Annotated in this window: 53 protein-coding genes (2 of these 53 cut by a window edge); 33 read left to right on the top strand and 20 right to left on the bottom strand. The window is 70.7% G+C overall.

Annotation, left to right across the window (positions count from 1 at the left end; translation table 11 throughout):
- The 5 genes in view from PUT80_RS11815 to PUT80_RS11795 are tightly spaced (at most 6 nt apart) and all read left to right on the top strand, a layout consistent with a single transcriptional unit that may run on beyond the window.
- Nucleotides 1-1,543 carry the 3' portion of an ABC transporter substrate-binding protein gene (locus PUT80_RS11815; RefSeq protein WP_275291970.1) on the top strand. The gene continues 35 nt to the left of window position 1, outside the view, so 1,543 of the gene's 1,578 nt are visible here — the last part of the coding sequence; its start codon lies beyond the left edge, outside the window; it ends in the stop codon at nucleotides 1,541-1,543.
- A complete protein-coding gene (locus PUT80_RS11810) occupies nucleotides 1,540-2,499 on the top strand; it encodes an ABC transporter permease (protein ID WP_275291936.1) in 960 nt (319 codons plus the stop codon). Before PUT80_RS11815 ends, PUT80_RS11810 begins: the two co-directional genes overlap by 4 nt.
- On the top strand, nucleotides 2,492-3,316 hold the full coding sequence (locus tag PUT80_RS11805) for an ABC transporter permease (RefSeq protein WP_037814350.1): 825 nt from the start codon (nucleotides 2,492-2,494) through the stop codon (nucleotides 3,314-3,316). Before PUT80_RS11810 ends, PUT80_RS11805 begins: the two co-directional genes overlap by 8 nt.
- A gap of 3 nt (nucleotides 3,317-3,319) precedes the next feature.
- A complete protein-coding gene (locus tag PUT80_RS11800) occupies nucleotides 3,320-4,900 on the top strand; it encodes an ABC transporter ATP-binding protein (RefSeq protein ID WP_275291935.1) in 1,581 nt (526 codons plus the stop codon).
- A gap of 6 nt (nucleotides 4,901-4,906) precedes the next feature.
- Complete coding sequence (locus tag PUT80_RS11795) at nucleotides 4,907-5,110, top strand: hypothetical protein (protein WP_275291934.1); 204 nt, start codon at nucleotides 4,907-4,909, stop codon at nucleotides 5,108-5,110.
- 113 nt (nucleotides 5,111-5,223) lie between these two features.
- Here the strand turns inward: PUT80_RS11795 and PUT80_RS11790 are convergent, their stop codons facing one another.
- On the bottom strand, nucleotides 5,224-6,201 hold the full coding sequence (locus PUT80_RS11790) for a zinc-binding dehydrogenase (RefSeq protein WP_275291933.1): 978 nt from the start codon (nucleotides 6,199-6,201) through the stop codon (nucleotides 5,224-5,226).
- 92 nt (nucleotides 6,202-6,293) lie between these two features.
- On the opposite strand from PUT80_RS11790, the gene PUT80_RS11785 reads away from it, so the two are divergent.
- Nucleotides 6,294-7,316, top strand: a complete 1,023-nt coding sequence (locus PUT80_RS11785) for an LLM class flavin-dependent oxidoreductase (RefSeq protein ID WP_275291932.1) — start codon at nucleotides 6,294-6,296, stop codon at nucleotides 7,314-7,316.
- Between the two features lie 25 nt (nucleotides 7,317-7,341).
- Entirely contained in the window at nucleotides 7,342-8,121 is a 780-nt protein-coding gene (locus PUT80_RS11780; RefSeq protein ID WP_275291931.1) for a nitroreductase/quinone reductase family protein, read from the top strand.
- On the opposite strand, the gene PUT80_RS11775 is transcribed toward PUT80_RS11780, so the two are convergent.
- Nucleotides 8,118-8,969 carry an aminoglycoside phosphotransferase family protein gene (locus tag PUT80_RS11775; protein ID WP_343076878.1) on the bottom strand — a complete coding sequence of 284 codons (852 nt, stop codon included), beginning with the start codon at nucleotides 8,967-8,969 and terminating at the stop codon, nucleotides 8,118-8,120. The two genes, PUT80_RS11780 and PUT80_RS11775, sit on opposite strands and share 4 nt — an antisense overlap.
- A gap of 151 nt (nucleotides 8,970-9,120) precedes the next feature.
- On the opposite strand from PUT80_RS11775, the gene PUT80_RS11770 reads away from it, so the two are divergent.
- Together PUT80_RS11770 and PUT80_RS11765 are read left to right on the top strand one after the other, a co-directional pair.
- Nucleotides 9,121-10,236 (top strand): LLM class flavin-dependent oxidoreductase, encoded by a 1,116-nt coding sequence (locus PUT80_RS11770; protein ID WP_275291929.1) that lies wholly within the window; start codon nucleotides 9,121-9,123, stop codon nucleotides 10,234-10,236.
- 16 nt (nucleotides 10,237-10,252) lie between these two features.
- A complete protein-coding gene (locus PUT80_RS11765) occupies nucleotides 10,253-11,575 on the top strand; it encodes an NtaA/DmoA family FMN-dependent monooxygenase (RefSeq protein WP_275291928.1) in 1,323 nt (440 codons plus the stop codon).
- Here the strand turns inward: PUT80_RS11765 and PUT80_RS11760 are convergent.
- The 5 genes from PUT80_RS11760 to PUT80_RS11740 are packed head-to-tail and all read right to left on the bottom strand — an operon-like array spanning nucleotide 11,572 to nucleotide 15,683.
- The gene (locus PUT80_RS11760; protein ID WP_275291927.1) at nucleotides 11,572-12,546 is read right to left on the bottom strand and encodes an amidohydrolase family protein; all 975 of its coding nucleotides are present in this window, start codon (nucleotides 12,544-12,546) and stop codon (nucleotides 11,572-11,574) included. The two genes, PUT80_RS11765 and PUT80_RS11760, sit on opposite strands and share 4 nt — an antisense overlap.
- 2 nt (nucleotides 12,547-12,548) lie before the next feature.
- Nucleotides 12,549-13,073, bottom strand: a complete 525-nt coding sequence (locus PUT80_RS11755) for a 3-hydroxyanthranilate 3,4-dioxygenase (protein ID WP_037814362.1) — start codon at nucleotides 13,071-13,073, stop codon at nucleotides 12,549-12,551.
- Nucleotides 13,070-13,501: a RidA family protein gene (locus tag PUT80_RS11750; RefSeq protein WP_134733941.1), complete on the bottom strand. Its 432-nt coding sequence runs from the start codon at nucleotides 13,499-13,501 to the stop codon at nucleotides 13,070-13,072. The genes PUT80_RS11755 and PUT80_RS11750 overlap by 4 nt, the downstream gene beginning before the upstream one ends.
- A complete protein-coding gene (locus PUT80_RS11745; protein ID WP_275291926.1) occupies nucleotides 13,498-14,229 on the bottom strand; it encodes a fumarylacetoacetate hydrolase family protein in 732 nt (243 codons plus the stop codon). Before PUT80_RS11745 ends, PUT80_RS11750 begins: the two co-directional genes overlap by 4 nt.
- Nucleotides 14,226-15,683, bottom strand: coding sequence for a 2-hydroxymuconic semialdehyde dehydrogenase (locus tag PUT80_RS11740; protein ID WP_275291925.1), 1,458 nt, complete (start codon nucleotides 15,681-15,683; stop codon nucleotides 14,226-14,228). Before PUT80_RS11740 ends, PUT80_RS11745 begins: the two co-directional genes overlap by 4 nt.
- 156 nt (nucleotides 15,684-15,839) lie before the next feature.
- Between PUT80_RS11740 and PUT80_RS11735 the strand changes: the two genes are divergently transcribed.
- The 3 genes from PUT80_RS11735 to PUT80_RS11725 all read left to right on the top strand — a co-directional run bounded on the left by PUT80_RS11735 (nucleotide 15,840) and on the right by PUT80_RS11725 (nucleotide 18,356).
- Entirely contained in the window at nucleotides 15,840-16,676 is an 837-nt protein-coding gene (locus tag PUT80_RS11735) for an alpha/beta hydrolase (RefSeq protein WP_275291924.1), read from the top strand.
- A gap of 35 nt (nucleotides 16,677-16,711) precedes the next feature.
- Complete coding sequence (locus PUT80_RS11730; protein ID WP_037814371.1) at nucleotides 16,712-17,638, top strand: LysR substrate-binding domain-containing protein; 927 nt, start codon at nucleotides 16,712-16,714, stop codon at nucleotides 17,636-17,638.
- Nucleotides 17,639-17,711: 73 nt separating this feature from the next.
- Entirely contained in the window at nucleotides 17,712-18,356 is a 645-nt protein-coding gene (locus PUT80_RS11725; RefSeq protein WP_037814372.1) for a cysteine hydrolase, read from the top strand.
- A 114-nt stretch (nucleotides 18,357-18,470) separates the two neighbouring features.
- Here PUT80_RS11725 and PUT80_RS11720 read toward each other — a convergent pair whose 3' ends face one another.
- On the bottom strand, nucleotides 18,471-19,643 hold the full coding sequence (locus PUT80_RS11720) for an FAD-dependent monooxygenase (RefSeq protein ID WP_037814374.1): 1,173 nt from the start codon (nucleotides 19,641-19,643) through the stop codon (nucleotides 18,471-18,473).
- A 72-nt stretch (nucleotides 19,644-19,715) separates the two neighbouring features.
- On the opposite strand from PUT80_RS11720, the gene PUT80_RS11715 reads away from it, so the two are divergent.
- Nucleotides 19,716-20,279, top strand: coding sequence for a TetR family transcriptional regulator (locus tag PUT80_RS11715; RefSeq protein ID WP_037814375.1), 564 nt, complete (start codon nucleotides 19,716-19,718; stop codon nucleotides 20,277-20,279).
- Nucleotides 20,280-20,294: 15 nt separating this feature from the next.
- Here the strand turns inward: PUT80_RS11715 and PUT80_RS11710 are convergent, their stop codons facing one another.
- Together PUT80_RS11710 and PUT80_RS11705 are read right to left on the bottom strand one after the other, a co-directional pair.
- Entirely contained in the window at nucleotides 20,295-20,972 is a 678-nt protein-coding gene (locus PUT80_RS11710) for a phosphonatase-like hydrolase (RefSeq protein ID WP_037814377.1), read from the bottom strand.
- On the bottom strand, nucleotides 20,969-21,958 hold the full coding sequence (locus PUT80_RS11705; RefSeq protein ID WP_037814378.1) for a phosphotransacetylase: 990 nt from the start codon (nucleotides 21,956-21,958) through the stop codon (nucleotides 20,969-20,971). The genes PUT80_RS11710 and PUT80_RS11705 overlap by 4 nt, the downstream gene beginning before the upstream one ends.
- Nucleotides 21,959-22,162: 204 nt before the next feature.
- On the opposite strand from PUT80_RS11705, the gene ald reads away from it, so the two are divergent.
- From ald to PUT80_RS11680, 5 genes are all read left to right on the top strand, one after another.
- A complete protein-coding gene (gene ald / locus PUT80_RS11700) occupies nucleotides 22,163-23,278 on the top strand; it encodes an alanine dehydrogenase (RefSeq protein WP_037814379.1) in 1,116 nt (371 codons plus the stop codon).
- A 96-nt stretch (nucleotides 23,279-23,374) separates the two neighbouring features.
- Nucleotides 23,375-24,838, top strand: a complete 1,464-nt coding sequence (locus tag PUT80_RS11695; RefSeq protein ID WP_037814380.1) for a PLP-dependent aminotransferase family protein — start codon at nucleotides 23,375-23,377, stop codon at nucleotides 24,836-24,838.
- 308 nt (nucleotides 24,839-25,146) lie between these two features.
- Nucleotides 25,147-26,811: an amidohydrolase gene (locus PUT80_RS11690; protein ID WP_275291923.1), complete on the top strand. Its 1,665-nt coding sequence runs from the start codon at nucleotides 25,147-25,149 to the stop codon at nucleotides 26,809-26,811.
- Nucleotides 26,808-27,041, top strand: coding sequence for a DUF3311 domain-containing protein (locus PUT80_RS11685; protein ID WP_037814381.1), 234 nt, complete (start codon nucleotides 26,808-26,810; stop codon nucleotides 27,039-27,041). Before PUT80_RS11690 ends, PUT80_RS11685 begins: the two co-directional genes overlap by 4 nt.
- Nucleotides 27,041-28,480, top strand: a complete 1,440-nt coding sequence (locus PUT80_RS11680; RefSeq protein ID WP_275291922.1) for a sodium:solute symporter family protein — start codon at nucleotides 27,041-27,043, stop codon at nucleotides 28,478-28,480. Before PUT80_RS11685 ends, PUT80_RS11680 begins: the two co-directional genes overlap by 1 nt.
- Here PUT80_RS11680 and PUT80_RS11675 read toward each other — a convergent pair.
- The 3 genes from PUT80_RS11675 to PUT80_RS11665 are packed head-to-tail and all read right to left on the bottom strand — an operon-like array spanning nucleotide 28,477 to nucleotide 31,959.
- Nucleotides 28,477-30,159 carry a cobalt chelatase gene (locus PUT80_RS11675; protein WP_275291921.1) on the bottom strand — a complete coding sequence of 561 codons (1,683 nt, stop codon included), beginning with the start codon at nucleotides 30,157-30,159 and terminating at the stop codon, nucleotides 28,477-28,479. The genes PUT80_RS11680 and PUT80_RS11675 overlap by 4 nt on opposite strands.
- The gene (locus PUT80_RS11670; protein ID WP_037814384.1) at nucleotides 30,156-31,100 is read right to left on the bottom strand and encodes an AAA family ATPase; all 945 of its coding nucleotides are present in this window, start codon (nucleotides 31,098-31,100) and stop codon (nucleotides 30,156-30,158) included. Before PUT80_RS11670 ends, PUT80_RS11675 begins: the two co-directional genes overlap by 4 nt.
- A gap of 13 nt (nucleotides 31,101-31,113) precedes the next feature.
- The gene (locus PUT80_RS11665; RefSeq protein ID WP_037814385.1) at nucleotides 31,114-31,959 is read right to left on the bottom strand and encodes an IclR family transcriptional regulator; all 846 of its coding nucleotides are present in this window, start codon (nucleotides 31,957-31,959) and stop codon (nucleotides 31,114-31,116) included.
- 145 nt (nucleotides 31,960-32,104) lie between these two features.
- Between PUT80_RS11665 and xsc the strand changes: the two genes are divergently transcribed.
- From xsc to PUT80_RS11640, 5 genes are all read left to right on the top strand, one after another.
- Nucleotides 32,105-33,913 carry a sulfoacetaldehyde acetyltransferase gene (gene xsc / locus PUT80_RS11660; RefSeq protein WP_037814386.1) on the top strand — a complete coding sequence of 603 codons (1,809 nt, stop codon included), beginning with the start codon at nucleotides 32,105-32,107 and terminating at the stop codon, nucleotides 33,911-33,913.
- Between the two features lie 169 nt (nucleotides 33,914-34,082).
- Entirely contained in the window at nucleotides 34,083-35,447 is a 1,365-nt protein-coding gene (locus PUT80_RS11655) for an aspartate aminotransferase family protein (RefSeq protein WP_037814387.1), read from the top strand.
- A gap of 295 nt (nucleotides 35,448-35,742) precedes the next feature.
- The gene (locus PUT80_RS11650; protein ID WP_051729058.1) at nucleotides 35,743-37,107 is read left to right on the top strand and encodes an amino acid permease; all 1,365 of its coding nucleotides are present in this window, start codon (nucleotides 35,743-35,745) and stop codon (nucleotides 37,105-37,107) included.
- A 192-nt stretch (nucleotides 37,108-37,299) separates the two neighbouring features.
- Nucleotides 37,300-38,046, top strand: coding sequence for a sulfite exporter TauE/SafE family protein (locus tag PUT80_RS11645; RefSeq protein ID WP_037814389.1), 747 nt, complete (start codon nucleotides 37,300-37,302; stop codon nucleotides 38,044-38,046).
- Nucleotides 38,047-38,086: 40 nt separating this feature from the next.
- On the top strand, nucleotides 38,087-38,806 hold the full coding sequence (locus tag PUT80_RS11640) for a sulfite exporter TauE/SafE family protein (RefSeq protein ID WP_134666216.1): 720 nt from the start codon (nucleotides 38,087-38,089) through the stop codon (nucleotides 38,804-38,806).
- 30 nt (nucleotides 38,807-38,836) lie between these two features.
- On the opposite strand, the gene PUT80_RS11635 is transcribed toward PUT80_RS11640, so the two are convergent.
- Nucleotides 38,837-39,226, bottom strand: coding sequence for a GMC family oxidoreductase (locus tag PUT80_RS11635; protein WP_275291920.1), 390 nt, complete (start codon nucleotides 39,224-39,226; stop codon nucleotides 38,837-38,839).
- A gap of 216 nt (nucleotides 39,227-39,442) precedes the next feature.
- On the opposite strand from PUT80_RS11635, the gene PUT80_RS11630 reads away from it, so the two are divergent.
- Nucleotides 39,443-39,853: a peptidase inhibitor family I36 protein gene (locus tag PUT80_RS11630; protein WP_037814400.1), complete on the top strand. Its 411-nt coding sequence runs from the start codon at nucleotides 39,443-39,445 to the stop codon at nucleotides 39,851-39,853.
- Between the two features lie 55 nt (nucleotides 39,854-39,908).
- Here the strand turns inward: PUT80_RS11630 and PUT80_RS11625 are convergent, their stop codons facing one another.
- A complete protein-coding gene (locus PUT80_RS11625; RefSeq protein ID WP_275291919.1) occupies nucleotides 39,909-41,042 on the bottom strand; it encodes a HoxN/HupN/NixA family nickel/cobalt transporter in 1,134 nt (377 codons plus the stop codon).
- A gap of 335 nt (nucleotides 41,043-41,377) precedes the next feature.
- On the opposite strand from PUT80_RS11625, the gene mdo reads away from it, so the two are divergent.
- The 5 genes from mdo (at nucleotide 41,378) to PUT80_RS11600 (ending at nucleotide 47,033) form a co-directional block, all read left to right on the top strand.
- Nucleotides 41,378-42,670, top strand: coding sequence for an NDMA-dependent methanol dehydrogenase (gene mdo / locus PUT80_RS11620; RefSeq protein WP_134666197.1), 1,293 nt, complete (start codon nucleotides 41,378-41,380; stop codon nucleotides 42,668-42,670).
- A gap of 67 nt (nucleotides 42,671-42,737) precedes the next feature.
- Complete coding sequence (locus PUT80_RS11615; protein ID WP_275291918.1) at nucleotides 42,738-43,916, top strand: MoxR family ATPase; 1,179 nt, start codon at nucleotides 42,738-42,740, stop codon at nucleotides 43,914-43,916.
- A gap of 10 nt (nucleotides 43,917-43,926) precedes the next feature.
- Nucleotides 43,927-45,438 carry a VWA domain-containing protein gene (locus PUT80_RS11610; protein WP_275291917.1) on the top strand — a complete coding sequence of 504 codons (1,512 nt, stop codon included), beginning with the start codon at nucleotides 43,927-43,929 and terminating at the stop codon, nucleotides 45,436-45,438.
- Nucleotides 45,435-46,352: a mycofactocin oligosaccharide methyltransferase MftM gene (gene mftM / locus PUT80_RS11605; RefSeq protein ID WP_037814406.1), complete on the top strand. Its 918-nt coding sequence runs from the start codon at nucleotides 45,435-45,437 to the stop codon at nucleotides 46,350-46,352. The genes PUT80_RS11610 and mftM overlap by 4 nt, the downstream gene beginning before the upstream one ends.
- 39 nt (nucleotides 46,353-46,391) lie before the next feature.
- On the top strand, nucleotides 46,392-47,033 hold the full coding sequence (locus PUT80_RS11600) for a GPR1/FUN34/YaaH family transporter (RefSeq protein WP_275291916.1): 642 nt from the start codon (nucleotides 46,392-46,394) through the stop codon (nucleotides 47,031-47,033).
- A 52-nt stretch (nucleotides 47,034-47,085) separates the two neighbouring features.
- Here the strand turns inward: PUT80_RS11600 and PUT80_RS11595 are convergent, their stop codons facing one another.
- From PUT80_RS11595 to PUT80_RS11585, 3 genes are read right to left on the bottom strand one after another with little or no spacing between them, the layout of a single operon-like run.
- Nucleotides 47,086-47,754 carry a response regulator transcription factor gene (locus tag PUT80_RS11595; RefSeq protein ID WP_037814409.1) on the bottom strand — a complete coding sequence of 223 codons (669 nt, stop codon included), beginning with the start codon at nucleotides 47,752-47,754 and terminating at the stop codon, nucleotides 47,086-47,088.
- The gene (locus tag PUT80_RS11590) at nucleotides 47,744-49,120 is read right to left on the bottom strand and encodes a histidine kinase (RefSeq protein WP_134666191.1); all 1,377 of its coding nucleotides are present in this window, start codon (nucleotides 49,118-49,120) and stop codon (nucleotides 47,744-47,746) included. The genes PUT80_RS11595 and PUT80_RS11590 overlap by 11 nt, the downstream gene beginning before the upstream one ends.
- Entirely contained in the window at nucleotides 49,117-50,379 is a 1,263-nt protein-coding gene (locus tag PUT80_RS11585) for an iron-containing alcohol dehydrogenase (RefSeq protein WP_275291915.1), read from the bottom strand. The genes PUT80_RS11590 and PUT80_RS11585 overlap by 4 nt, the downstream gene beginning before the upstream one ends.
- 174 nt (nucleotides 50,380-50,553) lie before the next feature.
- On the opposite strand from PUT80_RS11585, the gene PUT80_RS11580 reads away from it, so the two are divergent.
- Nucleotides 50,554-51,807 carry a GAF domain-containing protein gene (locus PUT80_RS11580; RefSeq protein WP_238606674.1) on the top strand — a complete coding sequence of 418 codons (1,254 nt, stop codon included), beginning with the start codon at nucleotides 50,554-50,556 and terminating at the stop codon, nucleotides 51,805-51,807.
- Between the two features lie 78 nt (nucleotides 51,808-51,885).
- A complete protein-coding gene (locus tag PUT80_RS11575; protein ID WP_051173043.1) occupies nucleotides 51,886-52,257 on the top strand; it encodes a DUF779 domain-containing protein in 372 nt (123 codons plus the stop codon).
- 610 nt (nucleotides 52,258-52,867) lie between these two features.
- On the opposite strand, the gene ribA is transcribed toward PUT80_RS11575, so the two are convergent.
- Both ribA and PUT80_RS11565 read right to left on the bottom strand, forming a co-directional pair.
- Nucleotides 52,868-54,082 (bottom strand): GTP cyclohydrolase II, encoded by a 1,215-nt coding sequence (ribA, locus tag PUT80_RS11570; protein WP_275291969.1) that lies wholly within the window; start codon nucleotides 54,080-54,082, stop codon nucleotides 52,868-52,870.
- Nucleotides 54,083-54,129: 47 nt separating this feature from the next.
- Nucleotides 54,130-54,651, bottom strand: coding sequence for a MarR family transcriptional regulator (locus tag PUT80_RS11565; RefSeq protein WP_275291914.1), 522 nt, complete (start codon nucleotides 54,649-54,651; stop codon nucleotides 54,130-54,132).
- Between the two features lie 78 nt (nucleotides 54,652-54,729).
- Here PUT80_RS11565 and PUT80_RS11560 point away from each other — a divergent pair, with 78 nt between their 5' ends.
- Nucleotides 54,730-55,206, top strand: coding sequence for a flavin reductase family protein (locus tag PUT80_RS11560; RefSeq protein WP_037814412.1), 477 nt, complete (start codon nucleotides 54,730-54,732; stop codon nucleotides 55,204-55,206).
- A gap of 44 nt (nucleotides 55,207-55,250) precedes the next feature.
- On the top strand, nucleotides 55,251-56,451 hold the 5' portion of the coding sequence (locus PUT80_RS11555) for an MFS transporter (RefSeq protein WP_037814413.1). It continues 101 nt past the right edge of the window; 1,201 of the gene's 1,302 nt are visible here — the first part of the coding sequence; its start codon is at nucleotides 55,251-55,253; the stop codon falls past the right edge of the window.

The raw sequence follows: 56,451 nt of genomic DNA, 5'->3' as shown, positions 1-56,451 counted from the left end.
GGCGGGCGGGGCCGGCTCGCAGGACGCCGGTCCCCCGCGCCCGGGCGGCACGCTCCGGCTGGGCATCTCGTCCAATCCGGACTGCATCGACCCGCAGCAGGTCAGCACCAACGCCTCGGTGAACGTCGGCCGTCAGCTGGTCGATTCGCTCACCGACCAGGACCCGAAAACCGGCGCGATCACGCCCTGGCTCGCCGACCGCTGGACGGTCAGCCCCGATTCCACGAGCTTCACCTTCCACCTCCGCCCCGGCGCGACCTTCTCCGACGGCTCCCCCGTGGACGCCGCCGCGGTGAAGACCAGCTTCGACGGCATCAAGGCGCTCGGCGCGAAGGCTCTGCTCGGGTCCAGCTACCTCGCCTCCTACCGCGGCGCGACGGTGCTCGACCCGGCGACGGTCCGGCTCGATTTCACCCAGCCCAGCGCACAGTTCCTGCAGGCCAGCTCGACGATGTCGCTCGGCGTGCTCGCGCCCGCGGCGTTCCGGCACACCGCCGAGCAGCGCTGCCAGGGCACCGGACTGATCGGCTCCGGTCCGTTCGTGTTCACCAGCCTCAAGCCGAACCAGAACATCGTGCTCAGCAAGCGCACCGGCTACCACTGGGGTTCGCCGTTGTGGCGGCACCAGGGCGAGGCGTACGTCGACAAGATCGACTTCCGCGTGGTGCCGGAGCCGGGCGTGCGGTCGGGCAGCCTGACGTCCGGCCAGCTCGACGCGATCACCGACGTCCAGCCGGTGGACGAACCGCAGTTCTCCGGCAACGGGTTCGCCGAACCAGTCCGGCCGAACCCGGGCATCGTGTTCAACCTGCACGCGAACGTGACCCGCGGCGTCCTCGCCGACCAGAAGGTGCGCCAGGCGGTGTCGAAGGGCGTGAACCGGCCCGAAGTCACCAGCACCGTGCTCACCCCGAACTACAAGCCCGCCACGAGCATCCTCGGCTCCGCGACGCCGCTGTACACGGATCTGTCCAAAGAACTCGCCTACGACCCGGCGGGCGCGCAGGCGTTGCTGCAGTCCGACGGCTGGCTCCCCGGTCCGGACGGGATCCGGACCAAGAACGGGCAGCGGCTCGGCGCGTCGGTGCTGTTCTCGCCGGTGTTCAACCAGAACCAGAGCGTGCTGGAGCTGATCCAGCAGCAGCTGCGCAAGATCGGCTTCGACCTCAAGATCGAGCTGCACACCAACGCCGAGGTCACCCGCCTGCAGCAGGCCGGCGACTACGATTTCCTCTGGTACAACGTCACCCGCGCCGACCCGGACATCCTGCGCCAGCAGTTCTCCACGAAGACGAACAACCGCAGCAAGCTGCCCGCCGACAACCCGCTCGACGCGTCGCTGACCGAACAGTCCGCCACCGTCGATCCCGCGAAGCGCAAGCCAGCAGCGGAAAAGGCGCAGCGGACCATCGTGGAGCAGGCCTACTCGATCCCGGTGTTCGAGCTGACGCAGGTGCTCGGCGTCGGACCGACCGCGCATGACGTGGGCTTCGAGGCTTCCTCGCGGCTGCAGCTGTTCGACGCCTGGGTTTCGGGCTCGTGAAAGGGTTCCCGCTGCTTCGCCGCGTTCTGCAGGCCGTAGTGGTGCTGTGGGCGGCGTTCACGCTGTCGTTCGTCATCCTGTACCTGCTGCCCGGCGACGCGGTGCTCACCAAACTCGGCTCGGCCGAGGGCGGACCCAGCGCGTCGCCGGAGCAGATCGCCGCCCTGCGCGCCGAGTACGGGCTGGACGACCCGGTCCTCGTGCAGTACGGCAAGCACCTCCTCGCCGCTCTGCACGGCGACTTCGGCACCTCGATCGCCACCGGCGACGACGCCACCCACCAGGTCCTCGCCGCGTTGCCGCCGACGCTCGCCGTCTCCGGCTTGGCGCTGGTGCTCGCGATCGTCTTCGGCGGCGGCATCGCCGTGCTCGGCACCTTCACCCGCACCCGCTGGGTGAGCCAGCTGCTGCTTTCCCTGCCGCCGCTGGGCACCTCGCTGCCGACGTTCTGGGTCGGGCTGCTGCTGATCCAGCTGTTCTCGTTCCAGCTGCGGTTGTTCCCGGCACTCGGGTCGACCGGTTTCGCGTCGCTCGTCCTCCCGGCGGTCACGCTCGCGCTGCCGACCGGGGCGATCATCGCGCAGGTGCTGGCGAAGAGCCTGCAAACGCAGCTCGCCGAGCCGTATATCGAAGTGGTGCGGGCAAAGGGCGCGAGCCGCCGTCGAGTCCACTTCGGACACGCGCTGCGCAACGCCGGACTGCCCGCGCTCACCCTGGTGGGCGTGGTCGCGGGCAATCTCCTGGCCGGTTCGGTGGTGACCGAAACCGTGTTCTCGCGCGACGGGCTCGGCCGCGTCACGGCGTCGGCGGTGACCGCGCAGGACGTGCCGGTGGTACAGGCGGTGATCGTGCTCGCCGCGTTCTTCTTCGTGGTGCTCAACCTGGTCGTCGATCTCGTGTACCCGTTGCTGGATCCGCGGGTCTCCGTGCGCAAGGAGGTGCCCGCGCGTGTCTGAAGCCGTGCTGTCCCAACGGTTCCTCGTCCGCCGACCCGGTCTGCTGCTGTCCGGGCTCGTGCTCGCCGCGGTGCTGATCGCGGCCTTCGCGCCGACCCTGTTCACCGGCCAGGATCCCATCACCGGCGTCCCCTCCGAACGGCTCCAAGGCCCGTCGCTCAGCCACCTCTTCGGCACCGACGAAACCGGCCGCGACGTGTTCGCCCGCGTCGTCCACGGAGCCGGGCTTTCCCTGCGCGCGACTGTGCTCGCAGTCCTCGTCGCGTTCGCCGCCGGGTCCGCGCTGGGGCTGCTCGCCGGGTTCCGCGGCGGGTGGCTCGACGCGGTCGTGATGCGGATCGTCGACGTCCTCCAGGCGGTTCCGGCGATCCTGCTGTCGCTGGCGCTGGTGACCGCGCTCGGGTTCGGCACCACGAACGTCGCGATCGCGGTCGGCGTCGCGAACCTCGCCGCGTTCGCCCGGCTGATGCGCGCCGAGGTGCTGCGGGTGCGTTCCGGCGTGTTCGTCGAGGCGGCCCGGGCGTCCGGGGTGCGCTGGGCCGGGGTGCTCGGGCGGCACGTGCTGCCCAACGCGCTGGGGCCGGTGCTGGTGCTGGCCACGGTGACGGTCGGGACCGCGGTGCTCGAAGTGTCCGCGCTCAGTTTTCTCGGGTTCGGCGCGAGCCCGCCGACGCCGGAATGGGGCGCGCTCGTGGCAGGCGGCCGCAATTTCCTCGCCACCGCTTGGTGGATGACCACGTTCCCGGGCTTGACCGTCGCGGCCGTCGTGCTGGCGGCGAACCGCGTGTCCCGGGCTCTCGACGGCGAACGGAGCTGACAAGTGCTGGAGATCAGCGAACTGGCGGTCTCGTACCGCACCTCGGGCGGCGTGGTGCCCGCCGTGCGCGACGTGAGCCTGCGGGTCGGAGCGGGCGAGATCGTCGCGGTGGTCGGCGAATCCGGGTCCGGGAAGAGCACCACCGCACACGCCGCGATCGGGCTGCTCCCGCGCGGCGGCCTGGTCCGCAGGGGCCGGATCGCCTTCGACGGACGCGACCTGACCACACTGTCCGAAAAGGACTGGCGGCAGGTGCGCGGCACTGGGATCGCGCTGGTGCCGCAGGATCCGACGGTGTCGCTCAACCCGGTCCGGCGGATCGGCGAACAGGTGGCCGAGGTGCTGCTCATCCACCGCCTGGCCGCGCGGAACGAGGCCGCCGCCCGCGCAGTGGACCTGCTGCGCCGGGCCGGAGTCGACCGGCCGGAGCTTCGCGCGCGGCAGTATCCGCACGAGCTGTCCGGCGGGCTCCGGCAACGGGTGCTGATCGCCATCGCTTTGGCAGGCAAACCGCGGCTGATCATCGCCGACGAGCCGACCAGTGCGCTGGACGTGACCGTGCAGAAGGAAATCCTCGACCATCTGGCGGAACTGGCCGCCGACGACGGCACCGCGATCCTGCTGATCACGCACGACCTGGGCGTCGCCGCCGACCGGGCCGGACGGATCGCCGTGCTGTCCGAGGGACGCCTGGTCGAGGAAGGACCGGCCCGCGAACTCCTCGCCGCGCCGACGCAGGACTACACGCAACGGCTTCTCGCCTCCGCCCCGAGCCTAAGCCGCGAACCCCTCCGGCCCCGCCGCGCCGAAGGCCCGGAAGTCCTGCTGTCCGTGGAGTCGGTCTCGAAGACCTTCGCTTCGCGCGCCGGTTCCGTGCAAGCCGTGGACGACGTGTCGTTCCAGCTCACGCGCGGCCGGACGCTGGCGCTGGTCGGCGAATCCGGCTCCGGCAAGACGACGACCGCCCGCATCGCGGTCGGCCTGGAAACCCCGACCGCGGGCACGATCAGCTTCGACGGCCAGGACGTCACCCGGCTGTCCCCCGCCGAACTGCGCAGGCTGCGCCGCCGGTTTCAGCTCGTCTACCAGAACCCGTACGCCTCGCTGAACCCGCGCTTTTCCATCGCCGACGTGATCGGCGAACCGCTGCGCGCGTTCCGAGTCGACGGCCGGGCGGAACGGGTCGCCGAACTGGCGGACCAGGTCGCGCTGCCGTCGTCAGTGCTGCGCCGGAAACCAGCCGAACTGTCCGGCGGCCAGCGCCAGCGCGCGGCGATCGCCCGTGCGCTGGCGCTGCGACCGGATCTCGTCGTGCTGGACGAGCCGGTGTCCGCTTTGGACGTTTCGGTGCAGGCGCAGATCCTGAACCTGCTGGTGGAACTGCAGGATGGATTGGGGCTGACGTACCTGTTCATCACCCACGACCTGGCCGTGGTGCGGGAGATCGCCGACCAGGTCGGGGTGATGCGCCAGGGCAAGCTGCTCGAAGCCGGCCCGGCCGACGACGTCCTGCTGCGGCCGCGCGAGCAGTACACCCGCGACCTGCTGGCCGCGATTCCCGGCGGGGAGCAGGTGCGCGCGTGACGTCAGTTGGCGAGCACCAGCCGCCCGACATCCCTGTCCATCACCCACGACCTGGCCGTGGTGCGCGAAATCGCCGACCAGATCGGAGTCATGCGCCGGGGCAAACTGCTCGAATCCGGCCCGGCCGACGACGTCCTCCGGCGGCCGCGCGAGCAGTACACCCGCGACCTGCTGGCCGCGATCCCCGGCGGGGAGCAGGTGACCGCGTGACGTCAGGAGCGCCGCTGCCCGCACCGGCTGCGCGCCCGAGATTGCGGTCCGTGAGGGACCCCCTGAAGGAATCTGATTCCCTCAGGGGTCCCTTCACGACCGTCAAGACGCGGTCAGTGGGGGTTGGCGAGCACCAGCCGCCCCACAGCCTCGCCCGTGTCCATCCGCCGGTGTGCCTCGCGCGCCTCCGCCATCGGCAGGACGGTGACCGGCAGCCGGATCCGGCCGTCGGTGTACAGCGGCAGCACCGCGTCCGCGGCGGGGCGAGCGGGCGCGGGGTCGGCGGCCAGGAAACCGCCCACGTTGAAGCCGACCACGCCGATGTTCTTGCCCCACACGGCGTTCGAGTCCACCAGCGGCGCGGTCTCGCTGCCCGCGCTGCCGACGACCAGCATCCGGCCCATCGGCGCCAGCAGGTCCAGCGAGGCGATCCGCAGGTCGCCGCCCACTGGGTCGACGATGATCTCGAACCGCTCGTCGCTCAGCTCGCCGAGCTCCCCGGACAGCACGACCCGGTCGAAACCGAGTTGTTTCGCCGCCTCGACCTGCTCGGGCCGCCGGACCGTGCCGACCACCTCGCGAGCGCCGAGCAGCCGCGCCACCTCGGGGTATACCGAGGCGAGGCCGCCGAGCGCGCCGTGCACGAGCACCTGCGCGTCCTTCGGCAACCGCACTGCCTCGGTGAGCGACAGGTAGGCCGTCACGGTGTTCGCCAGACCGGCCACCGCCTGCGCGCGCTCCACGCCGGTGCCCGCCAGCGGCACGACGAGCGCGGCGGGCGCGAGCTTGACGTCTGCGTATCCGCCCATTCCGGGCAGCGTGAGCGTGACGACCTCGTCCCCGACCGAGAAGCCGCTCCCCGGTCCGGCCGCGCGAATCGTGCCCGCGACCTCGAGCCCCGGCACCAGCGGCGGCTTCGGCGCGTAGTCGTACTCCGCGAGCGTCCCGCGGCGGATCAGCGCGTCGATCAGCCCCACGGACGCGTGCGAGACCGTGATGGTCACTTCGCCCGGCCCCGGAACGGGCTCGGGCACCTCGATCTCTTCGAGGACTTCGGGACCGCCGTAGCGGGTGATGGACAAAGCGCGCATCGTGCGTACTCCCCAGTGTTCAGTGTCAGCGAGCCGGAACAACCTGGTCCGGTCCGCGGTTATTCCGGCTTAGCCCACAGGAAAGATCCGCCGTGCCGAGCGAAACGCACCCGCTGCGCAAACTGGGTTTCCTGACGATCGGCCTGTTCGACGGCGACGACCCGCGGCCCGGCCACGAATCCACGCTGCGCGTGCTCGAACTCGGCGAGCAGCTCGGGTTCGACAGCGCCTGGGTCCGCCACCGGCACCTGCAGTACGGCATCTCGTCGCCGGTCGCGGTGCTCGCCGCCGCCACCCAGCGCACCAGCCGGATCGAACTGGGCACCGCGGTCATCCCGCTCGGCTGGGAAAACCCGCTGCGATTGGCCGAAGACCTGGCGACCGTCGACGTCCTGTCCGGCGGACGCCTCAACCCGGGCGTGAGCGTCAGCCCGCCGATGCATTACGAGGACGTCCGGGGCGCGCTGTACCCGGACACCGGCGACCGCGAAGACTTCGGCTACGACCGGGTGTCGCGGCTGTTGTCGCTGGTCCGCGGCGAGCCCGCTTCGACGTTCAGCGGCGTCGAAGGCATCGAGACGTTCTCCGAGCGTGTGCAGCCGCATTCGCCCGGCCTCGCCAGCCGCCTGTGGTACGGCGGCGCGAGCACCCGGTCGGCGATCTGGACCGGACAAGCCGGGATGAACTACCTGACCAGCAGCGTCGTCCGCGCCGAGGAGGGCTCGACGGACTTCGAGCAGATCCAGCTCTCGCACGTACGCGCGTTCCGGTCGCACCATCCGGACGGCGCGCGGGCTCGGGTTTCGCAAGGCCTGGTCGTGATTCCGACCGACAGCGCCACGTCCGAGCAGCGCGCGAAGTACGAGGATTATGCGGCAAAACGCCTGCCGCGCACGAAAACTCCGCAGGGTCCGGGCGGTCTGCTGTTCTCGCGCGATTACGTCGGCACGTTCGCCCAGATTGCCGAACAGCTCTACCGGCACGCCGCCTTCCGGGAGATCGACGAGGTCGCCTTCGCGCTGCCGTTCACCTTCGAACACGAGGATTACGTGCAGATTCTCACCGACTTGGCCACCCGGCTGGGTCCGGAGCTGGGCTGGAAACCGGCGTCCTGACGGTGGTAAATGCTAGCGTGACGGAGTGCCGGATTTCAGGTCCACAGTGGACATTTCGCGTCCCGCCGGAGACCATCGCGACGCCCTGGCGTGGGCCCGGGCGGTCTGGGAAGGCGCTCCCCCGCCGCTGCGGGCCTTCCTGCGCACCGGGTGGCTCGGCCTCGGCCTGACCACTCGTCTGTCGCCCGACCGGGTACTCGGCTGGACCATCGCTTCGGCAACGCCGGACCGGGTCGTGCTCGAAGCGCCCTCGCCGCTGATGACCACCCGCAACATCGTCCACCTCGACGCGGACCGGGTGTACTGGACCACGGAAGTCACCTACAACCGGTTCCCGGCGCGCCAACTGTGGGCCCTGGCCGTGCCGATCCACGAACGGGTCATCCCCGCCCGGCTGCGCGCCGCCGCCGGTCGAGTTCGGCCTGGCGACCTCCAGCACCGGATCGTCACGACGTTCCAGCGCCGGCTCGGCAACCCGGTCCTGTCGCGGCTCCCCGGCCAAACGCTGCTCGAAACGACGGGCCGCGGCTCGGGTCTCCCTCGCCAGACCCCGATCGGCGGCCGCCGCGTGGGTCAGGAATTCTGGCTGGTGTCGGAGTTCGGCGAACGATCGCAGTACGTGCGCAACATCCAGGCCAACCCGCGCGTCCGGCTGCGACTGCACGGCCGCTGGCTGCGCGGAGTCGCCCACTTGCTCCCGGACGACGACGCCCGCGCGCGGCTGAAGTCGTTGCCACGCTGGAACAGCACGGCGGTCCAGGCATTCGGAACCGACCTGCTGACGATCCGGATCGACCTCGACTAACCGTCCGACACCACGGCCTCGATCGTGCGCCGCGCATTCGCCGCCAGCACCGGATTCGTCTCCCGGTAATACGGCAGCTGGATCAGCGCGATCGACAACGCCCAGCCCCGCCCGCGCTCCCACGTCGCGTCGTCTGCCTCCACCGCCTCGCGGAACACCTCCCGCTCAGCCGCGGCGAACGTGTTCCACCCCGGGATCAGGTCCACCGCGGGATCGCCGATCCCGACCCCCGCGAAGTCCAGCACCGCGCTCAGCCCGCCGTCGTCGACCAGCACATTTCCTGGCGACAGGTCCGCGTGCAGCCACACCGGCGCCTCGGCCCACTCCGGTGCCGCGAGTGCCTTCTCCCACGCCGCGACATATGCCGGATCGCCGCCGAGTTGCGCGATCGCCTCCCGGGTCGGCGCGTCCCGCGTGCGCAGCGGACGGCCCCGGCTGACCTCCGGTGCTCCCGAAGTATCGAGGCCGCGCAACGCTTTCACGAACGCGCCCAAGTCCCGCGCCACCTGTGCGTCGCCGAAATCCGGGTTGACGCCGGGCAGCCAGCGCAGCACCGACCAGTCCCACTCGAAGCCCTCGCCCGGCCGTCCTTCGGCGAGCACTTCCGGCACCGCGACCGGCAGCCGCGGCGCCAGCCACCGCAGCCAGCGCTGTTCGTGGCCGATCTCGGCGGCCCCGCGTTCCAGCCGCGGCAGCCGGGCGACGAGTTCGTCGCCGAGCCGGAACATCGCGTTTTCCGTCCCCGACGAGGCGACCCGCGAGACCGCCAGCCCGGCCCACTGCGGGAATTGGGCCGCGACGAGGCGTCGGACCAGGTCGTCGTCGATTTCCGCTTCATCCGCGTGCATCCGATTCATCGGCGTCCAGCAAACCGCGTCGGCGTGATAGCGAGCAACCGGTTTATTCCCGCTCCGGCCGCCTGTCCCAGAAACTGGTTGCCGTCGCGTCCGCCCCGGCTCCCGAGCCACACTGCTGGCATCCACGGGGAAAGGACGCAGCATGACAGGGCTTACCGGACCACGGCTCGCCGTCGCGCTGGAAGGCGCGGGCTGGCACCCGGCCGCGTGGCGCGAAGCGGACGCCCGCCCGGCCGACCTGCTCACCGCCGCATACTGGACCGAACTGGTCCAGGAAGCCGAAGCCGCGCACCTGGACTTCGTCACCTTCGAGGACTTCCTCTCCCTGCGCGATCCCGCCGAGCCGACGGCCCGCGCCGACCGCGCGCAAACCCGCCTGGACGCCGTGTTGCTCGCCTCGCGGATCGCGCCGCTGACGTCGCATATCGGCCTGATCCCGACCGCCGTCGTCACCCACACGGAGCCGTTCCACCTGTCGAAGGCGATCGCGACGCTCGACTACGTGAGCACCGGCCGCGCCGGGGTCCGCGTGCAGGTGTCCGGGAGTCCGGAGGAGTTCCGGCACTTCGGCCGCCGCACGCCGCCCGAAGTGCCCGAACTGTTCGAGGAAGCCGCCGATTACGTCGAGGTGCTGCGCCGGCTGTGGGACAGCTGGGAGGACGACGCCGAAATCCGCGACGTCGCCACCGGCCGGTTCATCGACCGCGACAAACTGCATTACATCGACTTCGAGGGCCGCTGGTTCTCCGTCAAAGGCCCGTCCATCACGCCGCGCCCGCCGCAGGGCCAGCCGATCGTCGCCGCACTCGCGCACGGTCCCGACGCTTATCGCCTCGCCGCCCGGCAGGCCGACGTCGTGTACGTGACCCCGGACGACCGCGCGCACGCCGCGTCGATCATCGACGAAATCGGTGCGCCCCTTCAGGTTTTCGCCGACCTCGTGGTCTTCCTCGACGAAACCTCGCAGGCCGCGGCCGAGCGCAAAGCCCGCCTGGACGACCGTGCCGAGTTCAGCTCGGACGCGCATGTCTTCACCGGCACCCCGGCCCAGCTGGCCGACCTCCTGCTCGACTGGCACGCCGCCGGCCTGACCGGTTTCCGGCTCCGCCCCGGCGCGCTGCCGCACGACCTGACCGCCATCACCCGCGCGCTGGTCCCCGAACTGCGCGACCGGGGCGCGTTCCGCTCCGGATACGAGGCCTCGACCCTGCGCGGGCTGCTCGGCCTGCCGCGCCCGGCCAACCGCTACGCCGCCTGAGTCCCGGGAGATTTCCATGACTGCCAAGCAAATCCACCTCGCCGCGCACTTCCCCGGGGTCAACAACACCACCGTGTGGAGCGATCCCGAAGCGGGCAGCCACATCGAGTTCAGCTCGTTCGTCAAGCTGGCCCAGACCGCCGAACGCGCGAAGTTCGACTTCTTCTTCCTCGCCGAAGGCCTGCGCCTGCGGGAACAGAACGGCGAAATCTACGACCTCGATGTCGTCGGCCGCCCGGACACCTTCGCCGTGCTGTCCGCGCTCGCCGCCGTCACCGACCGGCTCGGCCTGGCCGGCACCATCAACTCCACCTTCAACGAACCGTTCGAGGTGGCCCGCCAGTTCGCCTCCCTGGACCACCTTTCCGCCGGCCGGGCCGCGTGGAACGTCGTGACGTCCTGGGACGCTTTCACCGGCGAAAACTTCCGCCGCGGCGGCTTCCTGCCGCAAGACCAGCGCTACTCGCGCGCCGAAACCTTCCTGCGCACGGCGTGGGAACTCTTCGACTCCTGGCGCGGCGGCGAACTCCTCGCGGACAAGGAATCCGGCCGCTTCCTGGCCGACGGCGGCGACTTCGCCCACCACGACGCCCATTTCGACATCTCCGGCCGCTTCCCGGTCCCGCGCAGCCCACAAGGCCGCCCAGTGACCATCCAAGCCGGAGACTCCGAAGAAGGCCGCGAATTCGCCGCCGCGACCGCCGACGCCATCTTCACCCGGCACGGCACCCTCGAAGCAGGCCAAGCGTTCTACTCGGACGTCAAGGGCCGCCTGGCGAAATACGGCCGCGCCCCGCACGAACTGGTCATCCTCCCCGCCGCGACGTTCGTCCTGGGCGACACCGACGCCGAAGCGCACGAACTCGCCCACGAGGTCCGGTTGCAGCAGGTCAGCGACCAGACCGCGATCAAGTTCCTCGAACAGCTCTGGAACACCGACCTCAGCGGCCACGACCCGAACGGCCCGCTGCCGTCGTTCGACCCGGTGGTCGGCGACCTGATCTCGAAGGGCCGCGCGAGCGTCCGCATGCACCGCGACCCGGTCGCGACCGCCAACGAATGGCGCCAGCTGGCGGAAGCGAAGCACCTGTCGAGCCGGGAACTGATCATCGAGGTCACCGGACGGCAGAACTTCATCGGCTCCCCCGAGACCGTCGCGTCGACCATGAACGACCTCGTCCAGGCCGACGCGTCGGACGGCTTCATCCTGGTCCCGCACGTCACGCCGGGCGGACTGGACCAGTTCGCCGACCAGGTGGTGCCGCGGCTGCAGGAACGGGGGGTGTTCCGGGAGGACTACAGCGGGCCTACTCTGCGGGACCACCTCGGGTTGAACTAGCTCAGGAACCGCTTCGCGTTGCCCCGCAACAGCAACTCCCGCGAGGCCTCGTCGAGGAACTCCGCCCGGCGCACCACCCCGCCGGCCGGGCGCTCCCCCAGCGGGTACGGGTAATCGCTCCCCACCATCACCTGCTCCGCCCCCAGCGTGTCGACCAGGTTCCGCAGCGCCGGCTCGGTGAACACCACCGAATCGACACTGAACCGTCCGACATACTCCGACGGCGGCTTCTCCGACGTGGCGATAATGTCCGCCCGCTGATGCCAAGCGTTCTCCAGCCGCCCCAGCCAGAACGCGAACGATCCGCCGCCGTGGGCGAAACAAATGCGCAGGCTCGGCGGCACCCGGTCGAACACCCCGCCGAGGATCATCGCGATGATCGACAGATGCGTCTCCGCGGGCATTCCGGTCAGCCACCGCGCCATCCAGCGGTCCAGCCGCGGCGCGTCCGGCATGTCCCACGGGTGCACGAAAACCGGGACGCCGAGCGAAGCCGCGTGCTGGAGGAACGTCACCACGCCCGCGTCGTCGAGGTCTCGGTCGCCGACGTGGTTGCCGATCTCCACGCCGCGGTGCCCGGCCGCTACGGCACGGTCCAGTTCGCGGCAGGCGGCGTCGGTGTCCTGCAACGGAACCTGGCAGAACGGGACCAGCCGGTCCGGCGCGGGCGCGCAGATTTCCAGCGCCAGGTCGTTGAACACCCGGGCGATTTTCTCGCCCTGGCCCGGGCTGGTGTCGTAGCCGAAGAACACCGGCGTCGGCGAGACGACCTGCGCCTCGATGCCGTCGGCGTCCATGTCGCGCAGCCGGACCGAGGCGTCCCAGCAGTCGGACCGGATCCGGCGGAACTCCTCCGAACCGACCATGATCATGGCCTCGCGTTCGGTTTCCGCGCGCAGCCACGGCATTCCCTCGCCGAGGTCGGGCCAGCCGTGCGGGACGAAATGGCTGTGGACGTCGATCGCGCGCACGCTCAGCCCTTCCCCGGGTGCAGCGTGCCGCACGCCCCGCAGGTCCGGGCTTCCTCGGACGCGTAGAACTGCTCGAACACCGGCGGCAGGTCGTCGACGATGTCCCGCACCTGCAGCTCGACCTCGTGCACCTTCGCGTCGCACTCCAGGCAGAACCACACGAACTTCTCGAGCGTCCCCTCCTCCCGGATGCGCTCGATCACGATCCCGATCGAGCCCTCCTGCGGACGCTGCGGCGAGTGGTGCACGTTCCGCGGCAGCATCCACATCTCGCCCTCGCGGATGTCGACGCGCTGCGGGCCGTCGTCGGTCATCAGGTTGACGTGCATGTCGCCCTTGTACTGGTAGAACCACTCCTCGTACGGGTCGAGGTGGAAGTCGGTGCGCTGGTTCGGCCCGCCGACGACCTGCACGATGAAATCGCCCATCGGGGCCCACATCTGCTTGTTGTTGACCGGCGGCTTCAGCTCGTCCTCGTGCTCTTTGATCCACTTCGCGAAGTCGAACACGGGCGGGATGGCGGTCATCGTTCCTCCTTGCCGGGGATCCGGGCGATCGCCTGGATCTCGATGAGCAGATGCGGATGCGGCAGCTGGTGCACCGCGACGGTGGTCCGGGCCGGGCCGTTCTCGTCGAAGAACTCGCCGTAGACCTCGTTGTAGCCGCCGAAATCGTTCATGGTGACCAGGAACACGGTCAGCTGCGCGAGGTCCTCGAGCCCCGCGCCGGCCGCGGCCAGGATGTCGCGGATGTTCTCGATCACCGCGCGCGTCTGCGCCCGGATGTCCAACGTGGTCACGCCGAACTCGTCGGCCTCCGCGCCGGCGAATGTGTTGTCGGGCCGCCTGCTGCTGGTGCCGGAGACGAACACCAGGTCCCCGACCACTTTCACGTGCGGGAACCGCCCGCGCGGCGTCGCCTTCCCGGCGACGACATGGGCTTGCGCCACGCTCATCCCTCCATCGTGTGAACGGAAACCGAACCCAGCCCGGCGACCCGCGCCTCGACGTGCGTCCCCGGCTGCAGCGCGACCGCCGCCGTCGCTGCACCGGCCAGCAGCACCGACCCGTCGAGCAGGCGATGCCCGTACGCGGCGGCCATCCGCTGTGCGGCGGGGAGCGCCCGCAGCGGGTCGCCGAGGATGTCGGCGGTCGAGCCGGTGGCGACGACCTCGCCGTCGAACAGCAGGTCCACGGCCAGGGCATCCACCCGGTCGAGCTGGGTCCACTGGCCGAGCACGAACGCGGACGCCGAGGTGTTGTCGGCGACGACGTCGGCCAGGCTGAACTTGAAGTCGCGGTACCGGCTGTCGATGATTTCCAGCGCGGGCGCCACGGCGACGATCTCGGCGTCCGGGCCGAGCCGGAACGCGACCTCGGGCTCGACGCGCGGATGCACCCCGCGCCCGACGTCGAACGTCCCGCCGTCCTCGATCCGCATGCGGTCGGTCAGCGAGCCGATGATCACGTCCGAGACGCCCATCTGCTCGGCCTTAGCCTTGCTCGTGAAGCCCAGTTTGACCCCGGCCAGCCGCTCCCCGCGCCCCTCGCGCAGCGCGATCCCCTTGTGCTGCACGGCGTACGCGGTTTCCAGGCTCATCGGCCCGGCGCTGGTGAGCTGCGGGATCGCCTGCCCGGTGGCGGTCGCCCGGTCAAGCCGCGCGGCATGGTCCTCGATCGTCATAGCTGCACGCACACATTCGTCGGCTGGGTGTAGAAGTGCATTGAGTGCAGGCCGCCCTCGCGGCCGATCCCGGAAAGCCCGATGCCGCCGAACGGCGACCGGAGGTCGCGCAGGTACCAGGTGTTGACCCAGGCCATCCCGACCCGCATCTGCTGCGCGACGCGGTGGCCGCGCTCCAGGTTCGTCGTCCACACGGCGGCGGCGAGCCCGTAGTCGGTGTCGTTCGCGAGCCGGACGGCTTCGTCCTCGGTGTCGAACGGGATCAGCGCCGCAACCGGCCCGAAGACCTCCTCCCGCACGACCCGCGCCGAGTTGTCGAGCCCGGTCCACAACGTCGGTTCGATCCACGACCCGCCCGCCAGGTCCGGCCCCAGTTCCGGAACCGCGCCGCCGGTGAGCACCGTCGCGCCTTCGGCGACCGCGAGGTCCAAATAGGACTGGACTTTCTTCCGGTGCTGCTGGGATATCAACGGCCCGGTCGTGGTGTCCGGGTCGCCCGGCCGGCCCAGGCGCAACGCCTTCGCCCGCTCGGCGAGCCCGTTCGCGACCGCGTCGAAGACGGACCGCTCGACGTAAACCCGCTCCGTGCACAGGCACACCTGCCCGGTGTTCAGGAAAACCGACCGGGCGAGGCCGTCGAGGGTCTTCTCGAGATCGCAGTCCGCGAACACCACCGCGGCGTTCTTTCCGCCCAGTTCAAAGGAAACCGGCCGGACCGACGGAGCGACCGCGCGCATGATCGCCGAGCCGGTCCGGGATTCGCCGGTGAACGTGACGCCGTCGATGCCGCGGTGAGCGGTGAGGTACTCCCCGGCGGAGTCCGGCCCGAAGCCGTGCACGACGTTATACACCCCGGCCGGCGCGCCCGCCTCCGCGATCACCTCGGCGAGCAAGGTCGCCGTCGACGGCGTCTCTTCGGACGGCTTGACCACCACCGCGTTGCCGCACGCGAGCGCGGGCGCGACCTTCCAGGTCAGCAGCAGCAACGGCAGGTTCCACGGCACGATCACCGCGACCACGCCCAGCGGCTTGGGCACCGCGTAGTTCAGCGCCTTCCGGCCGTTCGGCAGATCCGTCAGAAAGGAATCGAGACCGGCCGCCGCGATCGTGTCGGCGAACGAACGGAAGTTCATCGCCGCCCGCGCCACGTCCAGGTCGCGCGCCAGGTGCTCCGGTTTTCCGGTGTCGCGAACCTCGGCGGCGACGAAATCCTCGAACCGCTCCTCGATCCGGTCGGCGATCCGGCGCAGCAAGGCGGTGCGCTCAGCGACCGAGGCACGTCCCCACGGCCCGTCCGCCGCGGCGCGCGCAGCCGCGACCGCCGCGTCGACCACGTCCGGACCGGCCTCGTGGACGTGCGCGACCAGCGACCCGTCGACCGGGTCGATCTTCTCGAAGGTGCGCCGCCCGGCGACCCGGGTCCCGCCGACGACGTTGTGGAGTTCCGCAGCCATGAAGCTGACCGTAGGGACGTCCGGAATGCCTCGCCAATGCTCTTTGCCGCCGCTGCCATAGCTGTCCGGACATGTCTCGCCCATGCCTGTAGCGGCATGGCTTTCGTCGGAATGGGCATTGGTCAGGCATGACAGCGGCGGCGAAGGATGGGTCCCGTGAACCATCCGAACGTCGATCGGGACTACAGCGCGCAGGGCACGGTGACCGAGGCCGAGTTCGACGCCGTGATGGCCCGCTACCGCTCCGCCTCCGAATCCGCGACCGCCGGTCTGGCAGGCGTTCGCGACCTGGCTTTCGACCCGCTCAGCGCCGAACGGCTCGACGTCTGGGGCATCTCCCCCGGGCAGCTGCGCCCCGTCGTTCTCGCCATCCACGGCGGCTACTGGCGGATGCTCTCGCGCCACGACACCGCGTTCCCAGCGCGAATGCTGGCTGACGCCGGAGTCGCCACTGTCGTGCCGGACTACACGCTCGCTCCCGCGGCGCCACTGGAGGAGATCGTGCGCCAGGTCCGCGCCGCGGTCGCGTGGGTGCACCACCACGGCGCCGCGCACGGCCTCGACCCGGACCGCATCCACGTCGTGGGCAGCTCGGCCGGCGGGCATCTGGCGGCGATGACCGCCGTCGCCGGATGGCAGCGCGCCGCCGGGCTGCCGGAGGACGTCGTCAAAGGCGCGATGGCGATCAGCGGGCTCTTCGACCTCCGCCCGTTGGTCGATTCGTTCGCCAACGCGTGGCTGTCCCTCGACCCGACCCGTGCAGAGGCGCTCAGCCCGATCCTCGCGCCGCCAGGCCCCGTGCCGTTGCACGTGGCGGTCGCGGAACACGAAGCCGCGGGATTCCATCGGCAGAGCAAGGCTTTCCACGCACACTGGCCTGCCGCCGGTTCGTTGACCGTCGTGCCCGGCCGGAACCACTTCGACGTCTTCCTCGACCTGGCCGACCCCGCCTCGGCGCTCGGCCAGGCCCTGATCCGGCTCGCCCTCTCGTGACGCCGGAAGCCGAGCCGGACAGTAATGTCGCCGGAATGGAGATGCCCCGCCTGCTCGACGGCCGCCTCAAGCTCAGGCACCTCGTGCTGGTGGACACCCTGACCGAGCAGGGCAGCGTCGTCGGCGCGGCGGCCGCGCTGCACGTCACGCAGCCGGTCGTCACGCGCGGCCTGCACGATCTCGAAGCGATCCTCGGCGTGCCGCTCTACGAACGCGGGCCGCGCGGGATCACGCCGACCGAGTTCGGGACCGCGTTCACCGAACACGCGCGCGCCGTGCTCGCCCAGCTCACCCACGCGGCGCGGCACGTCGTGGAGATCGCCGACGCGACCCGCGGCCGGGTCGTCGCGGGCATCCATCTCGCGGGTTCGAACCTGTTGCTGCCGCGGGCCATCGCGCATCTGAAGGAAGACCATCCGCTGGTCACGGTCGTCGTCCGGGAGGGAACGCCGGAGTCGCTGCTGGTGGAGCTGACCGCGGGCCGGGTGGACGTCATCGTCGGCAGGCTGAGCGGCCCCGGCACCGAAGACACCCGGCGGCGGGCGCTGTACCAGGAGTCGATCCGCGTCGTCGCCGGGGCGCACCACCCGCTCGCCGCGCGCGGGAGCGTCTCGCTGGAGGATCTGGCGGGGTTCCCGTGGATCGTGCCCGGCACCGAGACGATGCTGCGCCAGGAGCTGGAAAGCCTCTTCGCCCAGCACGGCCTGGACCTGCCCGCCAACCGCGTCGAAGCGACGTCGTTCCTGACTGTGCGGCAGCTGCTCACCGAAACCGCCATGGTCGCCGCGCTCCCCGGCCTGCTCGGCATGGACGACCCGCGGCTGGTCACGCTGCCGACGCCGCTGGAGAACATCGGCCACAGCGTCGGCCTGACCCTCGCCGCCGGCCGGCGGCTGAACCCGGCCACCCAGGCGCTGATCGAGTCCCTGCACACCGTCGCCGCGCAGATCGAAGACGCCTGACGCGCTCTGTCGCTTTCTTGACGACCGACGACAACCCGTGATACTTCATGGACCTCCGCGGAAGGAGCGTTCCATGGGTTACCGCTTGTCCACCGTCGATCCGGCCCGCACCGCGCTGGTCGTCATCGACATGCAGCACGACTTCCTGGCACCCGGCGCCCCGCTGGAATCCCCGGCAGGCCGCGCGATGATCCCGGCCCTCAACGACACAATCCGGTTCTGCCGCGACGCGGGCATCCCAGTGTTCTTCACCGCGCACGTCCACCGCCCCGACGGCACCGACATGGGCCGGTTCGCCGACCTGTACCCGCCGATCGCCGCCGGCACCGCGCTCATCGAGGGCACGCCTGGCGCCGCGCTGTACTCCGAAGTTGACCGCCGCCCGGACGAACCGCTGATCCCCAAGCACCGTTACAGCGCCTTCTACGGCACGGATTTCGAAATGCAGCTGCGCGGACGCGGCGTGGACACCCTGATCGCCACCGGAGTGACCACCGAGGACTGCGTCCACGCCACCATCCGCGACGCGATGTTCCGCGACTTCCGCACCGGAGTGCTGTCCGACGCGTGCGCCACCTACGACCACCCCGACCTGGGCCACGGCCCGATGTCCGCCGCGGAAGTGCACGCGGCGACGCTGGTTGTTCTCGCCCAGTCCACTGCGGACGTGCTGACGAGCGCGGAGTTCAAGGCGCTGGCGGAAAAGGGAGCCGCTTAGCCCCCCGGCCGGTTCGGAATCCGGGGAGCCGCCTAGCCCCTTGCGAAGGGACCGCATGAATGCGCCCGCCCGCCGGAGCAGCGGCCCGCCCAACCCCGGAATTCGCGGAGCCGCTTAGCCGCGCCCCGCCGCAGCCAGCGCGTCGTGCGCGTGGATCCACTCCACCGTCTCCCCGATCCGCCCCAATGCGGCGTCCCGAGCCTCCGCCGCCGGACCGTCCGGCAGGTGCAGCAAGGCATTCGCCACCCACGAGCTCCGCTGCACCGCCCGGGTCCGCGGCCGCCGCAGCTTCTCGTACCGGGCGAGTGCCGCGTCGCGTGAGTCCCGTGCCAGGCATTCGGCGAGCGTCACCGCGTCCTCGATCGTCTGGTTCGCGCCCTGCCCGTGGTGCGGCAGCATCGCGTGCGCCGCGTCGCCGAGGAGGACCACGCCGCCGCGGTGCCAGCGGTTGAGCGGATGCTGGCCGAACAACCCCCACCGCTGATACAGCGTCGTCGCGCCGACCATCTCGCGCACCGCCGGATGCCAGCCCTCGAACGCCGCCTCGATGCGCTCCCGGGGAATGTCCTCGGTCCACGACTCCCCCGGCCACACGTCCGGTTCGTCCAGCACCGCAAGGAAATTCACCACCGACCCGTCGCCGATCGCGTAGTGCAGCAGATGCCCGCCCGGCCCCATCCAGAACTGGATCGCCCCCGCGTCCGGCAACGACGGCAGCCGCTCCACCGGCACCAGCCCGCGAAAACCGCTCGAACCCGAGTACCGGGCGAACGGCGCGTCGTCCACCCACTCGCGCACCGTCGAGTGCACCCCGTCCGCGCCCACCACGACATCGGCGGTTTCGCTTGTCCCGTCGGCGAATTCGAGCCGATACCGCGATCCGTCCGCACCGACGCCGGTCACCTGCCGTCCAAGATGGACCTTCCCGCACGCGTCCGCCAGGATCCGCTGCAAGTCCGCCCGGTGCACCCCGAAATAGGGTCCGGCGAATCGCTCCTCGTAGCTGTCCCCGACCGGATACGCCATCACCCGCTGCCCGCTCCGCCAATGCCGGTAGACCAGCTCCGTCGGCACCGCGGAACACGCGGCCAGCTCGTCCCGCAACCCCAGCCGCCCGAGGATCCGGGACCCGTTGGCGGCCAGCGCCACCGCCGCCCCGACCTCGCGCAGTTCGGCCGACCGTTCGTAGACCTCCGCCCCGATCCCGCGCTGCCGCAACGCGAGTGCGAGCGTCAGCCCGCCGATCCCGCCGCCGACGATCGCCACCGAGAGTGCTTTGCCCGCCATCAGCCCTCCTCGCCCATGTACCGATCGGTACACGAATGGACGGTACGGCGTACCGATCGGTACAGTCAAGGGGTGGATTCCGGAACCGGCCGTCGCGCCGAACTGCTCGAGCAGGCCGTGGGTTACCTGGCGACGCACGGCCTGGCGGACCTGTCGCTCGCGCCGATGGGCGAAGCGCTGGGGACGAGCAAGCGGATGCTGCTGTACTACTTCGGCAGCAGGGAAAACCTGATCACCGAAGCGATCGCCGCGAGCCGCCCGGACGTCACCGAACTCTTCCGCTCCGTGCACGATGAGGAATCCCTCGCCGCCGCGGCGCACGCTTTGTGGCACGCGATCACCCGGGGCCGCCAGCAACGGCCGATCCACATCCTCTTCCAGGTCCTCGCACTGGCCCCGACCCAGCCGGAGCGCTACCTGACCGTCGCGAGAGAAGCGATCACCGCGATGGTGGACCCGCTGGTGCCGGTGTATCGAAAACTGGGCTACGCCGAACCCGACGCGGCGGCCCGGGCGAGCCTGCTGATCTCGGGCTTGCGAGGGCTGTGCCTGGACCGCATCGTGACCGGGGACGAAGAACGGATCGAGATCGCGGCACGGGCGTTGATCGCTACTGCGGTCGCGCCGCCCGCCTGATACGGCGACGCCTCGCTAGAGTTCAAGCACCGCAGGCAACTCAGCCACCGACCCCAGCACATGCGTCGCCCCGTGTGCCCGCAACGTCGCCTCGTCGTGCGCCCCGGTCAGCACCCCTGCCGCCACCGATGCACCCGCTCGTCGGCCGGTCAGCATGTCGAAGCCGGTGTCCCCCGCGACCGCGACCGCGCGTACGTCGGTGATTCCCAAGCGCAGCACCGCAGTCAGCACCATGTCCGGGAACGGCCTGCCTCGCCCGCCCGCATCTGCTGGGCACACCACCAGGTCCGCCAGGTCCGTCCACCCGAGCCGCTCCAGCAGTGCATCGCGGGTCGCTGCCGAGAAGCCCGTGCTCAGGCACACCCGGCGGCCCTGCGCGCGCAACTTGTCGATCGCTTCCTCCGCACCCGGAAGCGGCGCGGCAACCTCGATAGCCTGCGAAGCAAAAGCAGTCTCGAAAACCTGATTCGCCTTCTCCGCCACCCCGTCCGCAGGGAACAGCGCCCGGAAGACCTCGATCTTCGACTGTCCCATGGTGTCGCGGACGTAGGCATCCACATCCTCGCGCTCCGGCGAGTCCGCGGGCACCCCGACTGCTTCCAGGGCCGCCGAGAACGCTGCCTCGACCGCGCCGTCGTCGCGGACTGTCGTGCCTGCCATGTCCAGCACGACCAGTTCCACCGCTCGCGTCATCGGACCCCCTCCACTTCCCGGCCGGTCACTGCGTGCACCGCGCTGATCAGGGCCATCGTCTCGATGTCGGCCGCGCTGCAGCCGCGCGACAGGTCGTGCAGCGGGGCCGCGACGCCTTGCAGGATCGGTCCCAGCGCGGTCGCTCCGCCCAGCCGTTCGGCGATCTTGTAAGCGATGTTCCCCGCGTCAAGGTTGGGGAACACCAGCACATTCGCCCGCCCGGCGACGGTCGACCGCGGCGCTTTCGCCACCCCGACCGCGTCCACGACTGCGGCGTCGAATTGCAACTCGCCGTCCACCGCCACGCCGGGCAGTCGTTCCCGCACCAGCGAAGTCGCCTGCCGGACCTTGTCCACCGCGGAATGCTTGGCACTGCCTTGCGTGCTGAAGGAAAGCATCGCCACGACGGGCTCGGTTCCGGTCAGCGCCCGGTGCGTGGAAGCCGCGCCGACGGCGATGTCCGCCAGTGCCTCCGCGTCCGGCTCGGGAACCACGGCGCAGTCGGCGAAAGTGAGCGATCGGCCGTCCTGCAACAGCATCAGGAAGCAGCTGCTGAGAGTCCGGACGCCCGGAGCGAGGCCGACGATTCGCAGGCCGGCCCGGAGGACATCAGAGGTGGGCCGGGTCGCGCCTGCCAGGCACGCGTCCACCCGGCCGAGTGCGAGTAGCGCGGCGGAAAGGGCGACCGGATCGGTGCGGACTGTCTCCACCCGGTCGGGGAACGCGGTAGCCAGCCGCGCGAGGACGGCGTCGTCGGCGGCCAGTTCCGCGGTGTCCAGGAAAGGAGGCACCGAAAAGCCAAGCTCTGCGGCGGCTGTAGCGATCTCGTCTGCGGGCCCGACCAGCACCGGTTCGATCTCGCCGCGCTCGGCCAGGTGCGCGGCCGCGGTGACGGCGCGCGGGTCGGCGCCGTCGGCGAGCGCGATCCGCGGGCGGGCGTCGCCGACGCGGTCCCGCCAGGTCTCGGCCAGAGGGGCCATGGTCATCTCGCAAACTCCCTCGCGGACGGCAGTGCTCCCCGAGCAGGATCCCGACCCCTGGCCCCAAGGGACAGAGCCAGAACAGTGCCCGTTGACAGGTCCAGAAGGGCCGTCGTCTGGACCCGTCGACCGAGCGGTTTCTGGCACTTTCGCCGTGGCCAGTCGTCCCGCACTCTCGACCGCACCAGACACGGCAGATGGGAGCAGGCGATGAAGATCGGTGTGCCTCGCGAGGTCAAGAACCACGAATACCGGGTGGCGGCGACGCCGGCCGGAGTACACGAGTTCACCTCGGCCGGCCACGAGGTCTTCGTGGAACGCGGGGCGGGCGAAGGCTCGTCGATCCGCGACGAGGACTACACGGCCGCCGGCGCGAAGCTGCTCGACCAGGCGGACGACGTGTGGGGCACCGCGGACCTGGTGCTGAAGGTCAAGGAACCGGTCGCCGAGGAGTACCACCGGCTGCGTTCGGACCAGCTGCTGTTCACCTACCTGCACCTCGCCGCGAGCGAGCCCTGCACCAAGGCCCTGCTCGACGCGGGCACCACCTCGGTGGCCTACGAAACGGTCCAGCTGCCCAACGGCTCCCTCCCGCTGCTGTTCCCGATGAGCGAGGTGGCCGGACGGCTGGCCCCGCAGGTCGGCGCGCAGACCCTGATGCGCGTCAACGGCGGGCGCGGCGTGCTGATCGGCGGCGTCTCGGGGGTGCCGCCGGCCCGCGTGGTCGTGCTGGGCGCGGGCGTCGCCGGGATGAACGCGGTCGCGGTCGCGGCCGGGACCTGGGGCGACGTCGTGCTGTTCGACAAGAACGTCGACAAGCTGCGCGCCGCCGACCGGATGTACCAGGGCCGCATCCGCACCGCCGCGGCGAACTCGTACGCGATCGAGCAGGCGGTGCTCGAGGCCGACCTGGTGATCGGCGCGGTCCTCGTCCCCGGCGCGAAGGCCCCGAGCCTGGTGTCCAACGAGACGGTCTCGCGGATGAAGCCGGGCAGCGTGCTCGTGGACATCTCGATCGACCAGGGCGGCTGCTTCGAGGACTCGCGTCCGACGACGCACGCCGACCCGACCTTCCGGGTGCACGAATCGGTGTTCTACTGCGTGGCCAACATGCCGGGCGCGGTCCCGCACACCTCCACGCACGCGCTCACCAACGTCACGCTCCCCTACGCGCTCGAAATCGCGAACAAGGGCCTCCGCACCGCGGTCCAGGACACGCCCGAACTCCGCGGCGGCGTGAACACCGTGGCCGGGGCGCTGACCTACGAGCCGGTCGCCGTCGCGCACGGCCTGCCGTTCACCGACGTCGCCGACGCGCTGGCCTGAGCCTGCCCGGCGCAGCGCGGCGGGGTGGGAAAACCGGCCACTGCGAGTTACGTTTCAGCCCACCCCGCTGCACGCCGGCCACTTGGGAGAACGCACGTGCCACGCACGCTGATCGAGATCGACCGCTCGTCGGACGAACCGCTGTACCGCCAGGTCCGGCGGGCGATCGAGCACGGCATCGCCATCGGCACGTTCGACCCGGCCCGCCGGCTGCCCAGCTCGCGGGAACTGGCCGTCGAGCTGGGCGTTTCCCGCAACACGATCAACCTCGCCTACCAGGAGCTGGTCGCCGAGGGCTACGTGGAAAGCCGCGAGCGCAGCGGGCTGTTCGTCAACACCGAGATGCGCCCGCACTGCGCGGTGGAGGAACGGGACACCGAATCGCGGATCGACTGGGCGGCCCGGGTGCGCCGGTTCCCGGACGCCGGCGTCGCGCACATCGAGAAACGCACCGACTGGGCGAGCTATCCGTACCCGTTCCTCGCCGGGCAGGTCGACATCACCGCGTTCCCGGCCCGGTCGTGGACGCGCTGCCTCCGCGACGCCCTCTACCGTCCGCACGTCTTCCACAGCCTGCAGGACAGCGTCGGCTCCGACGACCCGATGCTGGTCGAGATGGTCTGCCGCCAGCTGCTCACCACCCGCGGCATCGAGGCGGACCCGGACGAGGTGCTGATCACCGTCGGCTCGCAGCAGGGCCTCGACCTGCTCGGCCGCGTGCTGCTCGGACCGGACCAGGTCGTCGCCATCGAAAACCCCGGCTACCTCGACGCGCGGCACATCTTCCTCCGCACCGGCGCCCGCGTGACCGGGATCGACGTCGACTCGCGCGGCCTGCAACCGCCCGAATCGCTCGACGGGGTCGACCTCCTCTACCTCACCCCGAGCCACCAGCACCCGACCAACGCGACCCTCAGCATCGGCCGCCGCCGCCAGCTGCTCACCCAGGCCGCCGCGTCCGGCACCGTGGTGGTCGAAGACGACTACGACAGCGAATTCCGCTACCAGGGCAGCCCGACCCCGGCGTTGAAGGCGCTCGACAACACCGGCGACGCCGTCTACCTCGGCACCTTCTCCAAGTTCCTCTCCCCCGGCCTGCGCCTCGGCTACCTGGTCGGGCCGCGCGAACTGGTGCGCGCGCTGCGCGAGGCCCGCCGGTACGTCCTGCGCCACCCGCCGGGCCAGCTGCAACGGGCGCTGGCGCTGCTCATCGAAAGCGGCGAGTACCACCGCTCCCTGCGCCGCTACCGCACGAAGCTGATGCGCAAGTGGACCGCCACCACCGCCGCGGTCGCCGAGTATCTGCCGTGGGCGCAGGGCCCGTACCCGCCCGGCGGCGTCAGCCTGTGGATGACCGGGCCGTCCGAACTGGACTGCCGGGTCCTGGTGGAGCGCGCGGAGGAACTGGGCATCCTCATCGAACCGGGCGACATCTTCTTCCTCGGCGACGACCCGCCCCGCAACCACTTCCGCATCGGCTTCTCCGCCACCCCGCCGTCCGCGATCGACCCGGGCATCCGGCTGCTCGGCGACCTGTGCCGGGAGCTGCTGGACAGCTGACTCGCCCATGTCGAAGCGACCGGCGGGACGGGTTGCCTCTCCCGGGGCCGACGCGGACGGCGGGAGCGGGGTGGGTCGTACGTGAGGGCCACCCTGAGGGAATCAGATTCCCTCAGGGTGCCCCTCACGTACTCGCAGAAATGCCCCCCACGCTCCCGGCACCGACCCTGCGTTCCTCACGCGCCGGGAGGCAACCCCCGGCAGCCGCGCTGGCTGGCACCATGCGCGCGCAGCTTTCTGGACCTGTTCGCAGGCCAGCTCCCCCGGCACTGTCTTGGGGCAGGACACGTGGACAAGGAGGTCCCATCGTGGGCGAACCCGCGGTATCCGCTCGTCCGGCCCCCGACCTGGTGGTGCTCGGGGGCACGGTGCTGACCCTGGACCGAGGCGGGACGCGGGCCTCCGCGCTCGCCGCCCGCGACGGCCGGATCGCCGAGATCGGCGACGACCGTTCGATCGCCGCTCTCGCCGGTCCCGGAACGACCGTGCTCGACCTGGCCGGGCGCACCGTCGTCCCGGGTTTCGTGGAGTCGCACAACCATCCCTCGTTCTTCGGCATGGCGCTGGCCGCCCCGGTCGACGCCGGAAGCCCGCCCAACGACCGGATCAGCGACATCGCCGACCGCGTCCGGCAGGCGGCGCGCGACTTCGGCCCCGGCGAATGGATCAAGGGTTTCCGTTACGACGACACGCTTCTCGCCGACAACCGGCACCCCACCCGGCACGACCTGGACCCGGCTTCGCCGCGGAACCCAGTCCTGCTCACCCACGTGACCGGACACTTCAGCGTGGCCAATTCCGCCGCACTGCGGGCCGTCGGCATCACCGCGGCCACGCCCGACCCGCCCGGCGGCGCCATCGCCCGCGACGAACGCGGCGAACCGACCGGCCTCCTCATCGAGACCGCGGCGTTCCTGGTCAACTCCGCGATGCCGTCGCAAGGCCCCGACGAACTGGCCGCGGCGCTCCAGCTCGCCGACGCCGAGTACCTGTGCAACGGCGTGACTTCGGTCCACGACACGGGAATCGGCCTCATCGGCGGCGAACAGGAACTCGCCGCGTACCGGATGCTCACCAGCGCCGGAAAGCTGCGCACCCGCATCCACGGCTACCTCTTCCACACCCTCCTGCCCGGCCTCGCCGAAGGCGCCCCGGAATCGCCGGACCCGTCCAATCCGGACGGCTTCACCATGAACGGCATCAAGATCGTCGCGGACGGCTCGATCCAGGGCCGCACCGGCTGCCTGGCCGAGGGCTACACCTGCGACCCCGACGAACACGGCATGATGCTGCTCGAACCGGACGAACTGTCCCGCCGCATCGCCGCCCTCGACGCAGCGGGCTGGCAGGTCGCCGTGCACGGCAACGGCGACGCCGCGATCGACGCCATCATCGACGGCTACGCCCGCCTCGGCGCGCCCGAAGGCACCGGCCGCCGCCACCGCATCGAACACTGCCAGACCGCCCGCGAGGACCAGCTCGACCGGATGGCCGAAAACGGCATCGCCGCGTCGTTCTTCATCAAGCACGTCTACTACTGGGGCGACCGGCACCGGGACGTTTTCCTCGGCCCGGAGCGGGCTCGCCGGATCAGCCCGCTCGCGTCGGCCCGCTCCCGCGGAATCCACTTCGGACTCCATTCCGACACCCCGGTCACGCCGGTGCCGCCGCTGGAAGGCATCTGGTGCGCCGTCGCCCGGCAAACCAGCAGCGGCCAGCTCCTCGGCCCGGAGCAGGCGATCGACGTCGAAGCCGCCCTGCGCGGGTACACCATCGACGCCGCGTACCTGGCCGGAGAGGAAGAGAGCAAGGGCAGCATCGAGGTCGGCAAGCTCGCCGACCTGATCGTGCTGTCCGAGGATCCGACCGCAGTGGACCCGAGCCGGATCCGGGACCTGACCGTCGACGCCACCGTGATCGGCGGACGGCTGGTCTGGCAACGCGATCCCGTCCCCGCCGGGGGTGCGCGATGATCCGGAGCTGGCCCAGCCTGTGCATCGGGCTCGGCATCCCCGCGGTGGCGGTCCTCGGCGGAATCCCGCTGGTGGCGGGTTCGCCCGCGACCGTAGCCGGGTTCCCGCTGGTGTTCTTCTGGATGTTCCTCTGCTTCCCGCTGACCACGCTGTGCCTGTGGATCAGCTGGCGGTTCTTCGACCGCAAGCACTACCCGGCGGACACGCCCGCGGCGAAGGAGGACCAGTAATGCTGATTCTCATTGTCGCCGTCGTGATGGGGCTGTCGATCCTGCTCGCGCTGTGGGCGGGCCGTTCGTCGCGCGGCGGCGGGATCTCCGAGTTCCTGGTCGGCGGCCGTTCGTTCCCGCCGTGGCTGCTGTACTTCCTGGCCGTCGGCGAGGTGTACAGCATCGGCACGATGATCGGCTTCCCGAGCGGCATCTACGCGCACGGCGCGAGCTACGGAATCTGGTTCCTCGGCTACATCCTGCTCGCCTATTCGCTGGGCTACTTCCTCGCCCCGCTGGTCTGGCGCGCGGCGCGCAAACACGACGCGATGACCGTCCCGGACGTCTTCGGCCGCCACTACGGCAGCCGGACGCTGGAGCTGATCACCTGCGTGACGATGCTGATCGCGCTCGTGCCGTGGGGCCAGTACCAGTTCATCGGCCTGCAAGTCGTGCTGAGCAACCTCGGGCTGAAACTGACGCCCGTGCAGTGCGTCATCCTGGCCGGGATCATCGCGTTCGCCTACATCGCCGTGTCCGGCATCCGCTCCCCCGCGTTCGTGTCGATCCTCAAGGACGCGTTCATGCTGCTCGGCGTGGTGCTCGTCGGCCTCGCCGCGGTGCTGGTCGCCGGCGGGACCTCCGGGGTGACCGGGCCGGAGGCGCTCGCCAGGGCACAGACCACGATGGGCGGCCAGGACCTCTGGTTCGCGATGACCACGATCCTGTTCCAGAGCGTGGTCTTCTACCTCGGCTTCGGCGGCGCGTACGTCTTCCCGGCGCGCTCCGAGCGGGCGGTGAAGAGTTCGACGGTGTGGATGCCGCTGTACATGCTCATCTACCCGTTCCTCGTCTTCGCCGCCTACTACGGCCTCAAGCAGCACCCCGGGCTGAAGAACCCGAACACGGTCTTCATGGTGACCGCGAAAGGCCTTCTCCCGGAACCGGTTCTGGGTCTGGTAGCCGCCGGTGCCGCGTTGTCCGGCGTGCTGGTGCTGTCCGCGACGGCGCTGGCGATCGGCGGCATGGTCAGCCGCAATCTGGCCCCGAACGTCCGGCCCGCGGCACAACGGCGCTGGACGGTCGTGGCGGTGGCGGTGTTCCTGGTGCTCGCCGCCGTGCTCACGCTGACCGCCTCGACGCTCATGCTCACCGTGCTGAACCTGACCTACAACCTGCTGGCCCAGGTCGTGCCGGGCTGGCTGGCGATCCTGTTCGCCCGGCGGGTGCGCACGGCCGCGATCGCGACCGGCATGGTGGTCGGCGTGGTGACCGCGGTCGTCCTGTACGCCACCGGCGTGACGCTCGGCGGCCTCAACACCGGTCTGGTGTCGATGGGCGTCAACCTGGTGATCGTCTTCGGCTGGAGCCTGCTCGCTCCGGGCAAGCAGCGATCGCCGATCGCCTTGGAGCGCAACGAACCCGCCGCGGTCCCGCCGGTCGCTCAACCGGCAGGCTAGCGGCGCGCCATCAGGTCGAGGATCTCGCGGAAGGCACGGAATCCCGTGCCTTCCGCGGCGTCCAGGGCCACACTGCGGCGGTAGTACGCGCTGAGATCGAGCCCGACCCCGATGCCGTACACCTCCGTCTCGCTCCGCTCCAGCCCGTCGGCCACCTGCACCAGATGCCGATCGAGGTACCGCTCCTCGTTGGCCAGCGCGGTCGCGCCGTCCATCGGGCTTCCGTCCGACAGCACGAAAACCAGCCGCCGCCGCACATCGCACGCCCGGGCCCGTTCAGCCGCCCACGCCAACGCCTCGCCGTCGATGCCTTCGCGGAACAGATCGGCTTTGAGCAACGCCGCGACATCCCGCCGCGCGCGCCGCCACGGGGTCGCCGCGTCCTTGAACACCAGGTGCCGGCGCTCATTGAGCCGCCCAGGGTGCTTCGGCCGCCCGGCGCGCATCCAGTCCCGCCGCGCCCGGCCGCCGTGCCAGGCACCGGTGGTGAAGCCCAGGATTTCGCAACTGGCCCCGGCGAGATCGAGCGCGCGAGCGAACAGATCGACCAGCACCGCGGCGGTTTCCCGGTGCGCCTTCATCGAACCCGAGCAGTCGATCAGGAAGGTGACCAGCACGTCGGCGACCGGTTCGGTCCGCTCGACCCGGAACACCCGATGGTCCCCGGGCGTCGCGATCAACCGCGCGAGAGCCCGGCCGTCGATCTGGCCCTCCTCCTGCGCACCGTCCCAGCCGGACCGTTCCGGCTCGGCGAGCACCGCCGTGAGTTCCCGCGCGAGCCGAGCCACGTTGACGCCCTGCTTCGCCACCCGGGCGTCGAGCCGTTCGCGCAACTCGCGCAGCAATTCCGGCCGCACCAACGGTCCCGCCCGGTCCTCGCGGTCGTAGTCGGTGGTGAAAACCCGGTACGACCCGGCCGCCACCGGTCCGTTGTGGTCGCCGAGGCCCGCAGTACCGCCTTCCTCGCTGCCGGTTTCGTCGTCGAAATCCAGCAGCAGCGCGTACGCCGCGCTGTCGTCTTCCTCGTCGTCGGCGTCCTCGGACTTCTCCGGCTCCAGCAACCCGGCGACCGCCTCGGCCAGCGCCCGCGCGTGCTCAGCGAATGCCGCCTGATCGGCCCGGTTCCGCCGAAGCCCGGCCAAGTGCGCACCGAGCATCGGCGCGATCGCCGCCCGGGTCGCCTCGATCAGATCCTCGGTCTCTTCCACGACCGGCTCGCCGGTGATCCGCGCCCGCGCGACCTGCGCGACGGTGTAAATCAACACGCCGCGCGCCGTCTCGGTCAGTCCATTGTGGTGCGCCGACAGCGACCAGCGTTCGTGCCGCCGCCGCACATTCGCCGTCACGCCGGGCAAACCAGCCGGAATCAGCGACTCGACCCGAAACTGCTCCAGCAGCTCGAACAGCAGCCGCTCGACACCGCCCTCGGGCCGCAACCGCTTGTGCAGCTCCCGATCCGACCGGCTCAGGTGCAGCGCCATCCCGTCCGCCGCACCGCGGAAGGACTGCACGTCCTCGTCTTCAGAACGCAGATGCGGTGCGGGCATCGGCACCGGACGGGTGCCGCGGTGCAAGCGCCCGCCCCGGAAATGCGCGTCCGGCGACCCGCTGACCGCCCGGATCGCCGCCGCGGACAGCTCTTCGACTTGCTGGCGCCGCCGGGTCTCGGGCGTGCTCACGCCGCGGCCAGCTCCAGGTCGAAGCAGCGCTGGAAGTACTCGGCGACGACCGGGCGTTCGGCCTCGTCGCATTTGTTGAGGAAGGTCAACCGGAACGCCAGCGCCGGATCGCCGAAGATCTCGCAGTTCTCCGCCCACGTGATGACCGTGCGCGGCGACATCAGCGCGGACAGGTCACCGGCCCGGAACCCCTCGCGGGTCAGCCCGGCGACCGCCACCATCGCTTCGGCGAACTGCTCGGTCGTCCGCGGCACCCGCGCCCGCACGATCGCCGCTTCCTCTTCCGGCGCCAGGTAATCCAGCGCGGCGACGATGTTCCACCGGTCGATCTGCGCGTGGTTGAGCCGCTGCACGCCGTGGTAGAGCCCGTTGAGATTGCCCAGCCCCACGGTGTTGGCGGTGGCGAACAGCCGGAATCCCGGATGCGGGCGCAGCACGGTGTTGCTGTCGATCAGGGTGAACTTGCCGTCCCGTTCGAGCAGCCGCTGGATGACGAACATGACGTCCGGCCGTCCCGCGTCGTACTCGTCGAGGATCAGCGCGGTCGGCCGCCGCAGCGCCCACGGCAGGATGCCTTCGCGGAATTCGGTGACCTGCTTGCCGTCGCGCAGCACCACCGCGTCCTTGCCGACGAGGTCGAGCCTGCTGATGTGGCCGTCGAGGTTCACCCGCAGGCACGGCCAGTTCAGCCGCGCCGCGACCTGTTCGACGTGCGTGGACTTGCCGGTGCCGTGCAAACCCTGCACGAGCACGCGCCGGTTGTGCGCGAACCCGGCCAGCAACGCGAGCGTCACGTCCGGGTTGAACCGGTAGGCCGGATCGATCTCGGGCACGTGCTCGCCGGGCTCGGAAAAGGCCGGGACGACCAGGCTCGAATCGATGCCGAACGCGTCGCGCACGGCGATCCGGGCGTCGGGACCGTTGCCGCACAACGGGTTCATCAGGGGACCTCCGTCAGGACGGGATGCTGTCGGCGTCGTCGGCCGAACCCTCGGCCTCGACCTCCTTGATCGCTTCGGCGGCCCGCTGCAACGCGGGAAGCGCCTGCAAAGCCTTGTCGGCGGTGAGCCGCATGACCGGGGCCTGCACCGCCACCGCCAGGTTGGACCGCCCGCTGCGGCTGGGGACCAGCACCGCCACGCACACGAGCCCGGGCAGGAATTCCTCGTCGTCGAGGGCGAATCCGTCGCGCCGGATGCGGGCGAACTCCTCCTCCAGCGCGTCGAGGTCGGTGACGGTCTTGGCGGTGTACTGCTTGAGCGGCGCGTGCGCGAGCAGCTTGCGCCGCTGCGCCGGGCTCATCTGGGAGAGAATGATCTTGCCGCTGGCCGAGCAGTGGATCGGCACGCGCGAACCCGGCCGCAGGTAGAACCGCAGCGGCTCGGGCGTCTCGACGCGGTCGAGGTAGACGATCTCGCTGCCGGAGAGCGCGGTGATGTTGCAGCTCTCCCCCAGCTCGTCGACCAGGTGGTTGAGCACCGCGCGCCGCGCTCCGTGGTGCGTCGCGTTGAGCAGCAGGTTCTCCGCGAGGCGGCGCAGCCGGTCGCCGGTGCCGTAATGCCGCCCGTCGGCCTGGCGCACGAGCAGGCCCGCGCCTTCCAGCTGCTGCAGCATCCGGTGCAGCGTCGGCTTCGGCAGGCCGGTCTCCTCGACCAGGCTCTGCAGCGTCACCAGCTGGTCCTTCGCCGCGATCAGCTCGAGCAGCGAGAACAGCCGCATGGTCGGGGTGTCTCCGTCGAGGCCCGCGCCGTCCGGCTCGCGCACGAGTTCCACGGCGCTGGTCTTCCGCAACTCACTCACGTTCCGAAAAGTAGCACATCCTGTCTCGTTTTCCAGCAACTGCCGGTTGACCTCCCGCGCGTGGCGTCCTATGGTCCATCGAGTTCAGCTTTTACGAACCTCACGTACCGAAAACCAAGACTTTCAGCGTCGAAGGAGTTCAACCATGGCGGAGAGGAAGACGGGCGACGGCCGCACCGTCGTCAGCGGAACGGCGAAGATGACCCCGTCGGAGGCCTTCGTCGAGACGATGGTGGCCAACGGCGTCACCGACATCTTCGGCATCATGGGCTCGGCGTTCATGGACGCGATGGACATCTTCGCGCCGGCAGGCATCCGGCTCGTCCCGGTCGTGCACGAGCAGGGCGCCGCGCACATGGCCGACGGCTACGCCCGGGTCAGCGGGCGCCACGGCGTCGTCATCGGGCAGAACGGCCCCGGCATCAGCAACTGCGTCACCGCGATCGCGGCGGCGTTCTGGGCGCACAGCCCGGTCGTGATGATCACGCCCGAGGCGGGCACCATGGGCACCGGGCTCGGCGGCTTCCAGGAGGCCAACCAGCTGCCGATGTTCCAGGAGTTCACCAAGTACCAGGCGCACGTCAACAACCCGAAGCGGATGGCCGAGTACACCGCGCGGGCCTTCGACCGGGCGCACGCGGAACTCGGCCCGACGCAGCTGAACATCCCGCGCGACTTCTTCTACGGCGAGATCGAGACCGAGATCCCCGAGCCGCAGCGGCTCGACCGCGGCCCCGGCGGCGAGAAGAGCCTCGCCCAGGCGGCCGAACTGCTGGCCACCGCCGAGTTCCCGGTGATCATCTCCGGCGGCGGGGTCGTCATGTCCGACGGCGTCGAGGAGGCCAAGGCGCTCGCCGAGCGGCTCGGCGCGCCGGTCGTCAACAGCTACCAGCACAACGACAGCTTCCCGGCCAGCCACCCGCAGTGGTGCGGCCCGCTCGGCTACCAGGGCTCCAAGGCCGCGATGAAGCTCATCTCGCAGGCGGACGTGGTGATCGCGCTCGGCACCCGGCTCGGGCCGTTCGGCACCCTGCCGCAGCACGGCATGGACTACTGGCCGAAGAACGCGAAGATCATCCAGATCGACGCGGACCACAAGATGCTCGGCCTGGTCAAGAAGATCACCGTAGGCATCTGCGGCGACGCGAAGGCCGCCGCCGCGGCGCTGACCGAACGCCTCGCCGACCGCACCCTCGCCTGCGACGCCACCCGCGGCGAGCGCGCCGACCGCACCAAGGCCGAGAAGGACGCGTGGGAGGAAGAACTCTCCGCGTGGACCCACGAGAAGGATCCCTACTCCCTCGACATGATCGCCGAGCAGGAGCAGGAGGAGGGCAACTGGCTGCACCCGCGCCAGGTCCTGCGCGAGCTGGAGAAGGCCATGCCGCCGCGGGTGATGGTCTCCACCGACATCGGCAACATCAACTCCGTGGCGCACAGCTACCTGCGCTTCGAGGAGCCGCGGTCGTTCTTCGCACCGATGTCCTTCGGCAACTGCGGTTACGCGCTGCCGACCATCATCGGGGCCAAGGCCGCCGCGATGGACCGGCCGGCGATCGCGTACGCCGGCGACGGCGCGTGGGGCATGAGCATGGGCGAGATCATGACCGCGGTGCGGCACGACATCCCGGTCACCGCCGTCGTGTTCCACAACCGCCAGTGGGGCGCGGAGAAGAAGAACCAGGTCGACTTCTACGACCGCCGGTTCGTCGCCGGAGAACTGGAAAGCGAGAGCTTCGCCGGGATCGCGCAGGCGATGGGCGCGGACGGCATCGTCGTGGACAAGCTCGAGGACGTCGGCCCGGCGCTGAAGAAGGCCGTGGACGCGCAGATGAACGAAGGCCGCACCACGGTCATCGAGATCATGTGCACCCGCGAGCTGGGCGACCCGTTCCGCCGCGACGCGCTGTCGAAGCCGGTGCGGTTCCTGGAGAAGTACCAGGACTACGTGTAATCCCCCGCTAGCGAGCCGACGAACCGGCCGGGCCCCGCGCCCGGCCGGTTTTTCGCGTCCGGGCCCCGATCTGGCCCCAGTGATCCGCCTCTTTCTGGCTCTGGGCGTGGACCAGAAAGATTGCGATCGTCGACACATTCCCGTTCTCGCACACACAGGAGGTCGCCAGGTGAACGTCACGGAGCTGCGGGCCACTGCCCGCCGACACCTCGGGCCGCACTTCACGCGCAAGGACACCTGGCAAAGCGAATTCCCGGTGTTCGTCCGCGGCGAGGGCAGCTATCTGATCGACACCGAGGGCCGCCGCCACCTCGACGGTCTCGCCGGGCTGTTCTGCGTCAACATGGGCCACGGCCGCGCGGACATCGCCAAGGCCGCGGCCGACCAGGTCGGCACCCTCGCCTACGCCAGCAACTGGGGCTCGGCGCACCCGCCGTCGATCGAGGCCGCCCGGATCATCGCCGACCTCGCCCCCGGCGACCTCGGCACCACGTTCTTCGTCAACTCCGGTTCGGAGGCGGTCGAGACCGCGCTGAAGTTCGTCCGGCAGTACCACCGCAGCCAGGGCGCCCCGGAGCGGACGAAGATCATCAGCCGCGAAATGGCCTACCACGGAACGACCATGGGCGCGCTGTCGGTCACCGGCCTGCCGAAGATCAAGGAGCCGTTCGGCCCGCTGCTGCCGGGCATCCGGCACGTCCCGAACACCCTCGGCTTCACCGGCGACTGCGGCCCGGCCGACCAGCTGGACTGCGTCCGCGCGATCGAGGCGGTCATCCTCGAGGAAGGCCCGGAGACGGTCGCCGCGGTCTTCGCCGAGCCGGTCCAGAACGGCCGGGGCGCGCTGGTCCCGCCGGAGGGCTACTGGCCGGCGCTGCGGGCGCTGTGCGACAAGTACGGCATCCTGCTCGTTTCGGACGAGGTGATCTGCTCGTTCGGCCGCCTCGGCCACTTCTTCGGCCACGGCCTCACCGGCGTGGTGCCGGACCTGATCACCTTCGCCAAGGGCTCCACCTCGGGCTACGCCCCGCTCGGCGGCGTGATCGTGCGCGAGCAGCTGGTCACCGAGCTGTACGACTCCCCCAAGGGCGGCGTGTTCACCCACGGCGCGACGTGGGGCGGCCACCCGGTGTCGACGGCCATCGCGGTCGCCAACATCAGCGCGATGCGCGACGAGAAGGTGCCCGAGCACGTCCTCTCCGAGGGTCCGAAGCTGCACGCCGCGCTGGAGTCGCTGAAGGACGCGCACCGCTGCGTCAAGGACGTCCGCGGCACCGGGTTCTTCTACGCGATCGAGCTGATGGCCGACCGCGACGGCGGCCGCGAGCTGACCGACCAGGAGTCGCTGCAGGTCCTGCGGGAGGTCCTGCCGGAGTCGTTCCGCCGCACCGGGGTCATCCTCCGCGGCGACGACCGGGGCGCGACCATGCTCATGATCTCGCCGCCGCTGGTGGCCGACACGGACGTGCTGGACGAGCTCCTGCACGGCGTCGACGGCATGCTCACCGACGTGGAGAAGGCGATCCAGCCCTGACGGATAGCGCCGGCGGGCGCTGGGTACCTCGTAGGACACGGGGCACCCGGCGCCCGTCGTGCTGTCCGGGGCCGGCTCGTTCTGGTCCCAGAGCATCGGTGGTATCTGGCTCTCGCAAAGGGACCTGTTCCTTTCTACGGTGACGGGAACCACACAGCAGCTCTCAGCGACATCGCGGCGGCGGCCGGCGCGGGGACATCGAGGTCCCCCGGCGCCGCCGGAAGGAGGAGACGTGGGTTCTGCACCGGAAACAGCCGCCGAGAGCGGTCTCAAACCGGGCCTCAAGCAACGCCACATGAATCTGATCGCACTCGGCGGCGTGATCGGCGCCGGCCTGTTCGTCGGAAGCGGCGTGGTCATCCAGTCGGCCGGGCCCGCGGCGGTGGTCTCGTTCCTGATCGCCGGGCTGATCACAGTGCTCATCATGCGGATGCTGGCCGAAATGACCGTCGCGCGGCCCGCGCTCGGCTCGTTCTACGTCTACGCCAGGGAGGCGATGGGCAACCGGGCCGGCTTCACCGTCGGCTGGATGTACTGGTACTTCTTCGTGATCGTGGTGGCCGTGGAAGCGGTCGCCGGCGGCCGGATCCTGCAGCTCTGGCTGCCGAACGTGCCGCTGTGGGTGCTGAGCCTCGGCCTCCTCCTGCTGCTCACCGCCACCAACCTGGTCTCCGCGCGCTCCTACGGCGAATTCGAGTACTGGTTTTCCTCGATCAAGGTCATCGCGATCCTCGTGTTCCTGGTGGTCGGCGCCCTGTACCTGTTCGGCGTCTGGCCCGGCTCGCACGGAGGCGTCGGGAACCTGGTCTCCCACGGCGGTTTCGCCCCCATGGGCATCGGCGCGGTGCTGGCCGCGGTCGTCCCCTGCGTCGGCTTCTACACCGGCGCCGAGATCGTCACCATCGCCGCGGCCGAGTCCGCCGAACCGCGCCGCGCGATCGCCAAGGCCATGCGCTCCATCGTGTTCCGCGTGGTCCTGTTCTACGTCGGCTCGGTCTTCGTGGTGGTCGCGGTCAAGGCCTGGAACGCCCCCGACACCGCCGTCAGCCCGTACGCGGCGGTCCTGGACGTGCTGGGCATCCCCGCCGTGGCGACGATCATGAACGCCATCGTGCTGACGGCCGTGCTGTCCTGCCTGAACTCGGCGCTGTACACGTCCTCGCGGATGCTGTTCGCCCTGACGCGCAACGGCGACGCCCCGAAGATGTTCACCAAACTGTCCCGCAGCGGCGTCCCCCGCCGGGCCATCATCGCCGGGACTGTCATCGGGTACGTGTCGGTGATCGCCGCGTACACCTCGCCGAACCTGATCTTCCAGTTCCTGGTGAACTCCTACGGCGCGGTCGCGCTGTTCGTGTACCTCGCCATCGCACTGGCCCAGGTCCGGCTGCGGAAGCGGCTGCAGAACACCGATCCGGGCGCGCTGAGCCTGAAGATGTGGCTGTTCCCGTGGCTGAGCTACGCCACGATCGCCTTGATGGCAGCGGTCATCCTGGCCATGGCGTTCCTGCCGACGACCCGCTCGCAGTTCTGGCTCAGCGCGGTGACGCTGGCGCTGATCCTGATCGCGTACCAGTTCCGGAAGCGCCGTCCGGCCGCTCCCGCGGCGGCGACGGAGACGGACTCATCGCGGGGAGAGGCGGGAGTCGCCTCGACCTGAGCTGCTCAGTCTGTGCGGGAAAGCCGGGCGGCCCCTCGACGGGGCCGCCCGGCTTTCCCGGCTGGCACCCCCCGATGCCGCGATTCTGGACCTACCGCCACGACCAGACGTCCCGCACAGTGGAGCGATCCGCCCGCGCCGTGGAGGTCTGATGCCGCACCCGTCCAGGGTCTTCGCTCCCCCGGGCCGCCGATGACCTTCTGGCAACTGTCCCCAGCTGCGATGGCGTTCGCCGTCGCCGCTCTGTTCGCCGGGGGCCTGATCCGCGGCTACTCCGGGTTCGGTGCGTCCCTGGTGTGGGTCAGCTGCCTCTGCCTGGTCCTGCCGCCTCCGGCCGTCGTCCCGAGCACGCTCCTGCTCGAAATAGCGTCCAGCGTGACCCTGCTGCCCAAGGCCTGGTCCGACGCCCACCGCCCCTCCGTCCGCTGGCTCCTGGCCGGCGCGCTCCTCGGGCTCCCCATCGGCATCTGGTTCCTCGCCGCGCTGCCCGAACGCGCCACGAGACTGACCGTCGGCCTGGTCGTCGGGCTCTCCGCACTGGCACTGGCCCTGAGCCGCCGAACCCGCCGCCTGCCCGGCCGCGGCGCGTGCGCGAGCATGGGCACCGCCTTCGGGGTCCTGAACGGCGCCTGCGGCATGGGCGGCCCGCCAGTCGTCCTGATGTACCTGGCGTCCCCGCTGCCGATGACGGTCAACCGCGCGAGCCTGGTCGTCTTCTTCCTGGCCGCGGACACCATGACAGTCGCCACCGCGGGCACCGGCGGCCTCCTCACCAGCGACGTCCTCCTGCAGACCGCGCTCTTCCTCCCCCTGGCTCTGGCCGGAGTCGCCGCCGGAAGCTGGCTGTACCGCCACGCCCGCGGCGACGCCCGCCGGATCGTGCTGGGACTCCTCGCGGTGCTTTCCCTTGCCCTGGTAGGCCAAGCGGTGGTCACATGACCCATTCCCCCGACTGCTCGCTCCCCCACCAGGCGGCCCCATGATCCTCGGCGCACTAGCCGTCGCCTTCGCCGGCTTCATCGGCGGCCTGACCGGATTCGGCGCTTCCCTGGTCGGCACGCCACTGCTGCTGCTCATCGGACTCCCGCTGCCGCAGGTGGTCGTGATCAACCTGATCACCACGATGATCACCCGGCTCGCCGTGCTCCACCGCGAACGCGACCACATCGCCTGGCGCCGCGTAGCCGTCCTAGGTGCCGCAAGCCTCCCCGGTGCCGCCGCGGGCGCCCTCACGCTGCACCTGCTGCAGCCGCACGCTCTCCGCATCCTGGCCGGCACCGTGGTCGTGCTCTCCGGCCTGCGCCTGCTCCTGCGCCCAACCCGCGACGCCCACCCGGCAACCCCCGCGAAGCAGACGATCGCCGGCCTGCTGGGCGGCTACCTCTCCACGACGACTTCGCTGAACGGCGCGCCCCCAGCCGTCCTGCTGGCCTCGGCGAAAGTCCCCCCGAGAACCTTCGTCGGCGACCTGGCGGGCTACTTCGTGGTGACCAACTGCCTGTCCCTGCTCCTCCTGGTCACCGCGGGCCAGTTCGACACCACGGACCTGGGCACCCGCCTGCCGGTCCTGGTCCTGGCCGCCCTGGCGGGCAACATCCTCGGCGGCCGCCTCATCGGCCGGGTCCCGCGCCTGGTGTTCGACCGGGCGATCGTGGGGCTGATCGTGACGTCCGGCGTGGTGACGATGATCAGCGCCTGACGGGCGTGAGCGGTTCCCCGCGCCGCCGCGCTAGAGGAGGCCGGGCAAGCCCTGGGGCGTCCCGGCGACCGACTTCGCGATCCGGAGCGCGTTCGCCGCGATCGTCAGTGCCGGGTTGACCGCCGCCGAGGACGGGAAGAACGACGAATCGGCGAGCCACAGGTTCTCCACGTCGTGGCTGCGGCACGAGGCGTCCAGGACGCTCGTCGCCGGGTCGGGGCCGGCGACCGCGGTGCCGCACATGTGGGAGTTGGTCTCGATCCCCATGCGCTGGGTGAACAGCAACGGGTATCCCGCTTTGCGCACCAGCCGCCGCATCCGGGCGACGAGTTCTCGGTGCGGCGCGACGTTGTTCGGCGTCCAGTCGACGACCGTCCGGCCGCCTTCGACCCGGACCCGGTTGTCCGTGATCGCGGCCACTGGTGGCTCGCCCAGACCGGCACGACCGCGCGCGTAGCCAGCAACGGCCTCGCCAACCGACACCGCTCGGTCCGGACCTCCTCCGCGGAGACGTGATCTTCATCGGGCTGACCTGCGGGAGGACAGCGCGAGGACGAGACGGGGACGGATCCCGGCAGCGTAGTGCTCGTCCGGTCGCCCGCTCCGGTGGCGACCGCTTCGAGGGGAGAAACCCACATGCCCACGATCCGCTCCGCAGTGGCTCTCGCGGCCGCCGTGGCCGGCGCCGCCGCCGGCACCGTCCTTGCCGCGGCCCCGGCCTCCGCGGCCACCGCGCCGTGCCCGGCCGGCTACTACTGCTTCTACCAGGACGCCAACTACAACCGCGGCACCACCGGCTGGCATCTCAACTACAACAGCACGCAGTCCGGGGACTTCAACAACCCGCCCGCGTCCAGCGGCAACAAGCGCAACCAGCTGTCGTCGATCATCAACAACGGCAACCGCACCATCTGCGTCTACAACGACGTCGTGCTCGCGCCCGACAAGCTGCTCATCAAGGTCCCGCCGTACGGGGACGTGCCGAACCTGGCCAACATCCCCGGCGCCAACGACAACGCCGACTACTGGAAGCTCAACGCCTGCTGATCCGGAACGCGGGAGCCCTTGCCGAGCAGGGGCTCCCGCGTCTTTCCCCAGCGGCTCAGCCCGGGCGATCCGATCCCTCTCCGCCAGCGGCCTCCGCACCGGCCGGGACCGGCCATCGCTCTTCGAGCCGCCCCAGTTTCCACACTCCGATCGCGATCGCCCAGCCGAGGACGAACACTCCGACGATCCCGAATCCCATCCGGTTCACGTCGAGTCCGGCGACCCAGTCCCAGAGCCCGCCGGTCAGCCCGAGCTTCTCCGCCAGTACCGACAGCAGTTCGACGGTGCCGATGAGCAGCGCGACCGCGACGGACAGGCCGGTGAGCGTCAGGTTGTAGTAGACCTTGCGCAGCGGCTGCGACAGCGCCCAGCCGTAGGCGTAGTTCATGAACGAGCCGTCGATGGTGTCGAGCAGCGACATGCCCGCCGCGAAGAGCACCGGCAGGCACATCACGGCGTACCAAGGGAGTCCGGCGCCCACGCTCGTGCCCGCCAGCACAAGCAGGGCGATTTCGCTGACCGTGTCGAAGCCGAGCCCGAACAGGATGCCAACCGGGTAGATCTGCCACGGCGCGGAGATCGCGCGCATCGTCCGGCGCAGGATCCGGGCGAGGAAACCGCGGTTCTCCAGGTGCGTGTCCAATGCCGCCTCGTCGCAGTCGCCCCGGCGCATCCGGCGGAAGACGCGCACGATCCCGGCGAGCACGACCAGGTTGACGATGCCGAGCAGCCACAGGAACCCGCCGGACACGACCGTGCCGATCAGGCCGCCGAACGTGCGCAGCGGCGACCCGTCGTCGGTCAGTTCGATGCCCAGCGTCCGGATCCCGGACGCGAGCAGCAGCGTCAGCACGACCACCACGGTGGAATGCCCGAGCGAGAACCAGAATCCCACCGAGAGCGGGCGTTTGCCCTCGGCGATCAGCTTGCGCGTGGTGTTGTCGATCGCGGCGATGTGGTCGGCGTCGAACGCGTGCCGCAGCCCGAGCAGATAGGCGGTCAGCCCGGTTCCCACGCCGAACACCCCCGCGCCGATCCGGTAGTGGCCGGGGACGACGAGCAGGAGCAGCACGCCCCAGCCCACGACGTGCAGCAGGGCGATGAACGCGGCCATCCCGCCGACGTGCGCCCGTTCCCGGCGCGACAGCCGGCGGCGCGCGGCGGGGCGGGTACTCGCGATCGACGTCATCGGGCATCACCTCGGGTTTCGGGCGCGGGCTGGTCCGCCGACCGACGATAGGTCGGCGCGGGCCCGGTTCTCGCCGTGCGATCGGGCGCGCCGCACCTGTCCGGGCGGGCAGGTACCGCGGACTCGCTCGGGGTCCGCGACCGCGCACCTGGCCGATCGGGCAGGCGGGGCCCGTCCGATCGTGCCGAGCGGGGTCTCCGGTCGGCCGGGATCGGCCCGCGCCGGGTTCCCGGACCGCGATGGCGCGCCTAGCTTTCCGGTTGTCCGTGCTCTTGCCAGAGCAGCCGCCCGCCGCACGCACGTCGCCCGGACGTGCCGAGAGGACCAGTGCGATCATGCAGGTCGATGAGCTGTTGAAACCGTTTCCCATCAAGGAGTTCCACCCGTTCCCGCGGGCGCTGCTCGGTCCCGGCTCGCACGAGCTGATCGGGCCGGAAGCCCTCAAGATGGGGTTCAAGAAGGTGCTCGTCATGACGTCCGGCCTGCGCGGGACGGACATCGTGCACAAGATCGTGGAGTCGATGAAGTACCACGGTCTCGAGGTCGTCGTGTACGACCAGGTGGAGTCGAATCCCAAGGACTACAACGTCATGGACGCCGTGACGCTGTACCAGGAGAACAAGTGCGATTCGTTCGTCTCGATCGGCGGCGGTTCCTCGCACGACGCCTGCAAGGGCGCGCGCATCTCGGTCGCGCACGACGGCCGCAACGTCAACGAGTTCGAGGGCTTCAACAAATCCGAGAACCCGAAGAACCCGCCGCACATCGCGGTGTCCACCACCGCGGGCACCGGTTCCGAGACGTCGTGGGCCTACGTCATCACCGACACCACGACCGATCCGGAGAATCCGCACAAGTACGTGGCGTTCGACGACGCGTCGGTGACGACGCTGGCGATCGACGACCCCGTTCTCTACTACGACTGCCCGATCGACTACACCGCACAGTGCGGTTTCGACGTGCTGGCGCACGCCTCCGAACCGTACGTGTCCCGGCTGAATTTCGAGCCGTCGCTGGGAAACGCGCTGCACGCGATCAAGCTGACCGGCCAGAATCTGCGGGCCGCGGTGTGGAACGGCCAGGACCTGGCCGGCCGCGAGGGCATGATGTACGCCCAGTACATCGCCGCGCAGGCGTTCAACTCCGGCGGACTCGGGATCATCCACTCGATCTCGCACGCGGTGAGCGCGTTCTACGACACCCATCACGGCCTGAACAACGCGATCGCGCTGCCGCGGGTGTGGGCGTTCAACATGCCGGCCGCGTACAAGCGGTTCGCTGACATCGCCGAGGCGCTCGGCGTCGACACCTACGGCAAGACCGACGTGCAGGCCGCCGACGCCGCGCTCGCCGCGGCCATCCGGTTGCTGCGCGACGTGGGCATCCCGGAGAAGTTCACCGACGTCACCGCGGACTCCTACTCGAAGAACCGGCTGGGCCAGGGTCCGACCAAGTACTACGAGCGGGCGAAGGTGATCAAGGGCGACGACGCCGACGTGGACCGCATCACCAACCACGTCCTCGGCGACGCGTGCACCCCGGGCAACGCCAAGGAGTGCACCTTCGACACGGTCCGCCCGGTCGTCGACCACTGCCTCAACGGCGATCTCGACGACCTGCTCGGCTGATCCCGCGCGGCGGGGCTCGCTCCGGCCCCGCCGCGCTTCCTCCCGACTTCGACGCACCGGAGGCGACGTGCCCACCGCAATCCCCGACCACGCCCGGTTCGGCTCGATCGAAGAGGTGGCCGACCGGTTCGCCGGCGCCGGCTACATCGCGGACCGCCGGCTGGCCGCCACCGTCTACCTGATGTCCGCATTGGACAAACCGGTGCTGCTGGAGGGCCCGGCCGGCGTCGGCAAGACCGAACTGGCCAAGACCCTCGCCGCGGTCACCGGCCGCAGGCTGCTGCGGCTGCAGTGCTACGAGGGCCAGGACGAGACGAAAGCCCTCTACGAATGGGACTACGGCAAGCAGTTGCTCTACATCCAGATGCTGCGCGAGAAAATCGGCGACGTGATCGCCGACGCGCCGGACCTGGCCAGTGCGGTCGCCCGGATCGACGCGCAGGACAGCGTGTTCTTCTCCGACCACTTCCTCGCCGCGCGGCCGCTGCTGGACGCGGTGCGCGGCGAGGAACCGGCGGTGCTGCTGATCGACGAGGTCGACCGCGCGGACGAGGCGCTGGAGGCGGTGCTGCTCGAATGCCTTGCGGAGTACCAGGTTTCGGTGCCGGAGGTCGGCACCTACGTCGCGAAGGTCCCGCCGCTGGTGGTGCTCACGTCCAACAACACGCGCGACCTTTCCGCCGCGCTGAAACGGCGTTGCCTCCACCTGTTCCTGGACTACCCGGACACTGAACGCGAACTGGAGATCCTGCGTTCCAAGAAAACCGGGCTGCCCGACGCGGCCGCGCGCACGCTCGTCGAGGTGGTGCGGAAGCTGCGCGGGCTGCGGCTGCGCAAGAGCCCGAGCATCTCCGAAACCATCGACTGGGCCCGCACGCTCGCCGTGCTCGGCGTCGAGGAGCTCTCGCCGGAAGTCCTGGCCGAGACGGCGAATGTGGTGCTGAAGTACGAACGCGACCTGGGGCGCGCGTTGCAGGTGCTGCCGGATCTGGTCGACCCGAACCGCGAGCTGCCCGCCGAACTGCCGCACAGCCACGGGCACGGACATGGCCACGGGCATGGCCACCACGACGGCCATTCGCACCACGAGGACGACGGAGGCCGGGCGGCGCGGCTGGCCAAGGACCAGCCCGGCCGCCACGACGAGAACTACTACGGCTCTCCAGGCTCCGGCCCGGCGCAGCGGTCGAGCGGCGGTCAGGGCGGACGGGCGTTCGAGGCGTTCACCCGACGGCGTCCGGTCTGAGGCGGCGGCCGTGGAGAGCAGCCTGCACCGGTTCGTGCGCCTGCTGCGCCTGTTCGGTTTGCGCATGTCGGTTTCCGAGGCGACCGACGCGATGCGCGCGGCCGCCCAGGCCGGGGTTCTCGCCGAGCGCGCCACCCTGCGCGAGGCGTTGCGGATGACGCTGGTCAAGGACCAGCGGGACGACGAACTGTTCGAGGAAGCGTTCGACGCCTACTTCTCGCTGCGGGAAATCGAGCGGCTGCGCGAAGAAACCGGGCACGGGCACGGCCACGACGACCTGTCCGACACCGGCGAACTCGAAACGTTCACCGTCTCGCCGGAGCCGTCCGAAACCCCCGAGCAGGGGCACAGCCACGGCAAGCCCGCCGACATCCGGGACTACTTCGACCAGCAGGACCTGGCCCAGCAGTACAACCTGCACCAGGAAGCGAACAAGATCGACCTGGCCGCGATGACCGACGAGATCGTGCTTTCGAAGGACAGCGCGTCCGGCGGCACGGCCGCGCCGAGCGTGCAGCTGGAAACCTCGTCGCTGCACAACGCCGGGGTGCCGGGCAAACTCGCGCCCGCCACCGGGCGCCGGCTCGACGTCGAGCTGACCGTCGCCCAGGAGAACGCCTTGCTCGGCTGGCTGAACGACGCGGAAGAAGACCTCGCGCAGCTGCCGCCCGGGCTGGCCGGGGTGCTGGAAGACCTCCCGGAACTGCTGCGGCGGCATCTGGAGAAGCTGGCCGAACTCGCCGAAACCGCGGTGGAGACGCGGGTCGTCGAGGCGGCGCGGGCCGAGCGGGTCGACGAACGCGAGCGCGCGCAGCTGGAAGAATCGTTGCGGCGCTTGGCGCACACCCTGCGCGGCGCGCTGACCAGCCGCAAGCGCAACACGTTGCGCGGCCGGGTGCATCCGGCCCGCACGATGCGGCGGAACATGCGCTACGACGGCGTGCCGTTCCGTCCGGTGACAGTCACGCGGGCCGAGGACAAGCCCCGGCTGCTCGTGCTCGCCGACGTTTCGCTGTCGGTGCGCGCCACCGCCCGGTTCACCCTGCACCTGGTGCACGGCCTGCAGTCGCTTTTCGGACAGGTGCGCACGTTCGCGTTCGTCGACGAACCGGCCGAGATCACCGAACTGTTCGCCGAGCACCCGCTCGAACGCGCGCTGGGCCTGGTTTTCGACGGACTGCCCGCGGGCGGGCTGCTGGACGTCGACGCGAATTCCGATTACGGACGGGCGTTCGAGCAGCTGATGGAGGACCACAGCGCCGCGCTGAACCGGCGCACGACGCTGCTGGTGCTCGGGGACGGCCGCGGCAACGGCAACGATCCGAAGCTCGAAGTGTTCGAGGAAATCACCCGGCGCGTGCGGCAAACCCTGTGGCTGACCCCGGAACCGCGGTATTCGTGGCGGCTCGGCGGATGCGATCTGCCCGCGTACGCGGAGTTCTGCGACCACGTGCAGGTCGCCGCGGATCTGGCCGGACTCGACCGGGCGGCGTTCCGGCTGGCCGAGGACGTGCTGGGATGACGACGACCGCGCCGAGCACCGCCGGCCGCTTCCTCGACCCGCTCGCCCCCGTCCTCGCCGGGGCGTACTTCGCGCGGCCGCTCGCCGTGGTCCGGGAAACCGCCGGGCAGGGCGGCCCCGCGCCGCTGGTCCGGACCGAGCACTTCAGCCTGCACAAGGACGGCCGCCGGGTGGAACTGCGGCACCGGCTGCGCCCGGAGGACCTCGACAACGACCTGGCCGGGCTGCTGGCCGACGAACTCTTCGCACCCGGCTGGCTGTCCGGGGCCGAGGTTTTCGAGCACGCGTTCACCGGCGTCGTCAAGTCCACTGTGGACGATCCGATGCGAGCGTGGCTGCGGTTCTACGACAACACTCTCCACCGGATCCGCGCGTGCCTGCGGGAGCCGCCGCGCCTGCCCGGCCGCTCGGTGATCGCCGGATTCGCGCCGGTGTACGAGCACGCGCTGCGCCTCACGCCGCCCGGCCGCGTCCTGGACCTCGGCTCGTGCTTCGGTTTTTTCGCCCTGCTGCTCGCCGGACGCGGCCGCAACGAGGTGGTCGCCTCGGACGTGTCGGCCGGCGCCATGCAACTGCTCGAGGCCTACGCGACGCGGCGGGATCTCCCGGTGGAAACGCTCGTGTGCGACGCGGCCCGGCTGCCGCTGCCGGACGCGTCCGCGGACACCGTGACCTTGCTGCACCTGCTGGAGCACCTGGACCCGGACGTCGGCGAGGAAGTCGTGCGCGAGGCGACGCGGCTGGCGCGCGGGCCGGTGGTGCTCGCCGTGCCGTTCGAGGACGAGCCCGCCGAGGAGTACGGGCACGTCCGCGTCTTCGACCTGCCCGCGCTGCGCCGGCTCGGGGTCCGCTCGGGCCGCCGGTTCAGCGTGCACGAGCACCACGGCGGCTGGCTGATCCTGCATCCCCGCTGACTGCCGCGCAACGGTGCGCGGCGACCTAAGGAGGAAGTGATGACTGCAGCGGAAATCGACGTCCCCGTTTCCCACGCGGCCGCCGAACCGGACCCGGCGCCCTCGCCGCTCGGCGGCGATCCGGCCCTCATCGGCGTGCCGACCTTCCTCGTCGGCTCGATCGCGCTCGGGCTCACGCTGGTCGGCTTCGTCCCGGCCGCCGCGGTCGGCGCGCCGCTGGCGATCATCCTCGTCGCCACCGGGATCGGCCAGTTCGTGTCCGCGGTGTGGGCGGCCGCTCTCGGACAGAACGCGGTCGCCGGCATCTTCGGGGTCTTCTCCGGCTTCTGGCTGAGCTACGCGGTGCTGGTGTTCGGCCTGCTGCACAGCTGGTTCGCGGTCCCGGCCGCGAACGTCACCGCGACGCAGGAGCTGTTCCTGATCTCGTGGCTGGTGACCATCGTGCTGCTCACCCTCGCCACGCTCCGGTTGCCGCTCGCGTTCACGCTGCTGTTCGTGCTCGTCGACGTGGCGCTCGCGCTGGTGCTGACGGCCACGGCCCAGGGCTCCGCCACGCTGCAGACCGCAGGCGGCATCGGCGTGTTCGCGTTCGTCGCGGTCGGCGTCTACCTGTTCTTCCACGTCGCCTCGCTGGCCACCGGCGGAAAGGGGCTCCCGCTCGGCCGCCCGCTGGTCGGCTGAACCCGGTCCGGCCGGTCCGTCGCGTGGTGTCGTCCGCGGCGGGCCGGCCGTCTCAGATCACGCCCGCTTTGCTGGCCTCGTAGACCGCTTCGGCCCGGCTGCTGGCGTCGAGTTTGCGCATGATGTTGCGGACGTGGAACTTCACCGTGGTCTCGGAGATGTACAGCTTGCCGCCGATGACGCGGTTGCTCAGGCCGTTCGCCAGCAGCCGCAGCACGTTCAGCTCCCGGTCGGTGAACGACGGGCGTTCCCGGGCCACCCGCATCGAACGCGCCATCGCCGCCGCGGACCGCGAATCGAACGCGCTTTCGTTGCGCGCCACCGCGCGGATCGAACGCAGCAGCTCGGTGGTGTCCACGTCCTTGACCACGTAACCGCGCGCGCCGTGGTGGACCACGTCGACCACCAGTGCGTCGTCGAGGAACGTCGTCAGCACGAGCACTCCCAGGTCCGGATAGCGCCGCGTGAGCCGGGCGCACAGGTCCAGCCCTTCGGTGTCCGCGCCGGTGGACAGCTTGAGGTCCAGCAGCACGATCGACGGCCGGGCGGACTCGATCACCGCCAGCGCCTCGTCCGCGGCCCCGGCCTCGCCGACGACCTGCAGGTCGGTTTCGCGCTCCAGCAGCGAGCGCAGGCCCTGCCGGACGATCGCGTGGTCGTCCACGAGCACGATCCGCACGGGCCCGGCGGCCTCCGCGGGCACAGTCTGCTCAGCCGTCATCGGGCGCCTCCCATTCCGCGGGCACCGGCAGCGGCACCCGGACCTGCAGGCGGATCCCGCCCATCCGGGAGCGGCGGATCGTCAGCTCCCCGCCCAGTTCCTCTGCTCTGGCCAGCATGTTCGCCAGGCCGCGGTGCCGCCCGGAAAGGTCCGCCGCCTTCGTCAGCCGCAGCGCCCGGCGGATCTGCGCGGGATCGCCGTCGCCGTCGTCGGACACGCTGAGCACCACGGCCGAGCCGTCCGGCCGGTACTGCAGGCGCACCAGCGCGCGCTCCGCCTTGCCGTGCGCGGCCGCGTTGAACAACGCCTCGCCGGCCATCCGCACGAGCGACTGTTCCGCCCGCGGCGGCAGCGCCACCGGACTGCCCGCGACCCGCACCTGGACCGACAATTCGGTCAGTCCGTGCACAGTGGACAGTCGTTCCAGCAGCACCGGCAACGGCCCGGGCGTTTCGCCGGAAGTGTGGTGCAGCGCGTAAATCGACGCGCGCAGCCGCTCGACCGCCTGCCTCGTCAGCTCCTTGGCGGGCGCGAGCTGCCCGGCGATCTCCGCGGCCCGGCCGCCCAGCGCGGCCAGTTCGGCCCGGCAGACCTCGATCGTCATGCCCGCGCCCAGCACGGACTGCGCCACGCTGTCGTGCAGTTCGCGGGCGATCCGGTGCCGTTCGTCGTCGAGCACCTGCCGCTGCATGACCTCGACCAGGCGTTCCTGCGTCTGGGCCAGCTCGGCGCTGCGCGCGGCGAGGTCGCGGGCCTGGCGTTCGGCGGCCTCGGACAGCCGTTCGGTGCGGCCGCGCAGCTGAGCGGCGGCGTGGAAGAGGAACGAGTTGTGCAGCGCGACCGCGGCCTGGTTGCCCAGCACGCGCAGGATGGCGACGTCGGTGGCGGCGATCTCCAGACCCGGCGCGGGCCGGGCGACGATCCCGCCGACCGGCTCGTCGTCCAGCGTCATCGTCGCGCGGACCAGGCCGTCCCGGTGCGGCCACCCGTCGAGCTCCCACGGCCGGGTCCGCAGCACGTCGAGATGTTCGAGGACCTCCTCGGGAACGTCCGCCCGGTCGTCGACGATCGTCCCGCCGACGTTCAGCACGAACCTCGGCCGCGCCGCGCGCAACGCGCCGTCCGCGACCGCGAGCAGCAGCCAGTCCGCCTGCAGGTGCTCCGATGCCGCCCGGAGCACCGCTTCGACCAGCGCCCGCGGCCCCTCCGCGGTGCGCACGAGCGCGCGGGAGATGCCGTCGAGCGCTTCGACCGCCCGCGAAACCCGTTCGGTCGAGCGGATGTACTCCGGATAGAACGACCGTTTGCCGGACCGCACCCCGGTCAGGACGCCCAGGTCGGCCGTGGTTCGTTCGGGATCGTTCACAGCGCCGCCCGGAACAGCGCCTCGATGTCCTCCACCCGGGCCTGGCGCGGGTTGGTCGCCAGGCACGCGTCCTTCATCGTGGTGCGGGCCAGCGTCGGGATCTTGTCCTCGGTGACGCCCAGCCCGGCCAGTCCGCGCGGCACGCCGACCTCGTCGGCGAGCCGGCGGGCGCGGTCGGCGAGCAGGTGCGCGGCTTCGAGCCCGGGCAGGCCCGCGGTGTCGATGCCGGCGGCCGCGGCGAGCGGGACGAACCGCTCCGGCTCGCGCGCGGCGTTGAACCGGATCACGTGCGGCAGCAGCACTCCGTTGACCACGCCGTGCGGCGCGTCGAGCAGACCGCCCACCTGGTGGCTCATCGCGTGCGTGGCGCCGAGGATCGCGTTGGTGAAGGCCATCCCGGCCTCCAGCGCACCCTGCGCCATCGCCGTGCGCGCCTCGGCTTCGCGCGGTTTGAGCTGGGTGCGCAGCAGGTTGCGGGTGATCAGGCCGACGGCCTGCAGCGCGTGGTTGTCGGTGAGCGGGTTGTGCGCCTTGGAGACGAACGCCTCGATGCCGTGGGTCAGCGCGTCGAGGCCGGTGGCCGCGTTGAGCAGGTCCGGCATCGTGGTCAGCAGCCGCGGGTCGATCACCGAGATCTCCGGCACCAGCGTCCGGCTGATGATGGTGATCTTGACGTGCTGGCTGGTGTCGGTGACGACGGCGAACTGCGACACGTCCGCGCCGGTGCCGGAGGTGGAGGGCACCATGACGGTGGGCGGGATCGGGTGCACGACCTTGTCCACGCCCTCGTAGCCGAGGATGCGCCCGCCGTTGCCGGACAGGATCGCGACGCCTTTCGCCGCGTCGATGCACGATCCGCCGCCGAGGCCGACGATCACGTCGCTGCCGCTTTCGCAGTACTGCTCGAAGGCGCTCTGGATCTCGTGGTCCTTGGGGTTGGGCGTGACGCCGTGCCAGACGACCGGGGCCAGCCCGGCCAGCCGCAGGTGCCCGACGGCCTCGTCGACCCAGCCCGCCTCGATCAGCCCGGGGTCGGTGACCAGGAACGGGCGGCGCGCGCCGACGCGCAGCGTGCAGTGGCCCAGCTCGGCCAGGGAACCGGGTCCGAAGACGATCTCCGGGGCGTGGAACTTCGCCAGCCCCGCCGGTTCTCGCGCGGGGTGCGCGCCGACGGCCTGCGGGCCGGACAGCTCCGCCGGCCCGCCCTCGCCCGCCCCGTGGTCCATGGTGATCGCAGCGCCTTCCGCGAGTCGGAGCATCGGGACCTCCCGACCTGCTGAGGAGCGTGATGCCTGCACGAGGGTAACCCCTCCGCCGCCCGGCGGAGGGCTCTCCAGGGTAAGCCCCCGCCGGCGGCGGCACCCCCTCCTTCGCGGCCGTGCGCACCTGTCCGATCGGACAGGTGCGCACGGCGGGGGCGCTTGCGAGGATGGATGGCCGGCACGCAAGACGACGACGTCGGGATGTCCATGCACGAACTCGATGCGCTTCGGCGGCGCAGGATCGATCTCGAACAGCGGTGGGCGGAGGTGGTGCCCCGGCTGCGGCAGGCGCCCCGTGCCGATTCCGGCGACCTGATGCTCCGCCACGAGGTCACCGAATCGTGGATCAGGTCGCTGCCCACCGTCGACCCCGCGACGGGCAGCGCACCGGTCGCCGACGGCGGCGTGGTCCGGCCGCGCTGGGCCGGGTCTCCGCTGCGCGAGCCGGTGCGGCGCGTCGAGGACGAACTGCGGACCGTCGCCGACGACGCGGGCTTCATCGCCGCGGTCACCGACGAGACCGGCACGATCCTGTGGACCTGCGGCGGCCGGGTCATGCGCAGGCGGGCCGAGCAGGTCAACTTCGCTCCCGGCGGACGGTGGGACGAAACGGCGATGGGCACCAACGCGCTGTCGCTCGCCCTGCGCACCGGACGGCCGAGCGCCGTGTTCTCGGCCGAGCATTTGGTGGCCGCGCTGCACGGCTGGGTCTGCTACTGCGCCCCCATCCGGGACGCGCGGGGCCAGGTGCTCGGCGTCCTCGACCTGTCGAGTACCTGGGACCGTTCGCATCCGCTGGCGATGTCGACGGTGCGATCGCTGGTCTCGGCCATCGAGTCCGGGCTGCCCGCGGTGTCCCCCGCCGGGCTGCGGGTGTCAGCGCTGGGAGTGTCCGCCGCGGTCCGCGACGGGGTCCGGTTGAACCTGCGCCCACGGCAACTGGAAATCCTGACGCTGCTGGCGCTGCAGCCGGAGGGATACTCGCTCGACGCGCTGCGCGAAGCGCTGTACGGCGACCGGATGGTGAGCACGACAACGGTGCGCGCGGAGGCGTCACACCTGCGCAACGCGCTCGGCGGCGTCCTCACCGCCCGCCGCTACGCCTCGACGGTGCCGATCGAATGCGACGCGGTGGACGTGCTGAAAGCGTTGGAGCGCCGGGATTTGGCCACAGCCGTGCGGTTGTACCGCGGTCCGTTGCTGCCGCAGTCGGAAGCACCCGGCATCGTGCGCTGGCGAGACCACCTCGAAGTGACCATGCGCGAAGCGGTGCTGGCCAGCGAGGCACCGGAACCCGCACTGGCCTACGGCGAACGTGCTTGGTACGACGCGGAAATCCACGAACACGCCCTCGGTTCGCTCCCCCGCGACGACGCCCGCCGAGCCATCGCCGCCGGCCGGCTCGCCGTCGCCCGGCAGGAGTGACGCCGGACGCCAACCCCGTGCCAACCTTCCCCGCGCATCGTGAGCCCCGTCACGGCGACCGGCGAGGAAGGGGACAAGGTGGAAGGACAATCCGGGACGGCGAGCGGGCCTTTCGTCCGGGTGCGGATCACCCGCGCCGCCGAGGACCTGATCCTCCGCCTGCGCCTCCGGCACGGCCCGCTGATGGTCCAGCAGACCGGCGGCCGCGGCGACGGAAGCGAGCCGATGTGCCACCCGCACAGCGAATTCCGACTGGGCCGCTCGGACGTCCTGATCGGCGAACTGGCGGGCGGCACGCCGTACTGGATGAGCGCCGACCAGTACGAACACTGGCGGCACAACGACCTGACTGTCGACGTCGTGCCCGGCCGGGGGAACGAGTTCTCCCTCGAAGCCCCGGAAGGAGTCCGGTTCCAGGTCCGGTCTAGGGTGCTGCCGGGTCATGGGTAGACGTCGTTGCCGTAGATGGACGTGTCCATGCGGCGGTCCCGCGGTTCGGGATCGTCCATCCTTGAATGCGCGCTGGTGCCTGCCAGAATCCCGTTCGCGCACGCGCTCACCGCCGTCGTGCTCGGCGACTACCAGAAATCTCGACCTCGGCTTCGTCGCCAGCCAGCCCGGTCTCTCGCTGCACTGCCACCAGCAGCTGCACAGGAACTACGGCTTCATGCCCCTGCTCAACCGCACCTGACCGCAGCGGCACCGGCCATCCCCGGGAGACGTCGCGGCCGACGAACCCCGCAGCGAACATCACGGGTCCCGGCGAGCGCGGCACGACGGCGAACGGGAACGTCGCGGCCCGGCGGCGAGGTCCACGCCCAGCCAGCGTGCCCTCGGCATCCCCGACTCGACGCAGAGACCGCACCGGCCTGGGCGCGCCGTAGGCGGTCGTCGACACCGGAGGTTCGGCACCCCGAGCACCGCTCGGCGGAGAGCCCTGCCCGCGGAACTGCCTCAGACCGCACGCGTTCGGGTGTCCATACGGGCAGCCAAGCTCGTCCAGCCGAGCGGACTGGGTGCGGGGTTCTGCCATGGAGAACCCCCGGAATCCGCTGGCGGACTAATGCCGGGAGCTCTCGCGTTCGCTGAAGAGATGCCCCATGCGTTGCTGTTTCGCTGCCAGGTAACGAAGATTCGCCGACGTGGCACCCACCGTCAACGGAAGCCTCCGCAGGACGGTGACCCCGCCCGCTTCCAAATCCCGGATCTTCCCGGGATTGTTGGTCAGGACCCGCGTCCGCGCGATCCCCAGATCTCGCAGGATGGCCGCGGCAGCCCCGTATTCCCGCGCGTCGGCCCGTTCGCCCAGACGGAGGTTGGCGTCCACTGTGTCCAGTCCGCGATCCTGAAGCTCATACGCCGCCAGCTTTTTCGCCAGTCCGATACCCCGCCCCTCGTGCCCGCGAAGATACACCAGCACCCCGCCGTCACGGCTGATCCGGGCGAGGGCGGCGTCCAATTGCGGGCCGCAGTCGCAGCGGGCGGAGGCCAGGGATTCGCCGGTCAGGCATTCGGAGTGCACGCGTACGGTCGCCTCGTCGCCCGGTTCGCCACAGATGAGCGCGACATGGTCGGCACCGGTGCGCAGGTCCAGATAGCCCACCGCGCGGAAGCGGCCGTACCGGGTCGGGAGCTCGGTTTCGGCGGTTCGCGCCACGCGCGGCTGTTCACCGGCCGGAAGCGGATTCCGCAGCCGATGGGAGATCAGATCCTCGATGCTCAGCGCGGGCAGGCCGAACCGGCGCGCGAGGTCCGCGACTCCGGGGCCGCGGAGCATTGACCCGTCGTCGGCCACCAGTTCCGCGATGGCCGCGACCGGTGGCACGCCCGCGAGCCGGCACAGATCGACCGCCGCTTCGGTGTGTCCTGGTCGCTCCAGGACGCCGCCGGGTCGCGCGCGCAGCGGGAGGACGTGGCCGGGGCGGGCGAAATCCGCGGCGGCGGCCGCCGGGTCGGCCAGCAGTCGCAGGGTGCGGGCGCGATCGGCGGCACTGATTCCGGTGGTCACGCCGGTCTTCGCGTCCACGGTCACGGTGTAGGCGGTGCCGCGCGCGTCCTCGTTGTGCTCCACCATCGGCGGCAGCCGGAGGTCTGCCGCGCGGTCCGGGGGCATCGGGGCGCACAGCAGTCCGGAGGTGTGCCGCACGGTCCACGCGACCCAGTGCGCCGACGCGGTGTGCGCGGCCAGCACCACGTCGCCCTCGTTCTCGCGGTCGGCGGCGTCGGTGACGAGCACCGGCCTGCCCTCGCGCAGCGCGTACAGCGCCATGGTCATTCGGTCCATGGCCCAAGTATAAGCATGCTTACGTTAAAGGAGCATGCTTACTCTTCGCCGCGCTCCATCTCGCGCAGCTCGCCTTCGACGACGAGGGCGGCCTGACGCAGCTGACGGTCGGCGGCGACGATCTCGTCCCGGCCGAGAAGCGACCCCAGGGTGTCGCTGATCCGGAGCACCTCGGAGTCCATCTCCTCAAGCGCGGCAAGCCCGGCCTTGGTGACTTCGAGCGACAGGGCACGCTCGCTTTCCGGGTGCGCGCCGCGGGCGACGAATCCGCGCTTCTCCATCTGGGTCACGATGCGCGTCATCGTCTGCGGGCGGGCATAGCACCGCCGGGACAGCTGAGCCAGCGTCAGATGCGGCCGGTTGGCCAGGATCCGCAGCGCGGTGTAGCTCGACAGCGTCATGTTCCACCGCCGCAGCCGTGCGTTGCCGATCCGCGAGACCGCGCGCTCGAACCGGAACACGGCGTCGATCAAGGAGGACGCCTCGTCCATGCCGGTCTCCGCGCGCGCGGGCGAGCGGCCGTCGTCGAACGGATCTACGTAAGGCAAGGGATCGGTCACCCCCGCAGCGTAGAGCGCCGGGCGCGGATGCGCGTCAGCATGCTTGCATTCGTATCCGCACGCTTATATGGTCTAAGCATGCTTACATCATCCCGATTCCGCTCCGCCTTGGGGAATTTCCCCAGCGGCGTCGTGGCGATCACCGGGCGGGACGCGGACGGGCGGCCGGCGGGCCTGGCGGTTTCGTCGTTCACGTCGGTCTCGCTCGATCCGCCGCTGGTGGCGTTCCTGCCCGGCAAGACGTCCTCGACGTTCCCGGCGCTCGCCCGGCGCGGCACGTTCTGCGCCAACGTCCTCGCCGCCGGGCAGGAGGACGTCTGCCGTGCGCTCGCGGTCTCCGGCGGGGACAAGTTCGCCGGCGTCGACTGGCGTCCCGGGCCGCACGGCGATCCCGTGCTCGACGGGGCCGTCGCCTGGATCGCCTGCACGATCGAGGCCGTGCACGACGCCGGCGACCACCACCTCGTCCTCGGCCGCGTCGACGACCTGGCCGCCGACACCACGGCGGAGCCGCTGCTGTTCTTCCGCAGCCAGTACCACCACCTCGCGGCCTGAGCCGCGCCCCCGCGCCAGCCCCGACCTCAACGGAGAGGCACGTCATGACCACACCGGCAGAAGCAAGACGCACGACGCTCGCGGCCTCGATCGGCAACACCGTGGAGACCTACGACTACGCCGTCTACGGGTTCCTCTCCGCCGTGCTGGCGAAGGTGTTCTTCCCGGCCGCGAGCACCGGCGCGGGCCTGCTGTCGTCGTTCGCGGTGTTCGGCTCGGCATTCCTGGCGCGTCCCGCGGGGGCCTTGGTGTTCGGCCCGATCGCGGACCGGCACGGCCGCCGTCCCGCGCTCGTGGCATCGCTGCTGCTGATGGCCGGCGGCAGCACACTGATCGGCCTGCTGCCGGCGACCGGGACGATCGGCGTCGCCGCGCCGATCCTGCTGGTGCTGTTGCGATTCGCGCAAGGGCTGGCCGGCGGCGGCGAGTTCACCACCGCGATCATCTACGTCGCCGAGTTCGCCCCGCCGCACCGGCGCGGTGCGCTGTCGAGCCGCGTGCAGGTCGGCAGTCTGGCCGGGTTCCTGCTGGGCGCGGTCGTCGTGCTGTCGCTGAGCGCCGCGCTGACTCCGGCGCAAATGCTCGGGTGGGGCTGGCGGGTGCCGTTCCTGCTGGCATTTCCCATCGGCGGGATCGGCCTCTATCTGCGCAGCCGGTTCGGCGAAACGCCCGAGTTCCTCGACGCCCGCGCCAGGCCGTCCGCATCGGACCAATCGGCGGACCGGCAATGGTCCTCGGTGCTCCTGCTCGTCGGCGTGTCGGTGCTGCACATCGTCGGCATCTACATGGTCTACACCTACGTGCAGAGCTACCTCATCCAGCTGCGGCTGTCCCCCGTCGCGGCAACCGCGGTGATCGCGTTCTCGCTGCTCGCCGGGATCTTCCTCGTGCTCGCGGGCGGCCGTGCCGCGGACCGGCGAGGCCGGCCGAAAGTGCTGCTGGCGTCCTCGCTCGCGGTGCTCGTCGTGAGCTACCCGCTGTTCGCCGCGCTGGCCAGCGCCCCTCCCCTGTGGCTGATCATCGTGTGCACGGTGGCGCTGTCGGCCGGCCCGGCGTTCTACTCTGGCGTCGCGCCGATCACCTACGTCCAGCTCGTTCCCGTGCGGCGGCGCGGCAGCCTCGTCGGCATCTCCTACAACGTGACTGTCGGCATCCTCGGCGGTTCGGCGGTGTTCATCTGCCAGGCGCTGGTCGAGCTGACCGGCGACCGCCGCTCCCCCGCCTACCTGCTGCTGGCCGCGGCCG

It is taken from the genome of Amycolatopsis sp. La24 (genome assembly GCF_029087445.1).
Classification (GTDB): domain Bacteria; phylum Actinomycetota; class Actinomycetes; order Mycobacteriales; family Pseudonocardiaceae; genus Amycolatopsis; species Amycolatopsis nivea.
The sequence above is the reverse complement of the archived record's forward strand: the minus strand, read 5'-3'. Positions and strand labels throughout refer to the sequence as shown.

Excerpts from the sequence above, each read along its gene's own strand:
- PUT80_RS11790 (WP_275291933.1), bottom strand. The coding sequence starts at position 6,201 with ATGCGCGCTTTGTCCATCACCCGCTACGGCGGTCCCGAAGTCCTCGAA.
- PUT80_RS11775 (WP_343076878.1), bottom strand. The coding sequence starts at position 8,969 with ATGCACGCGGATGAAGCGGAAATCGACGACGACCTGGTCCGACGCCTC.
- PUT80_RS11770 (WP_275291929.1), top strand. The coding sequence starts at position 9,121 with ATGACAGGGCTTACCGGACCACGGCTCGCCGTCGCGCTGGAAGGCGCG.
- PUT80_RS11765 (WP_275291928.1), top strand. The coding sequence starts at position 10,253 with ATGACTGCCAAGCAAATCCACCTCGCCGCGCACTTCCCCGGGGTCAAC.
- PUT80_RS11755 (WP_037814362.1), bottom strand. The coding sequence starts at position 13,073 with ATGACCGCCATCCCGCCCGTGTTCGACTTCGCGAAGTGGATCAAAGAG.
- PUT80_RS11750 (WP_134733941.1), bottom strand. The coding sequence starts at position 13,501 with ATGAGCGTGGCGCAAGCCCATGTCGTCGCCGGGAAGGCGACGCCGCGC.
- PUT80_RS11745 (WP_275291926.1), bottom strand. The coding sequence starts at position 14,229 with ATGACGATCGAGGACCATGCCGCGCGGCTTGACCGGGCGACCGCCACC.
- PUT80_RS11740 (WP_275291925.1), bottom strand. The coding sequence starts at position 15,683 with ATGGCTGCGGAACTCCACAACGTCGTCGGCGGGACCCGGGTCGCCGGG.
- PUT80_RS11730 (WP_037814371.1), top strand. The coding sequence starts at position 16,712 with ATGGAGATGCCCCGCCTGCTCGACGGCCGCCTCAAGCTCAGGCACCTC.
- PUT80_RS11725 (WP_037814372.1), top strand. The coding sequence starts at position 17,712 with ATGGGTTACCGCTTGTCCACCGTCGATCCGGCCCGCACCGCGCTGGTC.
- PUT80_RS11720 (WP_037814374.1), bottom strand. The coding sequence starts at position 19,643 with ATGGCGGGCAAAGCACTCTCGGTGGCGATCGTCGGCGGCGGGATCGGC.
- PUT80_RS11710 (WP_037814377.1), bottom strand. The coding sequence starts at position 20,972 with ATGACGCGAGCGGTGGAACTGGTCGTGCTGGACATGGCAGGCACGACA.
- PUT80_RS11705 (WP_037814378.1), bottom strand. The coding sequence starts at position 21,958 with ATGACCATGGCCCCTCTGGCCGAGACCTGGCGGGACCGCGTCGGCGAC.
- ald (WP_037814379.1), top strand. The coding sequence starts at position 22,163 with ATGAAGATCGGTGTGCCTCGCGAGGTCAAGAACCACGAATACCGGGTG.
- PUT80_RS11685 (WP_037814381.1), top strand. The coding sequence starts at position 26,808 with ATGATCCGGAGCTGGCCCAGCCTGTGCATCGGGCTCGGCATCCCCGCG.
- PUT80_RS11680 (WP_275291922.1), top strand. The coding sequence starts at position 27,041 with ATGCTGATTCTCATTGTCGCCGTCGTGATGGGGCTGTCGATCCTGCTC.
- PUT80_RS11670 (WP_037814384.1), bottom strand. The coding sequence starts at position 31,100 with ATGAACCCGTTGTGCGGCAACGGTCCCGACGCCCGGATCGCCGTGCGC.
- xsc (WP_037814386.1), top strand. The coding sequence starts at position 32,105 with ATGGCGGAGAGGAAGACGGGCGACGGCCGCACCGTCGTCAGCGGAACG.
- PUT80_RS11650 (WP_051729058.1), top strand. The coding sequence starts at position 35,743 with ATGAATCTGATCGCACTCGGCGGCGTGATCGGCGCCGGCCTGTTCGTC.
- PUT80_RS11645 (WP_037814389.1), top strand. The coding sequence starts at position 37,300 with ATGACCTTCTGGCAACTGTCCCCAGCTGCGATGGCGTTCGCCGTCGCC.
- PUT80_RS11640 (WP_134666216.1), top strand. The coding sequence starts at position 38,087 with ATGATCCTCGGCGCACTAGCCGTCGCCTTCGCCGGCTTCATCGGCGGC.
- PUT80_RS11630 (WP_037814400.1), top strand. The coding sequence starts at position 39,443 with ATGCCCACGATCCGCTCCGCAGTGGCTCTCGCGGCCGCCGTGGCCGGC.
- PUT80_RS11625 (WP_275291919.1), bottom strand. The coding sequence starts at position 41,042 with ATGACGTCGATCGCGAGTACCCGCCCCGCCGCGCGCCGCCGGCTGTCG.
- mdo (WP_134666197.1), top strand. The coding sequence starts at position 41,378 with ATGCAGGTCGATGAGCTGTTGAAACCGTTTCCCATCAAGGAGTTCCAC.
- mftM (WP_037814406.1), top strand. The coding sequence starts at position 45,435 with ATGACGACGACCGCGCCGAGCACCGCCGGCCGCTTCCTCGACCCGCTC.
- PUT80_RS11600 (WP_275291916.1), top strand. The coding sequence starts at position 46,392 with ATGACTGCAGCGGAAATCGACGTCCCCGTTTCCCACGCGGCCGCCGAA.
- PUT80_RS11595 (WP_037814409.1), bottom strand. The coding sequence starts at position 47,754 with ATGACGGCTGAGCAGACTGTGCCCGCGGAGGCCGCCGGGCCCGTGCGG.
- PUT80_RS11585 (WP_275291915.1), bottom strand. The coding sequence starts at position 50,379 with ATGCTCCGACTCGCGGAAGGCGCTGCGATCACCATGGACCACGGGGCG.
- PUT80_RS11580 (WP_238606674.1), top strand. The coding sequence starts at position 50,554 with ATGGCCGGCACGCAAGACGACGACGTCGGGATGTCCATGCACGAACTC.
- ribA (WP_275291969.1), bottom strand. The coding sequence starts at position 54,082 with ATGACCATGGCGCTGTACGCGCTGCGCGAGGGCAGGCCGGTGCTCGTC.
- PUT80_RS11560 (WP_037814412.1), top strand. The coding sequence starts at position 54,730 with ATGCTTACATCATCCCGATTCCGCTCCGCCTTGGGGAATTTCCCCAGC.